The sequence below is a fragment of the Saccharopolyspora galaxeae genome (assembly GCF_016526145.1).
Taxonomy (GTDB): domain Bacteria; phylum Actinomycetota; class Actinomycetes; order Mycobacteriales; family Pseudonocardiaceae; genus Saccharopolyspora_C; species Saccharopolyspora_C galaxeae.
Genome location: NZ_JADDUE010000004.1, coordinates 1 through 57,671, shown reverse-complemented (window position 1 = coordinate 57,671; position 57,671 = coordinate 1). Strand labels below are relative to the sequence as shown.

The following is a 57,671-nucleotide window of genomic DNA, read 5'->3' as shown; positions in this document are numbered from 1 at the left end:
GGCCCGACCAGCGTTTACCAGCCGCTGGTGGCGAGCCTAGGTGCCGACCAGCCGTGCTACGGCCTGGAACGGCTCGACGACCTGGACTCCGTCGAGGCCAAGGCGCAGCGGTACGCGGACCTGGTACGCGAACTCCAGCCGCACGGGCCCTACCGCCTCGGCGGATGGTCCTTCGGCGGATGTCTCGCCTACGAGACCGCGCGCCGGCTCACCGAGCTCGGCGAGCCGGTCGAGTTCGTCGCGCTGATCGACACCATTCTCCCGTTGCCCGCACCGGACGGCGCCACGTCCGAACAGCTCGTGCTGCGCCGGTTCGACCGGTTCGCCGAGCACATCGAGTCGACTTACGGCGTCGCGCTGCAGGTGCGCTCGACCGAGCTCCAGGGGTTGGACGAAGACGAGCAGATGCGCCGTGTGCTCGGTGCGCTGTCGGGAGCGGACATCGACATGGGAGCAGGCGTCCTGCACCACCAGTACACGTCCTATGTGGACGCAAGGATCGCGGAGCGCTATCAGCCCGGACCGTTCGACGGGCGGGTGCTGCTGTACCGAGCGCAGGAGGCCGAAACCACCACGACCACATTGGACCCGCGCTACCTGCGCACCGACGAGGCGCTCGGGTGGGACGAGATCGTGGCCGCTCCGGAAGTGGTGCGGATACCCGGCGACCACCTGTCCATGATCGACCCGCCGAACGTGGACGTCATCGCGGCGCACCTCGCGGGTGTACTCGGCACGTCCGCACTCACCAGGGAGGGCGCATGACAACCGCGGAACGGATCCAGGCGTTGCAGCGGCGGCACGACACCGCGGTGCACGACGCCGATGCGCGTGCCCGGGGCAAGCAGCACGCCAAGGGCAAGCTCACCGCGCGCGAGCGCATCCACCTGCTGCTGGACGAGGACTCCTTCGTCGAGCTGGACGAACTCGCCCGGCACCGCGGTGGCTCCTACGGAACCGACGACCAGCGACCGTACGGCGACGGGGTGGTAACCGGCCACGGCACGGTCGACGGGCGCCCGGTGTGCGTCTTCGCGCAGGACTTCACCGTTTTCGGCGGCAGCATGGGCGAAGCGTTCGGGGAGAAGGTCCTGAAGGTGATGGACCTGGCGATGAAGATCGGCTGCCCGGTGGTGGGCATCAACGACTCCGGCGGTGCGCGCATCCAGGAGGGCGTGGTCTCGCTGGCGTACTACGCCGAGCTGGGCAGGCGGAACTCGCTGGCTTCCGGTGTCATCCCGCAGCTGTCGTTGATCATGGGACCGTGTGCGGGCGGGGCGGTGTATTCGCCCGCGATCACCGATTTCACCGTCATGGTGCGGAAAACCTCGCACATGTTCGTCACCGGTCCGGAGGTGGTGCGGTCGGTGACCGGTGCGCAGGCCGATGCGGAGGAGCTGGGCGGTGCCCGGACGAACAGCGAAATCTCCGGCAACGCCCACCACTTGGCAGAGGACGAGGCCGACGCCATCGACTGGGCGCGGACGTTGCTCGGCTACCTGCCCGCGAACAACCTGGACAGCGCTCCGCAATACGAGTCCGCTTCGGACGTGGGGGCGGCCGGAGAACTGGACGTGCTGGTGCCGGACGAGCCGCACCAGGGCTACGACATGCACCGCGTGCTCGAACTCGTCCTCGACGACGGCGATTTCCTCGAAGTGCAGCCGCTTTTCGGGCGCAGCATGATCTGCGCGTTCGGCCGGGTCGAGGGCCGCAGCGTCGGGGTGGTGGCCAACCAGCCGTCGCAGAACGCGGGCACCATCGACATCGACGCCTCCGAGAAGGCCGCCAGGTTCGTGCGGTTCTGCGACGCTTTCGGGCTGCCGCTGCTGACCTTCGCCGACGTTCCCGGCTACCTGCCGGGTGTCGAGCAGGAGCGCCACGGCATCATCCGCCGCGGCGCGAAGCTGATCTACGCGTACTCGGAGGCGACCGTCCCGAAGGTGACCGTCGTGGTGCGCAAAGCGTACGGCGGTGGTTACGCGGTGATGGGTTCCAAGCACCTCGGAGCGGACGTGAACCTCGCGTGGCCGACCGCGGAGATCGCGGTGATGGGCGCCTCCGGCGCGGTGAGCCTGCTGCACCGGCGGGAACTGGCCGAGGCCGCGGCCAACGGTACCGAGGAAGCCGTGCGGGCCAAGCTGATCGAGGAATACCGGTCCACATTGGCCACTCCCTACATCGCGGCCGAGCGCGGCTACGTAGACGCCGTCATCCAGCCCTCCACCACGCGCGAGCACTTGGTGCGCGCCTTGCGGGTGCTGGCGAACAAGCGGCAGGAAACGCCGCCCAAGAAGCACTCGACCATGCCGCTCTGAAGGACCGGACGTGGTCCCAGCACCAGCTCGAGCACGAAAGGCACGACAAATGAACAGTGGACGGTGGTGGCGCGCGTCGCTGACCATGTCGATGGTGGGCGCCCTGGCGGTCTCGACGGGGGCCTCGACGCCACCCGCCGAGGCCGTCGTCGGCGCGTCGTCCGAAGTGGCCGGTGCTGCGAAATCCGGCGCCGCCGAACCCGGTCCTGCCACCGCACCAAATCCTGCCGCCGAACCCAGTGTCCTGCAGGAGAACCGGCTCGACGCGCGCACCCTCGACCTGCTGATCTATTCGCCCGCTCTGGGCACCAGCGCACCCGTCCGCCTGCTGCTGCCGCGCGGCTGGAAGAAGCATCCGGACCGCACTTGGCCGGTGCTCTACCTGTTGCACGGCTGCTGCGAGGACGCGGATTACCGGGCGTGGACGAATTTCACCGACGTGCAGCGGTTCATGTCGGACAAGGACGTGCTCACCGTGATTCCCAGTGGTGGCCCGGCCGGCTTCTACACCAGGTGGGCCGGTGGTGAACCGGACTGGGAGTCGTTCCACCTGAGCGAACTGCGCGGAATCTTGGAGCGCGACTACGGCGCCGGGGACCGCCGAGCGGTCGCCGGCCTGTCCGTCGGCGGCTACGGCTCCTTCGCCTACGCCTTCCGCCACCCCGGCATGTTCCGCGCCGCGGCCTCCTACAGTGGACTGCTGAACACCCTGCAGCCCGGCGTTCCCGGTGTGGTGCAGGGAATTCTGGTGCGCGAGGGGGAGGACCCGCTGGCGATGTGGGGCAGTGCCGTGCTGGACCACCCCACCTGGTCCGCGCGAAATCCCTTCGACCACGCCGAACAGCTGCGCGGCACCGCGCTCTACGTCTCCTGCGGCAACGGCCTGCCCGGCCCGCTGGACGCTCCGGGGGCGCTACCGGATTCGCTGGAGCCGTCGGCGCTGTCGACTTCGCTGGCGATGACTTCGCGCCTGAAGGCGATGGGAATCGCGGTCACCGAGCACTATTACGGTGCCGGTAGGCACGATTGGCCTTATTGGGAACGGGAGTTGCACCGCTCTTGGCCGATGTTCGCCGACCGCCTCGGCTTGGCCGGAGCCAGCGCGAACGCCGTGGCCAACGCCCCTAGCAGCACCAACCCGGCGGCCAACCGCATTCCCGCGGAGTAACCGGCGGAGTAGGCGGCGTCGGCCGCCGCGCCCGATGCCGATGCGGCGTCGCTGGTCAACGAAAGCACCACGCCCACGACGGCGATCCCGAGCACTCCGGACGCCTCCCGCGCGGCGCTGATCATCGCCGAGGCCACGCCCGCGCTGCCGGTCGGTACTGCGCCGAGCACTTCGGAGGTCAACGGGGTGATCAACGCCGAGCCGACGCCGATCGACAGCAGCCCGGGCATCAACGCCGCCACCGTGGTGCCGGGCCCGGAACCGGCCAGCAGCCACAATCCCAGCGCTACCAGCACCATTCCGGCGGTCACCGTCCACCGCGCGCCGAACCGCGCGCTCAGCGGCGGCACGAACGGTACGCACAGCACGAGCAGCCCGGCCAGTGGCACGAAGACCATTCCGGCCGCGCTGGGCGAGAGTTCGAGCACGTCCTGCAGGAACAACGAGGTGTAGAGCAGCGTCCCGTTGACCCCCACGCCCCACAGCACCTGCGCGATCGTGCCGCCGCCGAAGACCTTGTTGCGCACCAGGGAAAGGTGCAACATCGGTTCGGCGGCGCGCCGCTCCACCGCGACCAGCACCGGAATCGCCGCCAGCGTCACCGCTCCGGCCGCGATGATGATCGGCTGGCCGAACCCGATGCTCTGGCCCTCCACCAGCGCGAAACTGCCCGCCGCGAGCACCACTGTGGACAGTGCCAGCCCCCCGGGGTCCAAGTGCCGCAACGGCATCGGTTCCGGCCGCACGTCCGGAAGTCCCCACCACACCAGCGCCATCGTCAGCAGCCCGGCGGGCAGGTGCAGGAAGAAGATCCAGCTCCAGTGCAGGTGTTCGGTGAGCACACCGCCGACGACCGGCCCCAGCGCCAGCGCCACCGCCAGCGACGCCGTCCAGATCCCGGCGGCCAGCTCGCGCCGCGCCGGAGTGATGTCGGCGGCCAGCACGGCCAGCGCGGCGGGCATCACCAGCGCGGCCGATGCGCCTTGCGCGAAGCGCACCGCGATCAGCACCGGCGCGGTCTCGGCGAACCCGGCCGTGACCGAGGTGACGATCAGCGCCGCCAGCCCGAGCTGCAGAATCCGCCTGCGCCCCGCCAGGTCCGCCAGTCGCCCACCGATGATGAGCAGGCTCGCGAACGCCAGCACGTAGCCGCTGACGATCCATTCCAGCTGCGGGACCGTGGCCCCCAACTCCGCCTGCACGGTCGGCAGCGCGACGTTGACGATGTTGTTGTCCAGCGCGGTCACGAACCCGGCCAGTCCCAGCGCGAGCAACACCGGCGCCTGGCGGACAGGGGCCTGCATCGCGTCGCTCACGTGACTCCGCCCTCCGGATCTTCGGGTTTGCGCAGGGGTTCGGTCGGCTTGTCGACCGTTTCGCCGCGCAGCGCCCCGTACGGCAGCAACCGTCCCGCGGCGCGCAGCGCCACCTCCAGCTCGAAGCGGGCCTGCGGGTCGTTCAGGTCTTCGCCGAAGAGGTCTTCGAGCTGGTGCATCCGGTATCGCACGGTCTGCGGGTGCACTTGCAGCCGTTGCGCCACTTCCGGTGCGCCGCCGCGGGTTTGCAGCCATGCCAGCAGCGTTTCCGCCAGCCGCACCTGCTGCTTGGCCTTGAGCTTCTCCAGTGGCGCCAGCCGGGTGTGCACGATCTCCTGGGTGAGGTTCTCGTCGCTGAGCAGCAGCAGGCTCGAGAGGTGGTCCCGGCAGCGCAACACCGGCCGGTTGGGCACCACGCCGTTGCCCGCCAGTTCCAGCAGCCGCCGCGCCCAGCGCAGCGCGTGCGGCGCTTGCCGGATCTCCACCGGTGGTGCGATCACCACGCGCCAGCCGGCGAGCTGGTCGTTCCACGGCAGGTCGTGCGGCTCGTCCTGGGTGCACGGCACCAGCAGGTGCGGCTGGGCGCATTCCAGGTCGACCAGCGCCTCCCAGCGGGCCAGCGGGTTGGTGTGCGGCTCTTGCTGTTCGGAGCGTTCCAGCGCGGCGACCACGACCTTGCCGGGCAGCGGCCACTGCGCCGCCGATGCGGTCTCTTCCAGGATCTGTTGCGGTGGCTGCGGATCCGACAGCAGCAGTTCCAGCAGCCTGCGCCGCCTGCGCGCCTGCGTGCCCGCCGCGCGGGCTTGGGCTTCGGCGTAGCCCTCCACCGACAGCGCGGCGAGCTCGTCGATGTGCGCGTAGATGGCTTCGCCGAGCAGCAGCATCGTTCGCGGCGCGGCCCGGGCGCGTTCGCCGATCCGCGCGAGGCGCCGCCACGCGAGCCGCGCACCGAGCCGGTAGGCGGCCTGCAAGCTGTCCAAACTGCGCCCTTCGTGCATTTCCGCCTTGCCGAGGGCGCGGTGCACTTCGGCGCAGCGTTCCTGCGGGGCGGTGGGGTCGGCGATCTGGTCGACGAATTGGCTCAGCGCCTCTTCGACGCCGCGGTGGATGGCGTGCACGTAGTTGTGATCCATCGGCCGCGCGTATTCGGGGATCCGGCGTTGGATCTCCTCCAGGATCTGCGCCGCGAGGCTGCGCAGTTCGGGCCGCAGGATGGGCGCGAGGTCGCTCGGCAACGCCGCCCACAGTCCGGGGGCCTTGGGATCGGCCGAGTCGGGAGTTGCCGCCTGGGAATGATTCGCCGTCGTCAGCATGGCTCTCTTTCCGTGCCGGAGCGGCGCCGTGTCCGGGAGTCCTGCTCGGGGACCGGGAGTCCGGCTCGGGGGAGATGTGCGCCGCCGAACATCTACCTACTCGCGAGTAGGGACTTTAGTGATCTTCCGCGCAGCATCCAACCGTCAATTCGAGTGAATACGAAAGTAAGTAGAGCGCAGGCAACGTGAAAGATATTCGTCTAATTGTTTTCCGCGGAAGCCTCCTCGCGCAACGCGGCTTCGTCCTCCCGCCCGAACTCCTCCTCCAGCCGCTCCGGCGCCTGGTCCACGTCGATCCGCTCCACCGGGACCCCGCGGGCCGACTCGATCGCCTTGATCCGCCGGGCGGCGCGGTCGGCCGCGTACTCGAAAAGCCCCTCGATGCGCATCTCGAACGGATCGCCCTCCAACCGCCCGAGGGCGTGCTCGATCTGGCCGATCGCGTGCGGCAGCAGCGTGTCCATCCGCTCGGTCACCACCTCCCAGGTCGAGTCGTCGGCGGCGACGTGCCTGCGGCAGGTGAACGTTCCCCACGCCATGTGCCTGCGCTCGTCCTCGCTGATCCGCCGGATCAGCTCGCGCATCCCCGGCAGGATGCCGAAGCGCTCGCACGTGCTGTTCCACAGGAAGTAGCCGGTCAGCGCGAGCACGCCTTCGACCAGGTGGTTGTAGGTGACCGACGCGCGCACCTGGTTCGCCGGGCTCGGATCGGCCGACAGCGCGTGCAGCGCCTCCGGCAGCGCCTCGTAGAAGATCGCGCGGTAGCCGGGGTTGTCCGCGACGTGCGGGTGCAGGTCCTGCTGCACGCCGACCGCGTCGAGCCAGCGGCGGAAACCCTGGGTGTGCTTGGCTTCCTCGAACATGAACTGGCTCAGGTAGAGCTCGTCGGCGCGGCGCCCCTCGGCCACCATCGCTTGCACGAACGGGCGGATGTCCTCGGTCACGGCCTCTTCGCCGCCGATGAACTGCGCGCACAGCAGCGTCGCGGCGAACCGCTGGCGGTCGGTCAGCTGCTGCCAGTCCCGGGCGTCCTGCGAGAAGTCGATCGCTGCGGGGTCCCAGAACTTGCGATGTCCCTTGTGCCACAACCGGTACGGCAGCGAGTCCGGGTTGATCCGGGTACCGCCCGGCCGGTGTTCGGTGGTGGTCACGGTTGCTCCTTTCCGTCCTGCAGCGCCAGGTCCAGCGTCGCCGGGCCCTCCAGCGCCGGCGGGTTCTGCAAGGTCAGCGGTGCGTTGGGCGGGTTGTCGTCCAGGAAGTACAGCGGGTCCTCGGTGTCGACCACCAAGCTGAGCCGGTGCCCGGCGGGCACGTCGTAAGCGGTGGGCGGGAGGTCGGTGTCCACTGTGATCGGTTCGCCGGGCTTGGCGTTCTCCCACGAGTACGGCACGTACGAGATCATCCGTCCGGTGCCGGTGGCGTCCACGTCGTAGAGGTAGGCGACCAGCATGCCGTTCGGGGCCGGCGGTACCGCGCTCATCCGCAGGTGCGGACTTCCTCGCAACACGCGGGGTTCCGGTAGCGGCGGGCTGGTCCACTTGGCGCCCGCGGCGGGGTCGACGGCGGGCAGGAACGCGGTCGGCGGGTTCCCGGTCAGCGCTTCCAGCGTGTAGGTCACCAGCGGGACACCGCCGTTCGCCACCGTGTCGCGTCCACTTCGGATGGTCCGGGACCAGTCCGCGGGTTCGTCGGCGGTGAGTTCTTCCTCGCCGGAGAGGAAGAACCGTTCGGTCCGGTCGCTGATCGCGCTCCAGTCCGGGTACTGCTCGCGCGGCCGGTCGGTGGCACCTCTGGGCTGCAGCACGACCGGCGCGCTCGGTGGCGCGGGCGCGCCGCGCAGGTGCGTGTCGAACCACTGGTAGGTGTCGTTCCAGGCGTCGTTGGGCAGCCCGAGCAGTCCGCTGGTCTCGGCCGCGGCGTGTTCGCCGGGGATCAGCTCCAGCCGGTTCGGGGTGCGCAGCCTGTGCTGGAACTCGGCGAGCTGCGCGGGCGGGAACACCGTCTCGCTCCAGGTGTTGAGCATCAGCACCGCGGGGCGGTTCGCGTTGATTCCGTCCACATAGGAGGAAGGTGAGCGGACTCGCGACCATTCGGTCACGCGTTCCCGGTCCTCGCCGGACATGTACTTGGTGAGCATCTCCCGGGTCTCGGGGGAGAGGTCGCCGTCCTTCTCGCCGGAGATCCGCAGCACCGTGGCCACCGCAGCGCGCCTGGTGCGGTTGCCGAACAGCGACTCGACCAGGTCCGCCCACCCGCTCATCGACGCCACCGCCCGAATCCGCGGGTCGGAGGCCGAGGCGAGCAGACCGATCCCGGCGCCGTAGGAGATCCCGCCCACGCCGATCCGCGCCGGATCGGAATCGGTGTTGGCCAGCGTCCAGTCGATCACGTCGGAGACGTCGGCGACGTCGTCCGGCCCGCCGACCTCGACCTGGCCGCCGGATTCGCCGAATCCCCTGGTGCCGTAGGAAACCGCGACGTACCCGCGGGCGGCGAAGTTCTCGCACGGCACGATGTTCTGCGTGCTTCCGCCGCCCCAAGCGGCCACGAGCACCGCGGCCGGGTGCGGTCCGGGGTCGGCCGGTTCGCAGACCGCGGCTACCAGCGGAGTGCCGTCGTGCGCGGCGATCTCCACGAGCCGGGTGTGCGTCCGGCCCGCGGATGCGGGCGCCGCGGTGCACAGCATCGCCGTCGTCGTCAGCGCGAGGATCGCGGCAGTTCCGGGGAAGGCGCGGGGCATGGCAAGCCTTTCGTCGCCGGGCGGAGGGACCGGAGCGCGTCCGGCGGAATCCCAAGCTACTCGCAGTAGGTCCGGCGGCAATACTCCATCCGGATCACGTGTGCGGCGACCGTCCTGCGCGTTCGTCCGAAGTGGATGTTTTTGTCATCGCACTGACAACATCCAGCGGAAAACGGCTCAACGCGGGGAAAAGATCAGCTCTCCGAGGTCGCGGATGATAGCTTGACTTCAAGTTAACTATAAGTATCAGAGTCGCGGCATGACTACTGCGACCGAATTCGGCTACGCCGACCTGCCCGATCTGATCGGGCGGATGGCCGGGGACGAGAAGCACTCGCCGGCGGCCACCTCGACATTGGACGTGCTGTGGGTGCTCTACGACCGGGTGCTGGCGATCGGCCCGGAGCTCATCGACCACCCCGAGCGCGACCGCTTCCTGCTGTCGAAGGGCCACGGCCCGATGGCCTACTACGCGGTGCTCGCCGCCAAGGGCATCCTCGATCCGGCGGAGCTGGACCGCTGGGGCCGGTTCGACTCTCCGCTCGGCTTCCACCCGGACCGCGTGCTGGCGCCCGGCGTGGAGATCGGCAGCGGCTCGCTCGGGCACGGGCTACCGCTGGCGCTGGGCACGGCGCTGGGATTGCGCGCCCAGGGGCGCACCGGGCCGCGCGTGGTCGTGCTCGTCGGCGACGCCGAGCTCGACGAGGGCAGCAACCACGAAGCCATCGCCGTGGCGGGCCGCCGGGGGCTCGGCAACCTCACCACCGTCGTGGTCGACAACTCCTCGTCGTCCTACGGCTGGCCGGGTGGCATCGAACAGCGCTTCGCGGGCGAAGGCTGGGCCGCGCGTTCCGTCGACGGCCGGGACCACGAGGCGCTGCACGCCGCGCTCACCGACACCCGCCCGGACCGCCCGCTCGCGGTGATCGCCCGCGTCGAAGCGAAGGAGTACTGACTGATGGCCCGCACGATGCCGCCCAAGACGATGCGCGAGGTGTTCACCGACGTGGTGAGCACGGCCCTGGAGCGCGATCCCCGACTGGCCGTGGTGCTGGCCGACATCTCCATGGACCGCTTCACCGAAGCAGCCGAACGCCATCCGGACCGGGTGCTCAACGTGGGCATCCGCGAGCAGGCGATGGTCGGCGTGGCCGGTGGGCTGGCGCTGGCCGGGATGCGCCCCGTGCTGCACACGATCACGCCGTTCCTGCTGGAGCGGCCGTTCGAGCAGCTCAAGCTGGACATCAACCACCAGGGCAGCGGGGCGTTGCTGGTGAGCACGGGCGCTTCCTACGACTACCCGGACGCGGGCCGCACGCACATGGGCCCGGGCGATGTGGCGCTGATCGACACCCTGCCGGACTGGACCGTGCACGTTCCCGGGCATCCGCAGGAGGTCGCCGAGCTGCTGCCCGCTGCGCTGCGCGGGGACGACCGCGTCTACCTGCGGCTGACCGAGCGGGAGAACGACGAGGCGCTGCCCACCGGCCCCGGGTTCCGCGTGGTCCGCCAGGGCGGGGGAGGCGTTGTGCTCGCGGTGGGACCGATGTTGCGGCCGGTGCTCGCGGCCACCGCCTTGATGGACGTCACGGTGCTTTACGCGGCGACCATCCGGCCGTTCGACTCCGCGGGCCTGCGGGCGGCGGCGCTGGCTTCGACGCCGGACGTCGTGCTGGTCGAGCCGTACCTGAGCGGCACGTCCAGCCACGCCGTCGGTGACGCGCTGCCCGATGTGCCGCACCGGCTGCTCGCGCTGGGCGTGCGGCGCGAGCCCGAGCTGCGCGCCTACGGCACGGCCGAGGAGCACGAGGCCGCGCACGGGCTGAGCCCCACGGGCCTGAACGAGTCGATCCGGAAGTTCCTCGCGCTGTGACCGCTCGGGTTCCCGCGCCGGCGCTGGGGGTGGCGCGGGAGCCGCGGCCGCGGTGACGGCGGATGCGATGAGCCGGCCGCGTCCGATGAGCCGACCGGTAGCCTGGCGGCGTGGCACGCGTCGTCGTACTGGACTACGGGTCCGGCAATCTCCGTTCCGCCGAGCGCGCCTTGGCACGCGCGGGCGCGGACGTCGAGGTCACCTCCGACCACCGAGCCGCGACGGAGGCCGACGGTCTCGTCGTGCCCGGCGTGGGCGCGTTCGCGGCCTGCATGGAGGGCCTGCGCGCGGCGGGCGGCGACAAGATCATCGATCATCGGCTGGCGGGCGACCGCCCGGTCCTGGGCATCTGCGTCGGGATGCAGATCCTGTTCGACCGCGGGGTCGAGCACGGTGTGCAAGCCGACGGCTGCGGGCAGTGGCCCGGTGCGGTGGAGCCGCTGCACGCGGACGTGCTGCCGCACATGGGCTGGAACGAGGTCGCCCCGGCCGAAGGCTCGGTGCTGTTCGCGGGCGTGGAGCCGGGCACCCGGTTCTACTTCGTGCACTCGTTCGCGGCGCAGCGTTGGGAGATGTCCCAAAGCTCGGCGGCGCGGCAGTCCGGCAGCATCGCGCCGGCCCGCGTGACCTGGGCCGAGCACGGCGGCCCGTTCATCGCGGCGGTGGAGGACGGAGCGTTGATGGCCACCCAGTTCCACCCGGAGAAATCCGGCGAGGCCGGAGCGCAGCTGCTGCGGAACTGGCTGGTGTCGCTGTGAGGCGGCACGGGCTGATGCATCCGCGCGGGGCGGCGCGCGTGGTCGCCCTGCTGCTGGCGATCGGCGTGGTCGCCGGGTTCAGCTCCACCTACCTGGTGCAGGCGGGCGTGCCGGGCTGGCTGATCCTGGTGCTGACGGTGCTCGCGCTGGCGGTGCCGATCATCGCGGCCGCGCGCTCGTCCCGCCGCAAGCTGTGAGCGACGTCCCGAGCCCGGTGCCCCGGCGGGCGATCCGTTCGCGAGCCCGACGACAATGAGCACGTGACTTTCACGCTGCTTCCCGCCGTTGACGTGGCCGATGGCCAGGCCGTGCGCCTGGTGCAGGGCGCCGCCGGAACCGAAACCTCCTACGGGGACCCGCTGGAGGCCGCGCTGGCCTGGCAGCGCGCCGGTGCGGAGTGGATCCACCTGGTCGACCTGGACGCCGCGTTCGGCCGCGGCTCCAACCGGGAGCTGCTGGCCGACGTGGTGCGCAGGCTGGACGTGCGGGTCGAGCTCTCCGGCGGCATCCGCGACGACGACTCGCTCAAGGCCGCGCTGGCCACCGGTTGCGACCGGGTCAACCTCGGCACCGCGGCGCTGGAGGACCCGGACTGGGCCGACCGCGTGGTCGCCGAGCACGGCGAGCAGGTCGCGGTCGGGCTGGACGTGCGGATCACCGAGCAGGGCCACCGGCTCGCCGCGCGCGGCTGGACCCGTGACGGCGGCGACCTGTGGGAGGTGCTGGCGCGGCTGGACGCGGCCGGTTGCCGCCGCTACGTGGTCACCGACGTGAGCAAGGACGGCACGCTGCGCGGCCCGAACACCGCGCTGCTGCGGGAAGTCTGCGCGCGCACCGAGGCGCCGGTGATCGCCTCCGGCGGAGTGTCCAGTGTGGACGACCTGCGGGCGCTGGCGGAGCTGGCGCCGCTGGGCGTCGAAGGCTCCATCGTGGGCAAGGCGCTCTACGCCGGGAACTTCACCTTGCAGCAGGCGCTCGCCGCGGTCGCCTGAGCACCGCTTACCCTGGTGGCATGGCCGTCGCGGTACGTGTGATCCCCTGCCTGGACGTGGACGCGGGGCGGGTCGTCAAAGGCGTCAACTTCACCGACCTCGTGGATGCTGGCGATCCCGTCGAACTCGCCGAGACCTACGACGGCGAGAGCGCCGACGAACTCACTTTCCTGGACGTGACCGCGTCGTCGGCGGACCGCGAGACGACTTACGACGTGGTGCGCCGCACCGCGGAGCAGGTGTTCATCCCGCTGACCGTCGGCGGCGGCGTGCGCAGCCCCGAGGACATCGACCGGCTGCTGCGCGCGGGCGCGGACAAGGTGAGCCTGAACACCGCCGCGATCGCCCGGCCGGAGCTGCTGCGCGAGTCGTCCCGGCGGTTCGGCGCGCAGTGCGTGGTGCTGTCCGCGGACGCCCGGCGGGTGCCGGAAGGCGGCGAGCCCACGGCGTCCGGTTTCGAGGTCACCACGCACGGCGGGCGGCGCGGCACCGGGATCTGCGCGGTCGAGTGGGCCGGTCGCGCCCAGGAACTCGGCGTCGGCGAGATCCTGCTGAACTCGATGGACGCGGACGGCACGAAGGCCGGGTTCGACCTGGAGATGATCCGCGCGGTGCGGGCCGAAGTGGACGTTCCGCTGATCGCCAGCGGCGGCGCGGGCGCGGTCGAGCACTTCGCGCCCGCCGTGCACGCCGGGGCGGACGCGGTGCTGGCCGCCAGCGTGTTCCACTTCGGACAGCTGCGGATCGGCGATGTGAAGGCCGCCATGCGCGCGGAAGGGATCACGGTCCGATGAGCGAGCTGGACCCGGCGATCGCCGAGCGACTCAAGCGGAACCCGGACGGGTTGGTGGCGGCGATCGTGCAGCAGCGCGGCACCGGCGAGGTGCTGATGATGGCGTGGATGGACGACGAGGCGCTGCACCGCACGCTGACCACCCGGCGCGGCACGTACTACTCGCGCAGCCGTGGGAAGTACTGGGTCAAGGGCGAAACGTCCGGGCACCTGCAGCACGTGCGCGAGGTGCGGCTGGACTGCGACGGCGACACCGTGCTCGTGGTCGTCGACCAGGAAGGCGCCGCCTGCCACACCGGTGATCACACCTGCTTCGACTCGGACGTGCTGCTCGGCCCGTCTTCCTGAGCTGGCACGTCTCCGGTCGCCAATTCGCCCGTGAGGTAGCGCTGCAGGTTGGGCGCGATCGCGGCGACGACCGTGTCGTGATCGGCCGAGGCGAGCGGCTCGAGCTCCACCACGTAGCGCATCATCCCCAGCCCGACGATCTGCGTGGCGCCCAGTGCCGCCCGCAGGTCCGGGCGATCCATTCGCAGCTCCCGCGCGAGCTTGCCGAACACCACGGTCGCCACGAACTCACGCAGCATCCGCACCGCCGAGCCGTGCGTGGCCACGCTGCGCGCCAGCGCCGCGAACGCGCCGCCGCCCGCTTCGTCCCACACGGTCAGGAACCGGTGCAGGATCCGCTCGGCCAGCTTCTCCGGGTCGCCCGCGAGCAGTTCCGGCAGCAGCACGGCCGGGTCGACGGGGATCTGCACAGCGGCGGTGAACAGGGCTTCCTTGCCGCCGAACCAGTGGTTGACCATCGCCGGGTCCACGCCGGCGCGGGTGGCGATGGCCCGCACGGTCGAGTCGTTGTAGCCGTGTTCGGCGAAGATCTCGCGCGCTGCGTCGATCAGCGCCGCGCGGGTGTCTTCGCCGCCGCGCCTGCGCCCGCGCCGCTTCGCGCGCCCGTCTTGTCCCGCGCGCCCGTCGTCCGCGGAAATGCCACTGCTCACCGCGCCATCCTTCCCGCCGCGCGGTCCCGGCCGCAAAGAGCGGGCGCTGCGACGCGGCCCCGGCCGGGTCGGCACAATGACGGGCATGGTTGGTGACGGCGACATCGGCAGCACCACCCCGGGCCGCGCGGAGTTCCGCGAGCTCGCCGCCGGTCGGCGAGTGATCCCCGTGGTGCGCAAGCTGCTCGCGGACGACGAGACCCCGCTGGGGGTGTACCGCAAGCTCGCGGGCGAGGAAACGGGCACGTTCCTGTTCGAGTCCGCGGAGAACGGGCACTCCTGGTCGCGCTGGTCGTTCATCGGTGTCCGCAGCCCCGCCGCGCTGACCGTGCGCGACGGCGAGGCGTGCTGGACCGGCACCCCGCCGGTCGGCCTGCCCGCGGGCGGCGACCCGCTGCAGGCGCTGCGCGAGACGGTGGAACTGCTGCGCACCGAACCGCTGCCGGGGATGCCGCCGCTGACCGGCGGCATGGTCGGTTTCCTCGGTTACGACGCGGTGCGGCGCCTGGAGAAGTTGCCGGACGAGACCGAGGACGACCTGCGAATCCCCGAACTGGTGATGCTGCTGGCCACCGACCTGGCCGCGCTGGACCACCACGAGGGCACCATCACGCTGATCGCCAACGCGGTGAACTGGGACGACAGCCCGGAACGGGTGGACGCCGCCTACGACGACGCGGTCCGCAGGCTCGACGCGATGGCCGCGCGGCTGTGCACGCCGTCCGAGCCGACGGTGGCGACGTTCTCCCGCCCGCAGCCGGATTTCGAGCGCCGCCGCACTCCGCAGGAGCACTACGCGGCGGTGGAATCCGCGAAGGAGGCGATCCGCGCGGGCGAGGCGTTCCAGGTGGTGGTCTCGCAGCGGTTCGAGATGCCGACCACGGCCGACTCGCTGGACATCTACCGGGTGCTGCGCACCACCAACCCGAGCCCGTACATGTACCTGCTGCGGCTGGCCGACCCGGACGGCGGCGCGCCGTTCGACATCGTCGGCTCCAGCCCGGAGTCGCTGGTGACGGTGCGCGACGGGCAGGCGACCACGCACCCGATCGCCGGGACCCGCTGGCGCGGCGCGGACGAGGACGAGGACGCGCGGCTGGAGAAGGACCTCAGCACCGACGAGAAGGAACGCGCCGAGCACCTGATGCTGGTGGACCTCGGCCGCAACGACCTGGGGCGGGTGTGCCGCCCGGGTTCGGTGCGCGTCGTGGAGTTCTTCCGGGTCGAGCGCTACAGCCATGTGATGCACCTGGTTTCCACGGTCACCGGCGCGCTGGACGAGGGCCGCTCCGCGTTCGACGCGGTCACGTCCTGCTTCCCGGCCGGGACGTTGTCCGGGGCGCCGAAGCCGCGCGCGCTGGAACTGATCGAGCAGCTGGAGCCGACGCGGCGCGCCCAGTACGGCGGCGTGGTCGGCTACCTGGACTTCGCCGGGGACGCCGACACCGCCATCGCCATCCGCACCGCGCTGGTGCGGGAGGGCCGGGCGTACGTGCAGGCGGGCGGCGGCATCGTCGCCGATTCGGACCCGGTCGCCGAGGACCAGGAGTCGCTGAACAAGGCCAAGGCGGTGCTGGGCGCGGTCGCCACCGCGCAGACGCTGCGCCGCCCGGATCAGCCGGACCAGCCGGACCAGCCGGACACCGGCGTGAGCGCGGGGGAGCGGGTTGACGACCGAGCAAGCGTCTGAGCAGCGCACGACTTCGCCGCGGCTGCTCTTGGTGGTCGTGCTGCTGATGCTGCTCAGCGCCGGCCTGCTGTGGGGTTCCAGCGCGCTGAGCTGGGTCAGCGCCACGTTCCGCACCCCGTACTCCGGCGATGTCCAGTCCGGCGCCACCGGTTCGATGGTGCGCCCGGAGCTGGTGCCGCTGGCGTTGGCGTCGCTGGCTGGGATCGCCGCGGTGCTGGCCACCGGTGGCTGGATGCGGCGCATCATCGGCGGGATCACCGTGCTCGGCGGCGGTCTGTTGGTGTGGCGCGCGGTGTCGTGGCACCTCGACGGCGACTTCGGCTTCACGCCGCCGAACCTGCCGCCGAACAGCGCGCCGATCGGCGTCCCGGACCCGATCCCGTTCGGCCCGCTGCTGATGGGCCTGGCCGCGTTGACGTTGCTCAACGCCGGGCTGCTGGTGGCGGCGCGCGCGAAGCGGATGCCCGCGATGGGCTCGAGGTACTCCGCGCCCGGTGCGCGCCGCGAATCGCGTGATCCGGACAAAAGGCTCTGGGAGGCCCTGGACGAGGGAGCGGACCCTACCGACGAGCGGTGAGCCGTCACCCGCCGTGGTCCCGGCACCGGTTCCGGCGCGTCCGGGTGCCGGGCGCCCTCCCGCGATCGGTGCTGGCAAGGGACGAAGGTCCTTGCTGTGCAGGGACGTTGTGCCGACCCCTCGGCCGGGCGCCGCAGCGCGCGGGGTTAGCATCGGCCATGCGACCGGCACGGCGGGAAGGGGAGTGTCGTGATCGAGCGCAATGAATTCATCTGCGCGATAGACGATGTTCAGGACTTGCGGGCGAGTGTTCGGGGCACGCGCTGCGAGGTGTTCGAGTGAGCGTCCTGGAAACCATCATCGAGGGCGTTCGCGAGGACATGGCCGTCCGCGAGTCCGCCATTTCGTTCGACGAGATCAAGCAGCGGTCCGCGGCCGCGGCTCCACCGCACGACGTGCTCGCCGCTTTGCAGGCGCCGGGCGTCGGGGTGATCGCCGAGGTGAAGCGCCGCAGCCCGTCCAAGGGCGAGCTGGCCGAGATCGGTGAGCCGGAGGACCTGGCCGCGGACTACGCGGCCGCGGGCGCACGCGTGATCAGCGTGCTGACCGAGCAGCGCCGCTTCGGCGGTTCGCTGGCCGACTTCGACTCGGTGCGCGCGAAGGTCTCGGCGCCGTTGCTGCGCAAGGACTTCATCGTCAGCCCGTACCAGGTGCACGAGGCTCGCGCGCACGGCGCGGACATGGTGCTGCTGATCGCGGCGGCGCTGGAGCAGAACGCGCTGGAGGCGCTGCTGGACCGGGCCGAGTCGCTGGGCATGACCGCGCTGGTCGAGGTGCACACCGCGGAGGAGGCGGACCGCGCGCTGGAGGCCGGGGCGAAGGTCATCGGCATCAACGCGCGCAACCTGCACACCCTGGAAGTGGACCGGGAGGTGTTCGGCCGGATCGCGCCGGGCCTGCCGGTCGACGTGCTGAAGGTGGCCGAGTCGGGCGTGCGCGGTCCGAGCGACCTGATGGCCTACGCGGGTTCCGGCGCGGACGCCGTGCTGGTCGGTGAGGGCCTGGTGACCAGCGACAACCCGCGCACGGCGGTGACCCAGCTGGTCACCGCGGGCTCGCACCCGGCCTGCCCGCGCTCCAGCCGCTGAACCGCGGCGCCGCAGCGGCGGATCGGCGCCCCCGCACTACGAGCCCCGGCACGACGAGAGAGGGGAACCCCATGGACACCGTGCACGACGCGCGGAACGTCCGGGCGCACCGGCCGGGCCGGCAGGTGCCCGAGGGGCACGATCCGGACGAGCGGGGCCACTTCGGCCCGTACGGCGGCCGGTTCATGCCGGAGGCGTTGATCGCCGCGCAGGACGAGCTGGCCGCGGAGTACGAGAAGGCCCAGCTCGACCCGGATTTCGTCGACGAGCTCGCCCGGCTGCTGCGGGACTACGCGGGCCGCCCGTCGCTGCTGACCGAGGCCAAGCGGTTCGGCGAGCACGCGGGCGGGGCGCGGGTGCTGCTCAAGCGCGAGGACCTCAACCACACCGGCTCCCACAAGATCAACAACGTGCTGGGGCAGGCGCTGCTGGTCAAGCGGATGGGCAAGCGCCGCGTCATCGCCGAGACCGGCGCCGGTCAGCACGGCGTGGCCACCGCGACGGCCTGCGCGCTGCTGGACCTGGACTGCGTGGTCTACATGGGCGAGGTGGACACCAAGCGGCAGGCGCTGAACGTGGCCCGGATGCGGCTGCTGGGCGCCGAGGTGATCCCGGTCGCGAACGGTTCGGCCACGCTCAAGGACGCGATCAACGAGGCGCTGCGGGACTGGGTCGCCAACGTCGCCGACACGCACTACCTGCTGGGCACGGCCGCCGGTGCGCACCCGTTCCCGCTGATGGTGCGCAACTTCCACCAGGTCATCGGCGAGGAGGCCCGCGAGCAGTCGGTGCACCAGTTCGGCGGGCTGCCGGACGCGGTGCTGGCCTGCGTGGGCGGCGGCTCGAACGCCATCGGGATCTTCCACGGCTTCATCGACGACCCGGGCGTGCGCCTGGTCGGCTGCGAACCCGCCGGGCACGGCCTGGACAGCGGAGAGCACGGCGCCACGCTGAGCAAGGGCACTCCCGGCACGCTGCACGGTGCCCGGTCCTACCTGCTGCAGGACGACGACGGGCAGGTCATCGAGGCGTACTCGATCTCGGCGGGGCTGGACTACCCGGGTGTCGGCCCGGAGCACTCGTACCTGAAGGACTCCGGCCGCGCCGAGTACCGCGGCATCACCGACGACGAGGCGATGCAGGCGTTCCAGCTGCTGTCCCGCACCGAGGGGATCATTCCCGCGGTGGAGTCGGCGCACGCGCTGGCCGGGGCGCTGCAGCTGGGCAAGGAACTCGGGCCGGGCGCGACGCTGCTGGTGAGCCTGTCCGGCCGCGGCGACAAGGACATGGACACCGCCGCGAAGTACTTCGGGCTGGTCGACGAGCAGACCGGTGAACCCGTCGCGGACGAGTCCGCCGGGGACGAGCCCACCGGGGACGACGCAGAGGGGACGGCGCGGTGAGCGGCCTGCACGAAGTGTTCGCGGCGTGCCGCGACGAGAACCGGGCCGCGCTGATCGGCTACCTGCCCGCGGGCTACCCGACGGTGGACGGCTCGAAGGAGCTGCTGGCGGCGATGCTGTCGGGCACCGCGGACCGGCCGGGCTGCGACATCGTCGAGATCGGCATCCCGTTCTCGGACCCGGTCATCGACGGTCCGACCATCCAGGCCGCCAGTGACACCGCGCTGCGCAACGGCTTCCGGGTGCGGGACCTGTTCGGCGTGGTCTCCGCGGTCGCCGGCTCCGGTGGGCACCCGGTGGTGATGACCTACTGGAACCCGGTGCACCAGTACGGACCGGACAGGTTCGCGCGGGACCTGAAGGCCGCAGGCGGGCTCGGCGTGATCACCCCGGACCTGGTGCCGGACGAGGCCGAGGACTGGATCGCCGCGACCGACGCGCACGGGCTGGACCGGATCTTCCTGGTCGCGCCGTCGTCCACGGAGCAGCGGCTGGCGATGACGGCCAAGGCGAGCTCCGGGTTCATCTACGCCACCTCCGTGATGGGCGTGACGGGCGCGCGGGAGACCGTCGGCGACAAGGCCGAGGAGCTGGTGCGGCGCACCCGGGTGCACACCGACCTGCCCATCGGCGTGGGGCTCGGGGTGCGCTCCGGCGAGCAGGCCGCCGAAGTCGCCGGGTTCGCCGATGCGGTGATCGTCGGCTCGGCGTTCATCGGCCGCGCCGAGCGGGACGGGGCCGACGGCGTGCGCGAACTCGCCGCCGAGCTGGGCGAGGGCGTGCGCTCCCGCTGAAGCCGATCAGCACGCGCGCGCGTGACCGTTTCGTGACGTGCGCGGACCGCGACTCCGGGGTCGCGGGCGGACCGATACGGTGTGCGTCGTGAGCGTCCCAAGCCTCGCCGCCTCGGCGACCCCGTTCCTGGCGAACATTCCCAGCCCGGCGCAAGGCGTCTGGTACATCGGCCCGGTCCCGCTGCGCGCGTACGCGCTGTGTCTGGTCGCCGGGATCGTGGTGGCGATCATCTGGGCGGAGCGCCGCTGGCGGGCGCGCGGCGGCCGCGCGGGCACGGTCGTCGACATCGCGGTCTGGGCGGTGCCGTTCGGCGTGATCGGCGGACGGCTCTACCACGTGGCCACGGATTGGTACAAGTACTTCGGCCCGGGCCGCAATCCGGTCGAGGCGCTCTACATCTGGAACGGCGGCCTCGGCATCTGGGGCGCGGTCGCGCTCGGCGCGGTCGGCGCGTGGATCGGGTGCCGCCGCCGCGGGATCCCGCTGGCCGCGTTCGCCGACGCCGTCGCACCCGGGCTGATCACCGCGCAGGCCGTCGGCCGGTTGGGCAACTGGTTCAACCAGGAGCTCTACGGCAGCCCGACCGACCTGCCGTGGGGCTTGGAGATCTACCGCCGCATCGACCCGGAGAGCGGGCTGGCGGACCCGATCGCGGGGCACGCCATCGACCAGGCCGCGCCGGTGGCCGTGGTGCACCCGACGTTCCTGTACGAGCTGCTGTGGAACCTGCTCATCGCGGTTCTGCTGGTGTGGGCGGACCGCAAGTTCCGGATGGGGCACGGCCGGGTGTTCGCGCTCTACGTCGCGGGCTACACCGCCGGTCGGGTGTGGATCGAGATGATGCGCACCGACCAGGCCACGCACCTGCTCGGAATCCGGATCAACGTGTTCACCTCGGTGGTCGTGTTCCTGCTGGCCGTGCTGTACCTGGTGCTGGTGCGCGGCAAGCGGGAGGATCCGGAGACGGTGCGCGGGAAACCGCTGCCCGGTGACGACGACTACGACGACGGCTCGTCCGGCGGGGCGAAGCAGCCCGCGGCGGACGAGGCGGCGGAAGCTCCCGCGGACGAGTCCGGCCGCTCGGAGTCCGGTGACTCGAAATCCGGCTCGAAGTCCGGTGATTCGGAAACCAGCGACTCGGAAACCAGCGGCTCGGGCCGCGATGCGGAAGCCAGCGATGCGGAACTCGCCGACGGCCGGCCCCACTCGGAGACGTTCTCCGTGAAGTCCGTGGTGGGCGAGGAATCCGCGGCCGAGCAAGCCGACGGCGCGGGGGAGAAGCGGGACTGACTCGGCGTGCGGGTCGTTTCGGCTTCCTGATCCTCGCCTTGTCGGCGGCAGTGACCGTGCCCGCAACAGGGGCTTCCTCATCCCCGCGCGGGCGCGATCACGGGTGAACCGTCGGGCGCTTCCAGCACCCGGATCCGCGCGTCGTAGTGCTCGGTGAGCACCTCCGGCGTCAGCACCGCACCGGGCGTGCCGCGCGCCGCGACGCGCCCGTCCGCGAGCAGCACCAGGTGTTCGGCGTACTGCCCGGCGATGGTCAGGTCGTGCAGCGTGCTGACGACCGTCGTGCCCAGTTCGCGGCGCAGCTCGTCCACCAGGTCCAGCAGCGCTTGAGCGTGCCCGACGTCCAGCCCGGTGGTGGGCTCGTCCAGCAGCAGCACGCCCGCGCGCTGCGCCAGCGCCCGCCCGAGCACGGCCCGCTGGCGCTCCCCGCCGGACAGCGTGGTCAGCTGCCGCGCCGCGAGCGGAGCCAGGTCCAGCCGCGCCAGCACCTCGTCGACGAGTTCCAGGTCCGCGCGGCCTTCCCGGCCCAGCGGGCCGAGGTGCGGGGTGCGCCCGAGCAGCACGTAGTCCGTCACGGTCAGCCCCAGCGGCAGCTGCGGTGTCTGCGGCGCGTAAGCCAGCAGCCGCGCGCGCTCGCGCCGCCCGCGGCCGCGCAGCGATCGCTCGCCGGTCAGCACGTCGCCGGTGTGCGGGAGCAGGCCGGCCGCGGCCTTGAGCAGCGTGGACTTGCCGGAGCCGTTCGGCCCGATCACTCCGAGCCAGCCGCCCTGCCGCACCTGCGCGGAAACGTCCGAGAGCACGTTGCGCCGCCGGTACCCGGCGCTGAGCTCGCGCACCTGCAGGCTCATATCCGCCTGCCCCGGTGCAGCAGCACGGCGAAGAACGGTGCCCCGGTGAACGCCGTGACCACCCCGATCGGCAGTTCCGCCGGGGCGAGCACGGTGCGCGCGAGCATGTCCGCCAGCACCAGGAAAGCTCCGCCGAACAGCAACGACAACGGCACCACGACGCGGTTGCCGCCACCGGCGGCCAGCCGCACCAGGTGCGGCACCACGAGCCCCACGAAGCCGATCAGCCCGGCCACCGAAACGGCCGCGGCCGTGGCCAGCGACGCGGCCAGCAGCACCAGCGCCCGCGCCCGGCCCGGGTGCACGCCCAGCGAGGCCGCTTCCTCGTCGCCGACTCCCAGCACGTCCAGCAGCCGCGCGCACGCGCACAGCACGGCGCCCGAGACGATCAGCAACGGCAGCACCAGCAGCACGTCCCGCCAGCCGGTCGTGCTCAACCTGCCCAAGATCCACAGGTAGACCTGTTGCAGGCTCTCCAGCCGCAGCTGCTGCACGAACGTCTGCCCGGCGGTGAGGAACGCGCCGACCGCGACCCCGGCGAGCACCAGCGTCGCCGCGTCGTTCCCCGCCGAGCGCCCCACCAGCCAGGTCACCGCGACTCCGCCCAGCGCTCCGGCGAACGCGGCCGCCTGCGCCACGCCGGGCACCGAACCGGCCTGCGGCAGCAGGGTGATCACGATCGTCACCGCGAGCCCGGCGCCGCCTGCCGCCCCGAGCAGGTAAGGATCGGCGAGCGGATTGCGGAACACGCCTTGGAACGCCGCACCGGAGACCGCCAGCGCCGCCCCCACCAGCGCACCCAGCACCGCCCGCGGCACCCGCAGCTGCCAGAGGATCGCGGCTTCCCGTTCGGACAGCGGGGAATGCCCGCCGGACAGTTGTGCGCCGATCTCCGCCAGCACCCGCTGCCAGCCGAGGTCGGCGGCGCCGAGCAGCACCGACGCCAGCAGCGCCAGCAGCAGCGCCGCCACTCCCGCCAGCAGCGGGAGCGGGCGCAGCCGAGTGCGGCGCAACTCGCTCAGGGCTGCTGCGCGCGGGTCACGGACTCGCTGATCCGGCGCACCAGGTCGACCACTCGCGGCCCCCACCGGCCTGCGACGTTGTCGTCCAGCGCGACGACCCGCTGCTCGCGCACGGCGGTGAGCGTGTCCCAGCCGGGCCGCTCACCCGCGGATTCCGGTGTGGTTCCGCAGCACTTGGTGTCCGCCAGGAAGATCAGGTCCGGGTCGGCCTGCAGGATGCGCTCCTGCGCGAGCTGCGGGAACTTCGCACCGGCCGGTACGCCCTCGTCGGCGATGTTGCGCAGGCCGAACAGCCCGTAGAGGCCGCCGACGAAGCTCTGCGAGGTCGCGCTGTAGAAGTCCGGGCTGACCTCGTGGTAGTAGCTCAGCGGCGTCGGCGGTTTCGGCGTCTTCGCGACGATCTCCGCGATGTCCGCGCGCATCCGGTCGGTGACCTCGCGGGCCTGCCTGCCGTGCCCGGTGGCCTGCCCCAGCGTCTCGATCTGGCCGTACGCCTCGTCCAGCCCGGCGGGAGTCGGCGTGACCAGCACCGGAACCTCCAGCGCACGCAGTCCCTCGACGAGCTTGTCCGCGCCTTCCGGAGCGATCACCAGGTCCGGGTTGCGGGTGGCGACCGCGGCTGCGTCGCTGGTCAGGCCGTTGAGGTCGGTGCGCGGTGTGCGCGCCGGGAAGTCCGAGAACTGGTCGACGGCGGCGACCTGCTCGCCCGCGCCGACCGCGTAGAGCGACTCGGTCGCGGTGGGGCTCAGCGACACGATGTGCTTGGGCTGCTGCGGCAGCGTCACCGGTTCCTGCCCGGCCATCCGGATCTGCGCGGGAAACGCCGCGGCGGGGTCCTCGACGGGCGCGGCGGGCGCGGGCGAGGGCGTGCGGGTGGCGCACGCCGTGGCACCGAGCAGCAGCACGAGCACGGTCAGCAGCAACGACGGGGGGCGGCGGAACCCGGACATCACGTTGTTCCTTGCTCTCTGCGGACGTTCTCGACGGCACGCGCCGGTTTCGCAGCCGCGAGCGTCGGCGAGCAGGAAAGATACCAGCTCCCCGCGCGCTGCCAGGCCCGACCGGTCGTGCCGCACCGATCATCGCCGCTGCGAAGCCGCTGAGGAACGCGCCGCGACGTCGGAATTTTCACTTCGCCGCGAGCTGACTAGCGGTGCGGCTTGTCGGTATCGTGGCCGTCACGGTCCGGCGAAAGGCCGTCAGAGCGTTCCTGCCCAGCGGTTTCGTTGCTCAGGTGAAGTTTCCGCGGGTGATGGGCGCGTCCGCACAGCGACCGGTGCCGGTGTTGCGACCGGCGCACCGATAGCGCGCATGGACCGGGTCGCCGATGACTCCTCTCGGCGAGCCGGTGCCGCTGACCGGTTCCGCCGAATTCCCGTCCGGTGACGGGAATCCCCCAGTCCAGCGCCGGACGACCCAGCGCCGGACGAGCAGAGTCCGATGCCGGACAGCACACGCGGGCCAGCGTCGTCCCGTGCCCAGGGAGAAACCGCCCCAGCGCGGCGCATCCCAGCACATCGACGAGGGAGGTTTGCGCAGTGGTCTTCTCTGCCATTCCCGCCACCCAGGGGCTCTACGACCCCGCTGCCGAACACGATTCCTGCGGCGTGGCCATGGTGGCCGACGTCCAGGGGCGGAGTTCGCACGGCATCGTGGCCGACGCGCTGACCGCCCTGCGGAACCTGGACCACCGCGGCGCGGCCGGTGCCGAACCCACCAGCGGTGACGGCGCCGGGCTGCTGCTGCAGCTGCCGGACGAACTGCTGCGCAGCGAGTTCGACCTGCCTGAGCCGGATGCCGCCGGCCGGTCCCGCTACGCAGCGGGCATCGCGTTCCTGCCCGCCGACGCCGGGCAGCGCCGCCGGGCGGTCGAGTCGACCGAACGCATCGCTGCCGAGGAGGGCCTGACCGTGCTCGGCTGGCGGGACGTGCCGACCGACCCGGACGGCGCCGAGGTGGGCGTGACGGCGCGCGGATGCATGCCGCACTTCGCGATGCTGCTGGTCGCCGGCCCGGACGGGGAGGCCGGTCTGGAACTGGACCGCCGGGCGTTCTGCCTGCGCAAACGAGCCGAGCGGGAGTCGGAGCGGGATGGGCGAGAGCTGTACTTCGCGTCGCTGTCGGCGCGCACCTTGATCTATAAGGGGATGCTGACCACCGAGCAGCTGCCGCTGTTCTTCCCCGACCTCGTCGACGAGCGGCTGCGCACCGCCATCGCCCTGGTGCACAGCCGGTTCTCCACGAACACGTTCCCGTCGTGGCCGCTGGCGCACCCGTTCCGCTACATGGCGCACAACGGCGAGATCAACACGATTCGCGGCAACCGCAACCGGATGCGCTCCCGCGAGGCGCTGCTGGAATCCGACCTGATCCCCGGCGACCTGTCCCGGTTGTACCCGATCTGCGCCGAGGACGGCTCGGACTCGGCGTCGTTCGACGAGGTGCTGGAGCTGCTGCACCTGGGCGGGCGGAGCCTGCCGCACTCGGTGCTGATGATGATCCCGGAGGCGTGGGAGAACCACGCCGAGATGGACCCGAAGCGCAAGGCGTTCTACCGGTTCCACGCGGGCCTGATGGAGCCGTGGGACGGCCCGGCCTGCGTCACCTTCACCGACGGTTCGCTGGTCGGCGCGGTGCTGGACCGCAACGGCCTGCGCCCGGCGCGCTGGTGGCGCACCGCCGGCGACCGGGTGGTGCTGGCCAGCGAGTCCGGCGTGCTCGACATCGACCCGAGCGACGTCGTGGCCAAGGGCCGGTTGCAGCCGGGCCGGATGTTCCTGATCGACACCGAGCAGGGCCGGCTCGTCGATGACGACGAGGTCAAGGCGGAACTGTCCGCGGGGCACGCCTACGGCGAGTGGCTGCACGCCGGCCAGATCAACCTCGGCGAGCTGCCGGACCGGGAGCACGTGGTGCACAGCCACGAGTCGGTGGTGCGCCGCCAGCTCGCGTTCGGCTACACCGAGGAAGAGCTGGCGATGCTGCTGGCCCCGATGGCCTCCGGCGGCGCCGAACCGCTGGGATCGATGGGCTCGGACACCCCGTCCGCGGCGTTCTCGCAGCGCTCGCGGCTGCTCTACGACTACTTCGTGCAGCACTTCGCGCAGGTCACGAACCCGCCGCTGGATGCGATCCGGGAGGAGATCGTGACTTCGGTGGCGCGCGTGATGGGCCCGGAGCAGAACCTGCTGGAACCGGCCGCTTCCTCGTGCAGGCACGTCGTGCTGCCGACCCCGGTGATCGACAACGACGAGCTGGCCAAGCTCATCCACATCAACTCCGACGGCGACCTGCCCGGGTTCGGCTCTGCCGTGCTCTCCGGGCTCTACGAGGTCGACGGCGGGGGCGAGGCGCTGGCAGAGGCCATCGAAGGGGTCCGCCAGGACGCCTCCGAGGCGATTCGAGCGGGCGCCCGGGTACTAGTGCTTTCGGACCGCGACTCCGATCACCGGATGGCGCCGATCCCGTCGCTGCTGCTGGTTTCCGCGGTGCACCACCACCTGGTGCGCACCAAGGAGCGGCTGCAGGTGGCGCTGGTGGTGGAAAGCGGCGATGCCCGCGAGGTGCACCACATCGCCGCGCTGCTGGGTTACGGCGCCGCCGCGGTCAACCCGTACCTGGCGTTCGAGACGATCGAGGACATGATCTCCGGCGGCCAGATCAGCGGGCTCCGGCCGCGGGTGGCGATCCGCAACTACGTGCAAGCACTGGTCAAGGGCGTGCTGAAGGTGATGTCCAAGATGGGCATCTCGACCGTCGGCGCCTACACCGCCGCGCAGATCTTCGAGACCGTCGGTTTGTCGAAGCGGCTGGTGGACGAGTACTTCACCGGAACCGGCGCGAAGCTCGGCGGCGCCGAACTGGACGTGCTGGCCGAGGAGGTCGCGCAGCGGCACCGCCGCGCCTACCCGGAAAACCCGACCGAGCGGGTGCACCGGCGGCTGGAGGTCGGCGGCGAGTACTCCTACCGCCGCGAGGGCGAGCTGCACCTGTTCAGCCCCGAGATGGTGTTCCTGCTCCAGCACGCCACCAAGACCCGCAAGATCGAGGCGTACCGCCGCTACACCGCCGAGTGCGACCGGCTGGCCCGCGAGGGCGGCACGCTGCGCGGGCTGTTCGAGCTGCGCGGCGACCGGGAGCCGATATCCGTCGACGAGGTCGAACCCGCTTCGGAGATCATGAAGCGGTTCGCGACCGGCGGCATGAGCTACGGCGCGATCTCCGCCGAGGCGCACGAGACCCTGGCGATCGCGATGAACCGGATCGGCGGCCGCTCCAACTCCGGCGAAGGCGGTGAGGACGCCGACCGGCTGCACGACCCCGAACGGCGCTCCGGCATCAAGCAGGTCGCCTCCGGCCGCTTCGGGGTCACCAGCGAATACCTGGTCAACGGCACCGACATCCAGATCAAGATGGCGCAGGGCGCCAAGCCCGGCGAGGGCGGCCAGCTGCCTGCGCACAAGGTCTACCCGTGGATCGCGAAGACGCGGCACTCCACGCCCGGCGTCGGGCTGATCTCGCCGCCGCCGCACCACGACATCTATTCGATCGAGGACCTGGCGCAGCTGATCCACGACCTGAAGAACGCCAACGAGCAGGCGCGGGTGCACGTGAAGCTGGTCAGCTCGGTCGGCGTCGGCACCGTCGCGGCGGGCGTGAGCAAGGCGCACGCGGACGTGGTGCTGATCTCCGGGCACGACGGCGGCACCGGTGCGGCACCGCTGACCTCGCTCAAGCACGCGGGCACGCCGTGGGAGCTGGGGCTGGCCGAGACGCAGCAGACGCTGCTGCTCAACGGCCTGCGCGACCGGATCGCGGTGCAGGTCGACGGCGGCATGAAAACCGGCAGGGACGTGCTCATCGGTGCGCTGCTGGGCGCCGAGGAGTACGGCTTCGCGACCGCCCCGCTGGTCGTCGAGGGCTGCGTGATGATGCGCGTGTGCCACCTCGACACCTGCCCGGTGGGCGTGGCCACCCAGAACCCGCAGCTGCGCAAGCGCTACACCGGCCAGGTCGAGCACGTGGTGAACTTCTTCGAGTTCGTCGCCGAAGAAGTCCGCGAATACCTCGCCGAACTCGGCTTCCGCAGCCTGCGCGAGGCGATCGGGCAGGTCGGCGTGCTGCGCACGGAAGAGGCCGTGCAGCACTGGAAGACCGCCGGGCTGGACCTCTCGCCGGTGTTCGCCGAGCCGGAGACGCCGTACTCGCCGGTGCGCCACCAGACCCGCGAGCAGGACCACGGACTCGATCACGCCCTGGACCGCACGCTGATCCAGCTGGCCGAGGCGTCGCTGGAGGACGCCCACCCGGTGCGGCTGCAACTGCCGGTGCGCAACGTCAACCGCACCGTGGGCACGCTGCTCGGCGCCGAGGTCACCCGCCGCTACGGCGGCGAAGGACTGCCGGACGACACGATCCACGTGCAGCTGGAGGGTTCGGCGGGCCAGTCGCTCGGCGCGTTCCTGCCGCCGGGCGTGACGCTGGAAATGGTCGGCGACGCGAACGACTACGTCGCCAAGGGCCTCTCCGGCGGTCGCGTGGTGGTGCGCCCGCACCGGGACGCCGCGTTCGCAGCGGCGGACCAAGTGATCGCGGGCAACGTCGTCGGCTACGGCGCAACCTCCGGCGAGGTGTTCCTGCGCGGGCAGGTCGGGGAGCGGTTCGCGGTGCGCAACTCCGGCGCCGACCTGGTCGCCGAAGGCGCCGGTGATCACGCCTTCGAGTACATGACCGGCGGGCGCGCGGTGGTGCTCGGCACGACCGGCCGCAACGTGGCCGCGGGCATGTCCGGCGGCATCGGTTACGTGCTGGACCTGGACCCGGTGCGGGCGAACACCGCCATGGTCGACCTGCACCGGCCCAGCGGCGAGGACCTGCGGTGGCTGCACGGGATCGTGCGCCGCCACCACGAGCTGACCGGTTCCGCGGTCGCCGCGTCGCTGCTGGGCGACTGGACGCGGCGCTCCGCGGCGTTCACCAAGATCATGCCGCGGGACTACGCGCGGGTGCTGGAGGCCATGCGGCTGGCCCGTTCCGAAGGCCGCGACATCGACGAGGCGATCATGGAGGCGTCCCGTGGCTGACCCCAAGGGCTTCCTGAAGTACTCCCGCGCCGACGCGCCCAAGCGGTCCTACGAGGACCGCCTCGGCGACTGGCGCGAGGTCTACGCGGCACTGTCCACATCGGACCGCGATGAGCAGGTGTCCGCGCAGGCCGCGCGCTGCATGGACTGCGGGATCCCGTTCTGCCACTCCGGCTCGGCGGGTTGCCCGCTGGGCAACCTCATCCCGGAGTGGAACGACCAGGTCCGCCGCGGCAAGTGGGAGCAGGCGAGCGACCGGCTGCACGCCACCAACAACTTCCCGGAGTTCACCGGCAAGTTGTGCCCCGCCCCGTGCGAATCCGCCTGCGTGCTGGCGATCTCGCCGGACGCGGGTGGCGCGGTCGCGATCAAGCGGATCGAGGAGACCATCGCCGAGGTCGGCTGGGAGAACGACTACGTGCACCCGCAGCTCGCGCAGGAGCAGACCGGCGACCGGGTCGCCGTCGTCGGCTCCGGCCCCGCCGGGCTGGCCGCAGCGCAGCAGCTCACCCGCGCCGGGCACGAGGTGACCGTCTACGAGCGCGACGACCGCATCGGCGGCCTGCTCCGCTACGGCATCCCCGAGTTCAAGATGGAGAAGTCCGCGCTGGACCGGCGGTTGGCGCAGATGCGCGCGGAAGGCACCAGGTTCGTCACCGGCTGCGAGGTAGGTGCGGACCTGACCGTCGAGCAACTGCGCGCCGGCCACGACGCGGTGGTGCTCGCGGTCGGCGCGCTGCGCGGCCGCGACGACCGGACCGTGCCGGGCAGGCAGTTGGGCGGGGTGCACCTGGCCATGGACCACCTGGTCCCGGCGAACAAGGAACGCGAAGGCGACGGCCCCACGCCGATCTCCGCGCACGGCAAGCACGTCGTCGTCATCGGCGGCGGTGACACCGGCGCCGACTGCTACGGCACCGCGACCCGCCAAGGCGCGCTGAGCGTCACCCAGCTCGACCAGTACCCGCAGCCGCCGGAAACCCGCGACGACGACGTCTCGCCGTGGCCGACCTGGCCGTACATCCTGCGCACCTACCCCGCGCACGAAGAAGCGGGGGAGCGCAGATTCGCCGTGGCCGTCGAGGAATTCGTCGGCGACGAGCACGGCGACGTGCGCGCGGTGCGGCTGCGCGAGGTCCGCGTCGAGCGCGACGCCGACGGCAGGAGGCAGGTCGTGCCGGTCGCGGAAACCGCCGAGGAGCACCCTTGCGACCTGGCGCTGCTGGCGATCGGGTTCGAGGGCGTCGAGCACATGCCACTGCTGGACGGGCTCGGCATCGAACTGTCCCCGCGCGGCAGCATCGGCTGCGGCTCGAACTGGGAGACCACCGCGCCGGACGTGTTCGTCTGCGGCGACGCGCACCGGGGCGCGTCGCTGGTGGTGTGGGCGATCGCGGAGGGCCGTTCGGTGGCGCAGGCCGTGGACGCCCACCTCACCGGCGCCTCCGACCTGCCCGCGCCGGTGCACCCGACGGCCCTGCCGCTGGCGACGGTGTGAGCCCTCACCGCATGTTCCGCGCTGCCCACTCCGCGAACCCGGTGGTGGGCAGGCCGAGTTCCCGCACCCGTTCCGGCCGGGCGTCGGCGTCGAAGACGTTCGACATCTCGTGCGCGGCGTAGAAGTCCGGCAGGCGCCGATGTCGGACACCGCGATCAGCGACAGCCACGCCGCCGAACCGGCGGCCGAGGCCGATCGGCTGCTGACCATCGTCATCGACGGCATCCGCACGTGAGGCAGCCGCGTGCCGACCGCGGCCGCGGATCCACCGCACCGGCGAACCCTCCGGCCCTCGTTGCCGGTCTGCGGGTGTTGCTCCCTTTTCGGGTGACTCGCCGACTGCGTCTGATCATCTCCGCACGAATCGTCGGTGCGGCCTGGCACCATGGCTTCGCGGACGGAAGGGGGCAGCGGTGGCGAACGCGAAGGATGTGGCCGCGTACATCTTGCACCGGCGCGGCCCGATGACGGCGATGAAGCTGCAAAAGCTCGTCTACTACAGCCAAGCGTGGCATCTGGTGTGGGACGAACGGCCGTTGTTCGACGAGCCGGTGCAGGCGTGGGCGAACGGCCCGGTGGTGCCGGACCTCACTCCGGCAGCGCCCGGCTGGTGTACCCGGCCGCCACCAGCCGGTCGTAGGCGGCGCGGACCTCGGTGGGGACCTCCTGCGGAGTCGCGAAGCCGAGTTCCGCGTAGCGGGTGATCCGCTGGGTGTCGCCGACCAGCATGTTGATCACGCGGTCCGGGTCGCCGATGTCCGCGACGTACTCGTCCACCGGCAACGGCCGCGCGGAGCAGACGAATTCGGCCTCCGGCCACAGCTTCTTCGCGGTCGCGTACGCGCGGCGCTGCTGGTACGGCCGCGAGACCAGCATGACCTCGCGCGCGGAAATCCCCTGCGCGGCAAGCAGATCTCTGGTGTTGGTGATGTTCTCCCCGGTGTTCGTGGCCCGCGTTTCCAGCAGCACGGCCGAATCCGGCACGCCGAGCTCCAGCGCGTGCGCGCGGAAGTGCACCGCCTCGCCGCGCGGGAAGCGCTCGACCGTCGTCGGCGCGTTCGCGCCGGTGAACACGATCCGCGGAAACCACCCGGCGTGGAACAACTCCGCGGTGTGCGTGGCAACGCCGAGGTCGTGACCGCCGAGCCCGACCCCCACATCGCACCGGCGCAGCTCGTGACCCAGGTCGTGGTAGTCCCACAGCGTTCGGACGTCGTCCCGCAATTCCGGCGGCAGCACGGCGTTCACCGCCCCGGCAGCGTGATCGCGAGCTCGCGGGCGGCGCGGCGCAGCGGTTCCAGGTGCTCGCGCATCGCTTCCAGCGAGCTGCGGAAAGCGGGGGCGGCGGTGGAAAGCGCGGCGGTCGCCGTGCCGCCGGGGCCGAGTACCGGCACGCCGATGGCGATGATGCCCGCCTCGTGCTCCTCCTCGGCGGTGGCGTAGCCGTCGCGGCGCACCTGTTCGATCTCGGCGCGGAACGCGGCGCGGTCGGTGATGGTGCGCGGGCCCAGAGCGGGCAGTTCGAGCTCGGCCAGCAGCGCTTCCCGCACCTGCTGCGGCGCGAACGCGATCAGGCACTTGCCCATCGAGGTGCAGTGCAGCGGGCCGCGCCTGCCCGGTTCGCCGGTGATCTGCACCTGCTGGGTGCCCTCCACGAAGTGCACGTAGAGCTGGTCGTGCCCGTCCAGCACGGACATCAGCGCCGACTCGCCGGTCTCGGCGGTGATCCGGCGCAGCACCGGCGTGGCGGTCTCGGCGAAACCCCGCGCGTGCAGCACCCGCTGGCCCAGCTCGAACATCCGCAGGCCCAGGCTCCAGCGCCGGTCCTCGTCGAGCACGGCGAACTCCTCGCGGGCGATGGAGTTCAGCAGCCGGTGCGTGGTGCTCACCGGGTAACCGGCCTGCCGCGCGAGCTCGGACAGCGTGATGCCCTTCGGGGCGTCGCCGAGCAGCACCAGCAGCCGCAGGGCTTTGCCCACCATGTCGCTGCCGGCCGTGTCGCCACGTCTGCGTTCGTCGCGTGGCCGCTCGTCACGTGGGCCGTCCGCAGCGGAGTTCTCAGCCGAGGCGGGCACGTCATCCCCCTAACTCACCGCGCGCGTTCCCCGGCGCGTCCTCGCCCGGATCGTATCGGCCCGATGTTGACCCGGTTGTCCCACGTTCTCTAGTCTTTCCGCAATATCGAATAGCTTCCCGCATAGCGGTAAACGGCTGCGGTAAACGACTGCGGTAAATAGCTGCGGTAAACAGCACAGTTGGCGCACAAAGGAGTTCGCCGTGACGACGACCCCGGCTCCGGCCGAACTCGGGCGGCAGCGGTGGCTGCGGCTGCTGCCCGTGGCGTTCGTGACCTACTCGCTGGCCTACCTGGACCGGTCGAACTTCTCGATCGGCGTCGCGGGCGGGCTCAAGGAGGACCTGGCGCTGTCCGGCGCGATGTCCTCGCTGATCGGCGCCTCGTTCTTCCTCGGGTACTGCCTGTTCCAGATCCCCGGCACGCTCTACGCGGAGCGCCGCAGCGTCCGGAACCTGATCTTCTGGTGCACCTTGGCCTGGGGCGTGCTCGCCGCCGCGCAAGGCTTGCTGCACAGCGGGATCGCGCTGCTGGTGGTGCGGTTCCTGCTCGGCTCGGTGGAAGCGGCCGTGCTGCCCGCGATGGTGGTGTTCCTGGCGCGCTGGTTCACCAAGGGCGAGCGCGGCAGCGCCAACGCGATCCTCATCCTGGGCAACCCGGTCACGGTGATGTGGCTCAACGCGGTGTCCGGTTATCTGGTGGAGCTGACCAGCTGGCGGGAGATGTTCATCATCGAGGGCCTGCCTGCCGTGCTGTGGGCCTTCGTGTTCCGCGCGCTGGTCTCGGACCACCCGAGCGAGGCGAAGTGGCTGGGCGGTGCCGAGAAGCGCGCCGTCATCGACGCGCTGGACGGTGAGCGACAGCAGACCACGGCGGCGGGGACGTTCGCCGAGGCGATCCGGTCGCGGCCGGTGGTGCTGCTGTCGATCCAGTACCTGCTGTGGAGCATCGGCGTGTACGGGCTGGTGTTCTGGCTGCCGAGCATCGTCGCGGCGGGCACCGGCGAGGGGATCGGGATGAGCGGGCTGCTCTCGGCGATCCCGTTCGGCGTGGCCGCGCTGCTGATGGTGCTGAACTCGCGCGCCTCCGACCGCGCGGGCAGCAGGCCGCGGTTCGTGTGGCCGTGGCTGCTCTTCGGCGGCGTCGCGTTCTACCTGTCCTATGTGGCCGGTCCGCAGAACTTCTGGCTCGCTTTCGGATTGCTCATCCTGGCCGGAGGCGCCATGTACGCGCCGTACGGCCCGTACTTCGCCTATGTTTCGGAGTCGTTGCCGAAGAATTTCGCGGGTGCGGGTGTGGGCTGCGTGAACACCGCCGGCTCGTTCGGCGGGTTCATCGGCACCTACCTGGTGGGCTGGCTCAACGACGCGACCGGCGCAACCGCGGCCTCGTTCGTGCTGATGGCGTCCACAATGGTCTTGTCAGCGCTGTTGATTCCGCTGGTGCGGCGCGGTTCCTACGAGACCGGGAGCGCGTAGCCGATGAGCGACGTGGTGACCTTCGGCGAGGTGATGGCGATGTTCGTCGCCGCCGAGGTCGGCAGCCTGCCGGAGGTGGACCGCTACACCGCGCGGCTGGCCGGTGCGGAGATGAACGTCGCGGTCGGGCTGTCTCGGCTCGGGCACCGGGTGCGATACCTGGGTGCGGTCGGCGACGACCCGTTCGGAGCCCGCGCGCAGCGGGTCTTCGCTGCCGAAGGGATCGGCGGATTGACCACCGACCCGTCCGCGCCGACCGGTTTCCAGCTCAAGAGCCGGGTCCGCGCCGGTGATCCGGAGGTCGTGTACTTCCGCCGCGGTTCGGCGGCTTCCCGGCACCGTTGGTCCGCCGCGGCGGAGGCGGTGGTCGGTGCCGCCCGGCATCTGCACGTCACCGGGATTTTCCCGGCGCTGTCGGAAGAAACCCGCCGGTTCACCTTCGAGGCGGTGGCCGCCGCGCGCCGTTGCGGGGCGACCGTCTCGTTCGACCCGAACCTGCGGCCCGCGTTGTGGCCGGACCGGGCGGAGATGCGGGCGGTGCTGACCGAACTCGCCGCGCTGGCCGACTGGGTGCTGCCCGGCCTCGCCGAGGGGAAGGCGCTGTTCGGTGATGCCACTCCGGAAGGTGTCGCCGCGCGTTGCCTGGATCTCGGCGCGTCCACAGTGGTCGTCAAGCTCGGCGCGGACGGCGCTTCGTTGCACACCGGTGAAACCACCTGCCACGCAACGGCTTTCCCGGTCGAGGTGGTCGACACCGTCGGCGCCGGTGACGGCTTCGCCGCCGGTTTCATCAGTGCCCGCCTCGACGGGGAAAACGACGAGGCTGCACTGCGCCGAGCCTGCGCGGTAGGTGCGCTGGCCACCACGAGCGAAGGCGACATGGACGGTCTGCCCACTAGGAAGACTCTTGAGGAATCCCTTCAGGGTGAGTTGCGTAGCGGTGCCGGTGGCGGAACCTCAGCGACTTCCTCGCTGCGGGATCGATTTCTGACGTAGCACCCTACGCGGCGAAATCGCTGTCCTCGCGAGGAAGCCGCTGAGAACCCGCGGCGGTGCCGGTTGCTTGCGTGGTCGCTGCTCAGCGGCTGCGCCGCTGACAAGACAAAGACCGAAAATCACCGTGAACGCACCTCGAAGACGCGCTCCGCGCGCACGCCTGAAACCCGCGCAGCACAAGGAGAACGAGCACCGTGCAGCTACAAGTGGCGCTGGACCGCATCGACCTGGATCGCGCCGTCCGGCTCGCCGACCAGGTCCGCGCGCACGCCGATTGGATCGAGGTCGGCACCTCGCTGATCAAGCGCTACGGGATGCGCAGCGTGTCCGAAGTGGTCGGTGCGGCCGCGGGAACACCGGTGCTGGCGGACTTGAAAACCGCCGACGACGCGGCAACCGAGTTCGGGATGGCGTTCGACCACGGCGCTCGAGCGGCGACAGTGCTGGCCGCGACCACCGACGCCACCGTGCACCGCTGCGTCGAGCTGGCGCGGGACGCCGGGGCCGAGGCCGTGCTCGACCTGCTCGCGGTTTCCGGGCGGCGCCGGGACGAGCTGCTGCGCGACCTGCCCGCCGAAGTCGTGTTCGCCCCGCACATCGGCAAAGATGCCCAACAGGTCGGGCACGCGGCCGCCGACGCGCTGGGGGAGTGGACCCGCGGTCGCCGGATCGCCCTGGCGGGTGGCTTGACCAGGGACGACGTGACCCGGCTGCGCGGGAGCAACCCCGGCCTGCGCGTGATCGTCGGCTCGGCGATCACCGCGGCCGCCGATCCGGCCGGTGCGGCCGCCGATATGTCCACAGTGGTGAGAGGAGAGTCCGGGTGAACGACCTGCTGAACGTGATCAGCACCGAAATCGGCGGAGTGCTCGACCGAGTCGACCGCGACGACGTCGAACGCACCGCCGCCGCGCTCGACGCAGCGGGCCGCGTGTTCGTCGCAGGCGCGGGCCGATCCGGTTTCATGGCCGATGCCTTCGCAATGCGCCTGGTCCACTTGGGACTCCAGGTGCACGTCGTCGGCGAGACCACGGCACCTGCGATGGCCGAGGGCGACACGCTGATCGCCGTCTCCGGTTCCGGCAGCACCGCAGGAACCGTGCGCGCCGCGCAGGAATGCCGCCGCGCAAGCGGGAAAGTGCTCGCGGTGACCACCGATCCCGCCGCCGAACTCGGCACGACCGCCGACGACGTGCTGCACGTGCCCGCCGCCACGAAGCACCGCCGCGAAGGCGAAGCCGCATCCGTGCAACCGCTGTCCAGCCTGTTCGACCAGTGCGTGCACCTCGTCTTCGACGCGGTGTGCCTGCGATTGGCCCAGCTGCGAGAAATCGGCAACGACGCGGCAAAAGCCGCGCACGTCAAGACCGAGTGATCAGTCCAAACCGGACAGGACGTCGGGCAGCTCGCCGGTGTGCACGACCCCGAGCCGCTGCGTGGCGCGGGTGAGGCCCACGTAGAGATCGCTGGTGCCGCGGGCGGACTCCGCCAACACGCCTTCCGGGTCGACCAGCAGCACCGAGTCGAACTCCAGTCCCTTGGACTGCTGCACGGTAAGCACCACCACGCGCGACTCCACGCCTTCGGGCTGCGTGCCGACGACGGCGTCCGGCACCCGCTCGGCCACTCCCGCGCCCACCTGCTCCAGGTGCTGCGGCGGGACCAGCACCGCGAGCGTGCCGTCGATCCGGGACAGTTCCGAATCGACCAGCTCGGGAACTTCGGTCGCCAGCTCGGCTTGCGGCACCTGCTTCGCCCACGGCTCGTGCCCGCTGGTGCGCACCGAGGTCGGTGCCGCCAGCTCGACGTCCATTGTGGACAACAGTTCGGCGGCCACGCCCATGATCTCGGCCGGAGTCCGGTAGTTCACCGTCAACTCCGCGAGCCGCCAGCGCTCGCCCACGTACGGCGAGAGCACCTCGTGCCACGATGCCGCACCACCCAGCGCCCCGGTCTGCGCGATGTCGCCGACCAGCGTCATCGACCGGCTCGGGCAGCGGCGCATCAGCACCCGCCAGGTCATCGCCGAGAGCTCCTGCGCCTCGTCGACGATGACGTGCCCGAACGTCCACGTGCGGTCCTCGGCCGCGCGCTGGGCCGCGGTGAGGTCGCTGCGCGTCTGCTGGCGCTCGGCCAGCAGCTCCGCGTCCAGCACGTCGGAGACGCGCAGCCGCTCCTCGTCGGCGATCTCCTCGTCCTGCTCCATGATGTGCAGCACGCCCTGGGCGTAGGCCAGTTCCTCGCGCTGCTGGCGCTCCTGCTCCTCGCGCGCCTTGGTGTCGTCCTCGCCGAGCAGCTCCGCGAGCTCGTCCAGCAGCGACACGTCCGCCGCTGTCCACGGTGCGCCCGGCTCCCGCAGCAGCAGCTCGCGCTCCGGTTCGGGCAGGTGCTTGCGGGCCGCGGTATTCAGCCGCTTGCGGTCGCTGAACAGCTCGTCCAGCACCTCCTGCGGGCCGAGCTGCGGCCACAGGTCGTCGAGAACCTTGCCGACCTCGGTGTCCGCGCGCAGCTCCGCGCCGATGTCGTCGAGGTCCCGGCGCTCCAGCAGGTCGCGCCCCAGCCGATCGGCGACCTGCGTGGTAAGCGCCGAGATCAGCTCGGTGCGGAAGATCTTGCGCGCGTGGTTGTGCGGCTTGCGGGAGCGCCGGGCCTTGGTGCGGGCCTGGGCGACGCTGCGCCGGTCGATCCGCAACGGCTCCCGGTCGAAGATCACCTCGACGTAGTCCTTCGGCGCCTGCTGGCGGTCCCGCACGGCGGCGGTGAGCACCTGCACCATCGCCGCCCGGCCCTTGATCTCGGCGGCCTCGGCGCTGTCCGAGCCGGTCGCCGGAATGCCGGGGAACAGCTCGCCCGGCGTGGACAGCAGCACCCCGGTCTCGCCCAGCGACGGCAGCACCTGCCCGATGTAGCGCAGGAACGTGGAGTTCGGCCCCACCACCAGCACGCCGCGCTTGGTCAGCTGCTCGCGGTAGGTGTAGAGCAGGAACGCCGCGCGGTGCAGCGCCACCGCCGTCTTGCCGGTGCCGGGTCCGCCCTGCACCACCAGCGCCCCGTTCATCGGCGCGCGGATGATCCGGTCCTGCTCGGCCTGGATGGTGGCGACGATGTCGCCCATCTGCCCGGTGCGGCGCGCGTCCAGCGCGGCCAGCAGCGTGGCCTCACCGGCCAGCCCGAGGTCGCTGCCCTGCTCGGCGGCGTCCAGGTCGAGGATCTCGTCCTCCAGGTCGACCACGGTGCGCCACCGGCTGCGCAGGTGCCGCCGCCGCCACACGTCCTCCCGCGCGGCCGCGGTGGCCAGGTAGAACGGGCGGGCCGCCGGGGCGCGCCAGTCGATCAGCAGCGGTTCGTACTCGCGCTGCTCGTCGAACAGGCCGAGCCTGCCGATGTGGAAGGTCTCCCCGCTGTCGAGGTCCAGCCGCCCGAAGCACAGGCCGTGTTCCACGGCGCTGAGCTGGGTCAGCTTCTCGGTGTACATCGTGGTGGAGATGTCCCGCTCGGTGCGGGCCTGCGGCGTGCCGCCGGTCTGGCGCAGCGTCTCGGTCAGCCGTTTCGTGGCGTCCCGCCGGAGTTCGTCGAGCTTGTCGTAGAGCGTCGAGACGTACGCCTGCTCGGCGGCCAGATCGTCGGTGCGGGCTTCGGGTTCCCGATCGGCTCGGGCGTTGGACAACTTGGCTCCACCTTGTGCTCAGCCGTGATGTGCCGGACCCCCGGGCACCGGCGATTTCCGGTGCCGGAGATGTCGGATGCCGGGGCGCCCACCGCGGCGCCCCGCACGAGTCCGACCATCCATCATACCGGCCGCAGGTGGCCGCCCCGGTCCGCTCGAGTCCGCTGCATGAGCGGCGCCAGCCGCTTGCGGGATGCCGCAGGACTCAGCCGGACCACCGGCGGGTTCTCAGACGTCTGCTGGCGAGGAAAGCTCAGCCGCCGGAGCTACTCAAGGAAGAGATCCCGGAGCCGGAAGGCGTCTGAGGTTCCGCTACCCGACCCGCTCCGCAAACCGAATCCGAGACATTTTCAGAGCACCAGGTGCAGCAGCCAGATCACCGCGAACGAAACGACCGACAGGATCGTCTCCAGCGCCGACCAGGTCTTGAGCGTCTGTCCGACGCTCATCCCGAAGTACTCCTTGACCAGCCAGAACCCGGCGTCGTTGAGGTGCGAGAAGAACAGCGAGCCGGAGCCGACGGCCAGCGCCACCAGCGCCCCCTGCACCGGGTCCATCCCGGCGATCAGCGGAGCGACCATGCCCGCCGCGGAGATCGTGGCCACGGTGGCCGAACCGGTCGCGACCCGGATGCCGACCGCGATCAGCCAGGCCAGCAGCAGCGGCGAGAAGTGCGCGCCCGCGGCCACGTCCGTGATCATCTTGTTCACGCCGGACTCGACCAGGGTCTCCTTGAACCCGCCGCCTGCCCCGACGATGAGGATGATCCCGGCGATCGAAGGCAGCGCGCCGCCCGCGATGCCGGACAGCTCGGTGCGGCCGAGCCCGGCGCGCGGCCCGAGCGTGCACATCGCGATCAGCACGGTCAGCATCAGCGCCACGACCGGGGTGCCGACGGTGTCCAGCACCGAGTACAGCGCGGTGCCCTCGGTCAGCCACAGGTCGGCGACCGATTTGCACAGCATCAGCACGACCGGCAGCAGCAGCATCGCCACCGACAGCGCGAAACCGGGCCGCCTGCCGCTTTCCTCCCGCTCCGGAGTCTTGCCCAGCAGCGCGCTCGCCGGCGGCAGTTCCACCCGCTTTGCGATGAACGAGCCGAACAGCGGTCCGCCGACGATCGCGGTCGGGATGGCCACCAGGACGCCCAGCGCCAGCGTCACGCCCATGTCCACGCCCAGCGCGTCCACCGCGGCCAGCGGGCCGGGGTGCGGCGGGACCAGGCCGTGCAGGATGGACAGCCCGGCCAGCGCTGGGATGCCGATGCGCAGCATCGGCTGCTCGGAGCGGGCCGCGACCATCACCACGACCGGCACCAGCAGCACCACGCCGACCTCGAAGAACATCGGCAGGCCCAGCAGCGCGGCGATGAACACCATCGCCCACGGCAGGCTGCGCCGGGTGGTGCGGGCCAGCACCGTTTCCACGATCTGCTCGGCCCCGCCGGTGTCGGTGAGCAGCTTGCCGAGCATCGCGCCCAGTGCCACCAGCAGTCCGACGTCGCCGACGGTGTCGCCGAGCCCGCCGGTGAAGGTGTCCACGAGGTCGGTGAAGGGCATCCCGGCGACCACGCCGAGCGTCGCCGCGCCCAACGCCAGCGACAGGAACGGGTGCAGCTTCACCCAGCTGATCAGCACGACTACTACGCCGATGCCTGCCAGCGCGGCGGCCAGCAGGCGGGTGTCGTGCCCGGTCCAGGCGCCCGCGGGGGCCTGCGCGAGCACGGCCGCGCCTGCGGGGGAGAGGTTCAGTGACATGGGTAGTGGCTCCTCGCTGAGCTCGATGCGCGGCACAGCCTAAGAGCCGGAAGTCATTAAGTATGACTTTTTATCGACATGTACCGATTAAGTCGGCTCTGTTAGCCAGGTCACCGGGCCCCGATCGCTTAGGTTGGACGCCGACGACAACGGGAGGAGCCCCGTGAACGGCGGACTGCATGGCCAGGTGGTCGACGTGCTCGGCCGCGAGATCAGCGCGGGCGAGCACCCGCCGGGCACCGTGCTGCGCATCGACGAGCTGGAGGCCCGCTTCGGCATCTCGCGCAGCGTCGCCCGCGAAGTGGTGCGCACGCTCGCGTCGATCCGGCTGGTCATCGGCCGCAAGCGGGTCGGCATCGTGGTGCGCCCGCGCGAGGAGTGGAACACCTTCGACCCCGCGCTGATCCGCTGGCTGCTGCTCAGCGACCGCACCGGCCAGGTGCGCACCCTCGTCGAACTGCGCACCGCCGTGGAACCGGTGGCCGCGGGCATCGCCGCGCGGCGCGCGAGCGACGAGGACGCCGCGAAGCTGGTCGGGCTGGCCGAGCGGATGGTCGCCACCGCCCGCTCCGGGGATCTGGAGAGCTTCCTGGCCGCGGACGTCGAGTTCCACGCGCTGGTGCTGTCGGCCTCCGGCAACGAGATGTTCGCGCAGCTGCGCGACGTGTTCGCCGAGGTGCTGCGCTGGCGCACCGGGCACGGCCTGATGCCGCCGCACCCGGAGCCGGTCGCGGTCCGGCTGCACTGCGAGATCGCCGAGTGCGTGCGGGCGGGCGACCGCGACCGGGCCGAGGGGGCGATGCGCGAGCTCGTCGCCGAAGCGCTGGAAGGGACTCTCGAACAACTCGCGGCCGTGGAGGCCCGCGACGGATCAGCCGTGGAGGCCCGCGACGGATCAGCCGAGGAAGCCCGCGGCGGACCAGCCGAACAGGCCAGGGCCGATCAGTAGCCTTCGTACGACCCGCCGCCCTGCACACCGGTGACGCCGGGAACCTCGGAGACCGATCCGTACCGCTCGATCGAGTAGCGGCTGGCCGCCACGATGTTGTCCACCGGGTTCCAGATGTCCTGGTGCCCGGGCACCGCGAACGAGTGGAACGTGGGCTCGATGGTCTGCATCAGGCCCTTCGACGGGGTGCCCGCGGAGGCGTTCGAGTCCCAGTTGTTCGCCGCGGCCGGGTTGCCGCCGGACTCGTGCTGGATGATCGTGCGCAGCGCCTCGGGGTCGATCTTCTCCGGCGGCACGCCGTTCGCCTGCAGCACTGCGGTGGCCTGCGCGATCCACCCGTCGATCGGGTCGGCGGGCACGCCGCCCAGCCCGGAACCGGCGTTCGGGGGATGCACCGGTCCGGGCTGGACGTGCCCGGCCACCTCGGGCGCGGCGGCGTGGAATTCGGTGTCGGCCTCGGGGGACGGGGCTTGTGCGCCGAGTACGACACTGAGCACGCCGGTGGCGGCCGCGGCGGCACCGATCTGCGCGGTCCGCACCCTCGGGGGCAAGCGGTGCGGGCCGATGCCGGAGCCGGTGCCGGTGAACGCGGTCCACAGTTCGCGCAGGGCGGTGGCCGCCTTCTCCCGCAGCCGTCGCACGGTGGCCGGAGATTCGGGTAGCTCGGGGGTCTGGTCGGGACAGAAGATTTCGGGGGTGTGGTCGGGGGAACTCACGAGACCCCACAGTCCGTCACGCCCCGTGCGCGTACATCGCGGTTCCTACCTACGCAACTACCTACTTTGGTTGCGTACGTGGACCGTTGTCACCGAGAGTGCGCGCTGGTTCGTGTCTCAGCGCCGCGCCTGAGCGGCCCGTGAACCACTCGCCGGACCGCCTCAGCTCTCGCGGCGGTGCCCGGCGAGCCAGCTGGCGATCTGGGCGCGCGAGGAGAAGTCCAGCTTGGTCAGGATGTGCTGCACGTGGCCTTCGACGGTGCGCTGCGCGATCACCAGGCTCTCGGCGATCTCCTTGTTCGTGCGCCCCTGCGCGACGAGCTCGGCGATCTCGCGTTCCCGCCGGGTCAGGGCGGTGGCCGACGGCTCCGCCTGCGGCACCGCGCGACCGGGCTTTTTGATCTCCAGCGCGTAGTCGATCGCCGCGTCCGGCGCCATCCGGTAGCCGCGCTCGAACGACTCCCGGTAGGTGCGGTCGCCGAGCGCTTCGCGGGTGCGGCGTTCGTGATCGTTGTGCCCGGCCTGGAAGGTCGAGTAGAAGTCCGGTGCGGCGCGCACCGCGTCCCAGACCGCCGCGGCCGCGCCGAACAGCCGCGCGGCGCGCTCGTTGCGGCCCAGCCGGTGCGCGATCCAGGCGAGGATGTCGATCGCGAACGCCCCGGCCAGCCGGTTGTCCAGCTGCCGCTGCAGCCGCAGCGCCTCCTTCGCCGCCGTCTCCGCGCGGGCCGAGATCCCGCGCATCACCTCGATGTAGGAGGTCGCCCACAGCGCGTAGGAACGCCAGAACAGCTCACCGCGGCCGGTGGTCACCTCGATGCACTCCCGCAGCAGCGCCAACCCGTCCTCGTGCTCCCCGTTGAGGCCGCGGACCAGGCCCAGCCCGAACAGGCCGAACAGCTCGCCGTAGGGGGCCTCCAGCGCGCGGAACCGGCGCAGCGCATCGTCGAGCAGCCGCGCCGCCTCGGGAAGGTTCCCGCGGAAGAACGCCGACATCCCCGAGATCAGCACCAGGTAGGCGCGCTCGTGGTCGTCGTCGTGCCGTTCGGCCAGCTCGGAGGCTTCCGCCAGCAGCGGGTCCGCGGCCTCGGGGTCGCCCTGCATCAGCGCGAACCAGGCGTTCGCGCGCAGCCCGCCCGCCCGGTCCGGAGTCGACGCCGGAACTTCGGCCAGCGCGATCTCCAGCCAATGCCGCGCCTCGCCGTTGAGTCCCCGGATGCCCCAGAACGGCGCGAGCCGCGCGGCCAGCCGCAGCGCGGCCGGCGCGGTCTCCGGGTCGCGCACCGCGGTGTCCAGCGCCATCCGCAGGTTGTTCAGGTCCAGCCGCAGCTCCCGCACCCAGGAAACCTGGTGCGGACCGAGCCAGTCGGTGCTGAACCGGTCGGCCACGCTCGCGTACCACTCCTGGTGGCGCACCAGGACGCGCCGCTGCTCACCGGACTCGGCGAGCCGTTCGGCGCCGTAGTCCCGCAGCGCGTGCAGCAACCGGAACCGAACCTCCCCGGCCTCTTCCTCGCGCACCAGCACCGACTGGTCCACCAGCGAGTGCATCGCACCGAGCACGTTGACCCGGCTGAGCCCGTCCGCGGCCACGTGCTCGGCGGCTTCCAGCCCGAAGCTGCCGGAGAACACCGAGACCCGCGCCCACGCCGTCCGGTCCTGCTCGGAGCACAACTCCCAGCTCCAGTCGATCAGCGCGCGCAGGCTCTGCTGCCGCGCCGGGGCGCCGCGGCGGCCTTCGGTCAGCAGGCTGTAGCGCTCGACGAGCCGCTCTTCGAGCTGCTGCAGCGACAGCGAGCGCAGCCGCACCGCGGCCAGCTCGATCGCCAGCGGATTGCCGTCCAGTTCGGCCACCAGCCGCATGAGCGTTGCGCCGTCGCCCGCGCCCTGTTCGGAGTCCGCGTCGGCGTCGGTGCCCACCTCGAAGTCCGGGACCGTCGCCCGCACCCGGTCCAGGAACAGCCGCACCGAGGAGAACTGCTCGTAGGACTCCGGCGGCGGCGGATCGTCCGGGTCGGGCACCTGCAGCGGCGGCACCACCAGCGTGGCCTCCCCGGCGACGCCGAGGGACTGCCTGCTGGTCGCCAGCACCCGCACCCCGGGGCACCAGCGGATCACCCCGTCCACGAACAGCGCGGCGTCCTCGATCACGTGCTCGCAGTTGTCCAGCACCAGCAGCATCTCGCGGTGCCTGAGATGCCCGACCACGGTGTCCACGTCGCTGCCCGCCGACGGGCCGCCGAGGTTGAGCTGCTCGATCACGGCCTCGGTCAGCAGCGAGCCGTCGCGCAGCTCCTCCAGGCTCACGCACCACGCCTTGTCCCGGAACGCGCGCCGCATGCCCGCCGCAACCCGCAGCGCCAGCCGGGTCTTGCCGACCCCGCCCTGCCCGGTGAGGGTCACCAGCCGCGACTCGGCCAGCAGCCGTTTGGTGCGGGTGATCTCGTGGCGCCGGCCGACGAAACTCGTCACGTCGACCGGGAGGTTGCCCGCTGGCTCGCGAACGCGGGCCGCGCGCGCACTGGAGACCACGACCCGAGCGTAACCCGACGCCAGGCCGCCGGAGACGACGATCTTGCAGGTCACAGACTTGCGGTGGGTTATCGTCCGGAGCGGCGCGGGGCGGCGCGCAAGTGCATCCGCTCGCCTTGCGGGCCGAACAGGCTCAGCAGCTCGACCGGCCCGTCGCCGGTGGAACCCATCCAGTGCGGCAGGTGCGTGTCGAACTCGGCGACCTCGCCGGTGCGCAGCACGAAGTCCTGCTCGCCCAGCACCAGGCGGAGCCGGCCGCTGAGCACGTACAGCCACTCGTAGCCCTCGTGGCTGCGCGGCTCGACCGGGTGCGCCGGTTTCGCGGGCAGCACCATCTTGAACGCCTGCAGCCCGCCGGGTTGCCTGCTCAGCGGAACCACGGTCATGCCGCCGACCTTGCGCGGGCGGGCGTGCACCCGCGGATCGCCGACCTGCGGTGCGCCGACCAGCTCGTCCAGCGGCACCTGGTGCGCCCGCGCCAGCGGCAGCAACAGCTCCAGGCTGGGTTTGCGCTGCCCGGACTCCAGGCGCGAAAGCGTGCTCACCGAGATCCCGGTGGCCCGGGACAGCGCCGCCAGCGTCGCGCCGCGCTGCTTGCGCACCTGCTTCAACCGTGGCCCCACCTCGGCCAGCACTTCTTCCATGACCGCCAGTTTCCCGGATCGGCAAGCGAGGTTGCCAGAACCGCTACTCCGGGAGCACGGGATCCGCGAGGCGCGCGCGAGCCAGCGCCACGTAGTCGTCGTTGCCGGTCCGGAGCCCGTGCAAGCCGAGGGAAACGCGGTACCGGAACTCCGCGAGCAGCACGACGTGCTCGCGGAAACGCTCGTGCGGCGCACCACCCGCCCGGTCGTAGGCGGCGAGCAGCCGGTCGAGCCCGTCCGCGCCGAACGCCACGTACGGCGCTGCGAAATCTTGCGCGGGATCGTCCACGGCCGCGTCGGCCCAGTCGAGGATTCCGCGCAGCGCACCGGTTTCGTCGACCAGCGTGTGGTTCGGGGACAGATCGTTGTGCACCAGCCGCGGCCGCCCGGCCCAGCAGCGCTCGTCGTCCAGCCAGCGCCGCCACCGATCCCGCGCGTGCCCGGGAACGCCCAGTTCCGCCTGCGCGTCGGCGAGTTCGGCCGCGCGCTCGGCGCGGCACTCCCCGTCGTCGCGGACCGCCACGCCGGTCGCCGCGGCCGCATCGATCGGAACCCGGTGCAGCTCGGCGATCGTGGCACCGAGCGCGCCGAAGTAGTCGTCCGGCGCCGTTCCCGTCCAGCGGTACGGCAACGTCACCGGATCTTCGTCGGCCAGCGGAGCACCACCGAGGCGGCGATACGCCACGAGGTCCGGCGCGCACACCTCCCACCGGGGCAGCTCCACATCCAGCCGCGGCCGCAGCAGCTCCAGCACCCGCGCCTCGATCGGGATGCGGCTCGACACCTCCGGGCGCCGCGGCTCCCGCAGCACCCACCACCGGCCTTGCGAGTCCGCGCCGTGCCGGACCCGGAAGTCCCACCCGGTCTCGTCGACCTCCTCGATCCGCAGCTCGAGGCCGTGCCTGCGCGCCACTTCGACGGTCACAAGATCAGCGTAGGCGCCCCTGCAACGGGATTTCGGGGCAACGGGATTTCGCCGCCTACCGCGGATCGGAGCGTCCGGCCCCGCTCCTAAGCTGGCCGGGTGCGTTTCGAAGGTTTCGGGGACGGGGCGGTCGAGTTCTACGAAGGACTCGAAGCCGACAACTCAAAGGCGTACTGGAACGACCAGAAGGCGGTCTACCAGCAGCACGTGCGCGAGCCGATGGAGGCATTGCTGTCCGAACTGGCCGCTGAGTTCGCGCCCGGTGTGGACAGCGCCGCGGCGAACGGCCGCGCGAAGGTCTTCCGCCCGCATCGCGACGTGCGGTTCAGCCGCGACAAGTCGCCGTACAAGACGCACTGCGGCGGAGTGATCGAAGCCGGTCGCGGCGGCGGCGCGTGCTACGTGGAGGTCAGCGCGGACGGGATGCTCGTCGCGGGCGGCTGCTTCCACACCGAACCCGATCAGCTCGCCCGCTTCCGCACCGCCGTGGACGAGCAGGTGCACGGCGAGCGGCTGCGCGAGATCGTCGACGGACTCCGGCCGGGCTGGGAGATCCTCGGCGACACCCTCAAGAGCCGTCCGCGCGGGTTCGCCGCCGATCATCCGCGCCTGGAACTGCTGCGACACCGCACGCTCTACGCGGTTCGCCGGTGGGAACCGGACGACGTGCTGCACCAGCGCGACTGCCTCACCCGCGTGCGCAAGGGCTGGCGGAAACTGCGCGAGCTCAACCAGTGGTGCGCCGACCACGTCGGACCGTCCGAACGGCGGCGGTGAACGCGAACCCGGCCACGACGCCGAGCACGTCCACGAGCGCGTCCAGCACGTCCCCGCTGCGGCCCAGCGGCAGCAGGCCCTGCACCACTTCGGACAGTCCCGCGTAGCAGATCAGCCCGATCAGCAGCGGGATCTGCGGGATCCGGAAGCCGCTGATCGCCAGCGCCGCGAACAGCACCAGGTGCACGAGTTTGTCCGTGCCGGGCGGCGCGGACGGCACCCCCGACTCCGGGGTGAACAGCACGAGCAGGCTGATCGCGAAGACCGCGCCGAACGCGCAGTGCGCGAGCCGCGCGCTCACCGCCGGACCCGCTCGCAATGGCCTGCCCTGTAATGATTCAGCACGACAAGATCCCGATCGGCTCGTTCCTGGTGGTCGCGTGCTCCACGCGCGCTCGCACAGACTACGCTGACCCGATGTGAGTCGACGAGCCAAGATCGTTTGTACCATGGGCCCCGCCACCGCCTCGCCGGAGAAGGTGGCCGAGCTCGTCAGCAGCGGAATGGACGTCGCCCGGCTGAACTTCAGCCACGGCAGCCACGCCGATCACCAAGAGGTCTACGACCTCGTGCGCACCGCCGCGAAGGAGAGCGGCCGCGCCGTTGGGGTGCTCGGTGACCTGCAGGGGCCGAAGATCCGTCTCGGCACGTTCGCGGACGGTCCCGTCGAGTGGCGCACCGGTGAGGTAGTGCGCATCACCGTCGAGGACGTCGAAGGCACCCATGATCGGGTGTCCACCACCTACAAGGGCCTGGCCTCGGATGCCAAGGCGGGCGACCGGGTGCTGGTCGACGACGGCAAGGTGGGCCTGACCATCACCGCCGTCGAAGGTGACGACGTGGTCTGCGAGGTCGTCGAGGGCGGCCCCGTCTCGAACCACAAAGGACTTTCCATGCCGGGCATGGACGTCTCGGTGCCCGCGCTGTCCGACAAGGACGTCGCGGACCTCGAGTTCGCCCTGCGGCTCGGGGTGGACTTCATCGCGTTGTCGTTCGTGCGCAGCCCCGCCGACATCGACCTGGTGCACCAGGTGATGGACCGGGAAGGCAGGCGGGTGCCGGTGATCGCCAAGCTGGAGAAGCCGGAGGCGGTGGACAACCTGGAGGCCATCGTGCTGGCCTTCGACGGTGTCATGGTCGCCCGCGGTGACCTCGGCGTGGAGCTCCCGCTCGAACACGTGCCGCTGGTGCAGAAGAAGGCCATCCGGATCGCGCGGGAGAACGCCAAGCCGGTCATCGTCGCCACCCAGATGCTGGACTCGATGATCCACAACCCGCGGCCGACCCGGGCGGAGACCTCGGACGTGGCCAACGCGGTGCTGGACGGCACGGACGCGGTGATGCTCTCCGGCGAGACCAGCGTCGGCGACTACGCCATCGACACCGTGCAGACCATGTCCCGCATCGTCGAGGCGGTCGAGGCCGGCTCGGCCACGCCACCGCCGCTGAGCCACGTGCCGCGCACCAAGCGCGGCGTGCTCTCCTACGGCGCCAGGGACATCGGCGAGCGCCTGAACGCCAAGGCGCTGGTCGCGTTCACCCAGTCCGGAGACACCGTGCGGCGGCTGGCGCGGCTGCACACCCGGCTGCCGCTGCTGGCTTTCACGCCGGAGGAGTCGGTGCGCAGTCAGCTCGCTCTCACTTGGGGGACGGAGACGTTCCTGGTGCATAAAGTGGACACGACCGACCAGATGGTCCGCCAGGTGGACCAGGCCATGCTCTCGCTCGGCCGGTCGCAGCGCGGCGACATGGTGGTCATCGTCGCCGGTTCTCCGCCGGGCACCGTGGGTTCGACGAACCTGATCCGGGTGCACCGGCTCGGCGAGGAAGACCACGTCTGAGCCGGGTTCCGCGGGCCGGTCCGCGCGGACTTCCGCGCCGGCGGGAACCAGTGGCGCTTCCCGCCCGCCGACCCGCACGACACGCCCGAGGAGCACAAGTGACCGAAGCGGCACGGGCCGCGGCCGCCGACCCCGCCGGCCTGCACATCGACAGCTCGGTTCCGCTGGACGTCAACGGGGTGCCGCACGGCCAGCCGGTGCTGGACCGGCTGATCGGCCTGCTCGACCTGGAGCGGATCGAGCAGGACATCTTCCGCGGCGTGAGCCCCGCCGAGGCCCCGGTGCGGGTCTTCGGCGGCCAGGTCGCGGGGCAGTCCCTGGTCGCGGCCGGGCGCACGGTGCCCGAGCAGCGGCAGGTGCATTCGCTGCACGCCTACTTCATCCGGCCCGGTGATCCCAGCGTCCCGATCGTCTACGAGGTGGATCGCACCCGCGACGGGCGTTCGTTCACCACCCGCCGGGTGGTGGCGGTGCAGCGCGGCAAGGCGATCTTCTCGCTGTCGGCGTCGTTCCAGATCGAAGAGGACGGCATCGACCACGCGGAGCCGATGCCCGACGTGCCCGCCCCGGAATCGCTGCCGACGTACGGCGAACAGCTCACCGGGGGCGTGCTGGACCGGCTCGGCGGCACCTACCCGCCGCGGCCGATCGACGTCCGCTACGTCACCGGCCCGCCGTGGCAGCGCAGGGACAACGGTTCCCGCGAGGCCCGCAGCCAGGTGTGGATGCGCGCCGACGGAGTGCTCGGCGACGACAAGCTGCTGCACGTGTGCATGGCGGCGTTCGCATCGGACCTGACGTTGCTGGATTCGGTGCTGGTGCGGCACGGCGTGTACTGGGGGCTGGACAAGGTCTCCGGCGCGAGCCTGGACCACGCGATGTGGTTCCACCGCCCGTTCCGCGCCGACGAGTGGCTGCTCTACGACTGCTCGTCCCCGAGCGCATCCGGCGCGCGCGGCCTCACCACCGGCCGCTTCTTCGCCCGCGACGGCCGCCTGGTCGCCACCGTCGTCCAGGAAGGACTCCTGCGGGTCGACTGACCGCAGCCACCGCACGACCCGTTGAAATGGGGCTCTCCGCTGGAGAGCCCCTTCGTTGTGCTGCCGCGGTCAGGTGAGGTCGTACCAACTTCATGGCTATCGATCACATTGGCGCCGCGCATTCCGTCGGCTGTTGTGCTCCGACTGCCGGGAAGCGGACCTAAGCAGCCACAGCACAGCAAGGGCTCGGCGAGCCCGAGTTGGATCGCGGGCGAGCATCGCGACGAGTGCCGCGATAGTTGCAACAAGAGTCTCGGCGCCGCGCCGGGCAAGCACGGCCACGACGAGAAGCGACACCGGAAGGGCGGGCAAGAACTCGATCGGCGCAGACATCAGCGCTGCTCTCCTCGCATGACGAAGAAACAGCGCCTGCGCCGACTCGGCGCGTTGGGAGCGTCCTGTCAAACCAGGTCGCTTCGACCAACCACCGAGAACAGAACAGACAGCTCGATCGCCCAACTATCTCGTGGAACCAGCTCGCGGTCAACGTCTACGCAGGGTGTGCGCCAGCGTCCGGAAAACGATGGCGGTATGAAGAATCTCGCCCCACCGCGCTGGCGTTGTTCGCCGCGTTGCAGGCGGTGTTCTCGGACGTCCGCCCCTACTGCGATCAGGTTTTTCAGGACAGTCAGGCCTCCTGCGAACGACAGCAACCCATGCGCGGCCGGGCCGGGGCCACCGCGAACCGCGGCCGCGACAGCCAGTTTTCGATCCAGTCAGTCACGCGCGGCTTCGATAGCTGCTACAGTGATCAAGGATTGCCCCGGATGGCCCCTGAAATGCGGTTCATGTCGCCGGGGCTTTGATCTGTTCAAGGTCAGGAGCCTGCTGCTTGATCCGGGCGTACGTCCGCGATCGGCTGCTCGAACCCCCGTGGGCGTTCTCGGCGCGATCTAGTGGCGAGAGCGACGATTCCAGCCGGATCGCGTCGTGCTATCGGTCAGCGTGAAGTCGTTGATCTCGTCGGCCTGGCGGCCTCTGATCCGGAGCTTTCAGCGGCCCTCAGACGCCAAGTCGCGTAGGTTCGCGCTACTTCGGCGAGGCCAGGCGGCACTGCTCCGGTAGCTGCTCGGTAGGTCCACAACCCGGAAACATGCGCGGCGAAAGCGTTGAGCGCCTCGTCATCCGCTCCGGAGAAGCATTCCAGCGAACGGGCCCATGATTCAGCATCGGCAGCGGAGTGACCTTCGTCCATAAGACGGATCACCAGGTATGCGGAATCGGTCCACGCCGCTCCGGAGGCGGGCCACGACCAGTCGATGATTCGGGTGGATCCGTTCGGGGCGATCCTGAAATGCTCGGGGTGCAGGTCGGTGTGCAGGAGCCGGTCACCATCCACCTTGCCGGGGGCGAGGCGGTTCCAAGCGTCGAGTAGCTCGACGTCCCATCCCGCGGTCTGGTCCGGGTATTCGTCGGCGAGCTTTCCCCACCAGTTCGTAACGGACCATCGGCGACGCAAGGGCTTCGCGTCCAGGGCGGGACGTGTGCTCAACTCTTCCAGCGCGGTGGCAACGAGAGGTAGATCCGGCGAGCCGGGGGAGAGATCGGCTGGTCGTCCGGGAACGAACTCGAACCCGACCACCAGCCAATCGTCATCCGCTTCAACGTCAGCGTGGAACAACACTTTCGGCGCGAGTCCAGCCGTCAGTCGTTCGGACGTGATTTCGTTGCGGAGCCAGCGCATCCGATGACTGATTCCCCGCACGCCCTTCACGAAGACAGCGGAGCGGCCCGTCCGGTTCAAGACCGTGGCGAGGTCGTTGTTCCGGCCCGTTGTGATGTCCTCGGCCTGATTTACGGGTCCTGTTCTGCACTCGATGGCGTTCCGTACCGGCTCCGGGATGCTGGTCCACGGGGTCATGGCTGTTACCTCGGCGCTGTCTGGTTCTCGGTGTTCTCGTTGCCGTCCTTGCCGCTGGCGGCACAGCAGCCGTTCTCGGTGTCGCCCGGTTTGCACTTGCCCGCGACGATCTCCCACAGCTCGGGGTCGGCCACATAACCGGCGGCTTCGATCGCATCGAGTGTTGCGGTGCGGGACACTGTGGCCGATTCACCCGGCTCGCCTACCGCGTTCGGATAGTCGTTCGGGACGTGGTGGACGAATCGGCCGGCGTACCGATGACAGAAGGCTGCGTACTCCTTCGTGTAAAGGATGAAGGTGTGCCATCCGACATCTACTTTCGACGAAGGCGATAGGCGCCTGCTCGGGTAGCGGGCCGTCGTGATTAGGAAGGCCAATGCTTGTTCCAAGATGCGCTCGGCGTATTCGAAATCGCAAGCGTTTTCCCGGGCGATTCGGTTGGAGAGTGTGTTGAACAGATCGTCACTGATCAACGTTCGGGCTGACGCTCGTTCCAGCGTGGCGCTCATCCCTCGGTCCTCCTTGTGTGGGCCGGGCTCCTGCGGAAGGGGGCGAGATTCACGCTAGAGGTTCGATGGCCGAAGGTATAGCCGGCATTCAGGTTCTCCTGGTGTCAGGATGCGCATCCCGGGGATCTCGTACTACTTCTCAAGGGCCGGACATTACTTCGGGGAAATTTCTTTTTCTCTGCATGGGCAATTTTTCAGTGTTTCGTTCCAGTGGACATCCGAGACCCTCCAGGTGTCGGCGTCGTCGATGACGAGCGTTGTCGTGAGCCGGACCGCAACACGCCGAGCGTTGACCGCGATGTCCGGTTCCGCTTGACTGCGCGGTGCCCGGGTGCGGCGTTGCGCCCGAAGACCTCGAGGGGGCGCGATGTGGCGTCGTTGGGCACCTGTGCTCGTGCTGGTCCTGCTCGGAGTGCTCACCGGCCCCGCCGCGTCCGTCCCGGTGTCCGCGGCGCCGGACGGGCTGGCCGCCGACCTGGACCGGATCCTCGCCGACCCGCGGTTGGACGGGTCGCACGCCGGGGTCGTGGTGCGGGACCCGGAAAGCGATCAGGTGCTCTACAGCAGGCAGGCCCGCGCGCGGGCGACCCCGGCGTCGAACGCGAAGCTGTTCACCGCGGCCGCCGCGTTGGAGCAGCTCGGGCCGCAGCACCGGTTCCGCACCGACGTGCGCACGGCCGCGCCGCGGAACGGGCCGGTGCTGGCGGGTGATCTGTACCTGCGCGGGACGGGTGATCCGACGATGCTCGCCGCCGATTACGACGAACTGGCCCGGCAGGTCGCGGACTCCGGTGTGCGCGTCGTGCAAGGCAGGCTGCTGGGCGACGACTCGTGGTTCGACGACGTGCCGCTGGGCACCGGTTGGGCCTGGGACGACGAACCCGCCTACTACGCGGCGCCTGTCTCGGCGCTGACGGTCGCGCCGGACGAGGACTTCGACGCCGGGTCGGCGATCGTGCGGGTCACCCCGGGCGCCGAGGGCTCGCCGGCAGCGGTGCGGCTCGACCCGCCGAACGGTGCGGTGCGCGTTGAGAACCAGGCCGTTACCGGCGCACCTGACTCCGCTTCGACGCTGTCGGTCGAACGCGCGCACGGCAGCGATCAGGTCGTGGTGCGCGGTTCGGTGCCCGCCGGGTCGGCACCGGCCGAGGAGTTCACCAGCGTGCCCGACCCGACCGCCTACGCCCTCGACGTGTTCGCCCGCGCACTGCGCGCGCACGGAGTGCAGGTAGCAGGAATCGGGGAAGGCGCGGTGCCGGAGGGTGCCCGGACGATCGCGGCGCGGGATTCGATGCCGCTGCGCGAACTGCTCGTGCCGTTCCTCAAGCTCAGCAACAACGGCCACGCCGAAGTGCTGACCAAGACCATGGGCGAGCAGGCGCGCGGCGAAGGCAGCTGGCCCGCCGGGCTGGCGGTGCTGGGCGAGCGGCTCACCGGGCTCGGCCTGGAGCCGGGACGGCTGCGGCAGGTCGATGGCTCGGGCCTGTCGTCGATGGACTCGGTCTCCCCGGAGCAGGTGGCGTTGCTGCTGGACAACGTCCGTGCGCGCCCTTGGTTCGCGGACTTGCGCGCGGCGCTGCCGGTGGCGGCCGACCCGGACCGGATGGTCGGCGGCACGCTGCGCAACCGGATGGGCGGGACACCCGCGGCGGGCAACGCGCACGCCAAAACCGGTTCGCTGACCGGCGTGAGCGCGCTGTCCGGTTACGTCACCGCCGCGAACGGCCGCCCGCTGGTCTTCTCGGTGTTGCTCAACGACTTCCTGTCCGACGCACCGACCGATGTGGAGGACGCGATCGCGGTGCGGCTCGCGCAGTACACCGGGCCGGGCGAGCCCGCGCGCGGGGTGCCCGCGGTGCCGCGCACGGTGCCGCCGGCGGCCGGTGCGGACCTCGAGTGCGCGTGGACCAAGTCCTGCTGAATTGCCGCACCCGGTGGTTCCGATAGCGCCGCGGCTTCGCGTATTTCCCGCATGTCCTCCGGAAATGCCGGAATACCCGGGGGAAACCCCGAGTGACGTCCGCGGCCGTCTCAGGGGGCGACCGGGTAGATCGCGGTGTTGCCGTAGGGTCGTGCGGGTTAGCTTCGTTTCGGTAGGCCGAGTTATTCCGATGACCCGGGAGTTCCATGTCGTTCGTCAGTGATTTCCTGGCCATGGTCGCTGCCCTGCCGCACCCGCTGTTGGTGCTGGTCACGGGCGCGCTGGTGCTGGGGGAGTGCACGCTCGGCGTCGGTTTCCTGGTGCCGGGCGAGACTGGTCTGCTGGTCGCATCGGCAGCGGTGACCGATCTGGGCTTTTTCTTCGGGCTGTCGTTGACCGTGGCGTTGTGCGCGGCGGCGGGCGACAACATCAGCTATTTCCTGGGGAAGCGCTACGGCGCCCGGATGCGGGAAGGAAAAACCGTCGCCAAGCTCGGTGTGCACCATTGGGACCGGGCGTGCCGCATGTTGCGCAAGTTCGGCATCGGGGCGGTGCTGGTGGCGCGCTTCCTGCCGGTGGTGCGGACCTTCGTGCCTGCCGCGGCGGGCACCAGCGGGCTCGGTTACGTGCGGTTCATGATCACCTCGCTGGTCGGGGCGACCGGTTGGTCGATGATGCACGTGGGCATCGGCTGGGCCGCGGGCGCTTCGGCGAAGTACATCGAGCACCTGCTCGGCCGCGCCGGCGGCGTCGTGCTGGGGGTGCTGGTCGTGGCCGGCATCGGGACCTTCCTGTGGCGGCGCTCCCGCAAGCGGCGCGAAAGCGACGCGGAGCCGGCCGCGGCGACCGGGCCGGAGCCGGAACTCGATCAGCAGCGGGCCGCCTGAGCAGCCGAAGACTCGTCCGGCGCCGCGGACCCGCGACTCCGGGGCTCTGCGCGTCAATCCCGGGTCGCCTGAATCCCGGGTCGCCTGAATCTCGGGCGGCCGCAATCCCGGAGCGCCTCAATCCCGCGCCGTGGTGACCATCCCGCCGCTGAGCTGGTGCACCGCCCGGCTCACTTCCCGCGGGCCGAGCCCGGTGCCGGTGAGCGTCAGCGCGAGCCGGTCCACCCCCGCGCATTCGCCGAGCGGCCCGCCCCACCCGTCCACGTCGATCACCACGTACGGCGAGTTGCGGTGGTGGCGCAGCCGGACCTGCCGCACCGACGACCACGGCGCCGAGTACGTCCCCGCCGCCGATGCGTAGGTGACGCCGACGCTGCTCAACGCCAGCTGCAGGTACAGCATCCGCTGGTTCAGCCGGCGCCAGCGCCACTGCGCCCAGCCCACGTAGCAGCTGCCGAGCGCGGCGATCACCGGGACCAGCACCAGCCAGCGGGCCGAACCCGCCGCCCACGAAGACCACAGCACCGCGGCCGCCGTGCACAGCACGGCGTTCGCGGCCTGCGTGAACACCACCAACATGCCGTCCCGCTGGATGCTGCGCTCTTGCCGAGCGCTGCGGCTGATCACCAGCGCGCGAGGGACCGGGGGCATGAGCGGGATCTTCTCCCGGACGGCCGCCGGGTTGAACCGGCAGCCGGCGCAACCCCGCTCCGGCGTTGGACGGAGCCGGTCACTCCCCGGCGCGCACCTGCTCCGCGCCCGCCGCGGGCGTCGAACGCCGCCGCACCACGGCGTAACCGATGCCAACCGCCAGCACCAGCACCGGCGTGATGTAGAGCGCGATGCGAGTCTCGGCGTCGAACGCCAGCAGCACCACGACCATCGCCAGGAAAGCCAGCACCACGTAGTTCGAGTACGGCGCGAGCGGCATCCGGAAGTTGCTCGTCTGCAGCTCACCGCGGGCGACCTTGCGGCGGAACCCGAGGTGCGAGACCACGATCATGCCCCAGGTGAACAACGCCCCGACGGTGCTGGCGCTGGTGATGTAGGTGAACGCCTGCTCCGGCACCAGGTAGTTCAGCGCCACGCCGATCAGCATCGCCCCGAAGGTCACCGCGATCGCCCGAGCGGGCACCGCGCGCCCGGACAGCACGCCGACCCCGCGCGGCGCGTGCCCGTCGTGCGAGAGCGTGCGCAGCATCCGGCCGGTCGAGTAGATGCCGCTGTTGCAGGACGACAGCGCCGCGGTGGTGACCACGAAGTTGATCACCCCGGCGGCCGCCGGAATGCCGATCATCGCGAACGCCTGCACGAACGGGCTGCCGTCCGGGCTGAACTCGGTGTACGGCGCCAACGCGGTCAGCGCGGCCAGCGCGCCCACGTAGAAGATCAGGATCCGCAGCATCACGGCGTTGATCGCCCGCGGCAGCACCTGCTTCGGGTTCGCGCTCTCGCTGGCGGTCTGCCCGACCATCTCCACGCCGATGAACGCGAACATCACGATCTGGAACGACAGCAGCGCCGAGGTGGCCCCGTTCGGGAACAGCCCGCCGTGCGACCAGATGTTGCTGACCGAGGCGGTGTCACCGACGTCGCTGAAGCCGAACACCAGGATCAGCGCCACCAGCACGATCATCCCGACGATGGCCAGCACCTTGATCAGCGCGAACCAGAACTCGAACTCGCCGAACAGCTTCACCGCGATCAGGTTCACCCCGCTGAGCACCACCAGCGCTCCCAGCGCCGGGATCCACTGCGGAACCTCGGGGAACCAGAACTGGAAGTACTCGCCGACCGCGGTGATCTCGGCCATGCCGGTCACGATCCACACCAGCCAGTAGCCCCAGCCGGTCGCGAACTTCGCCCACGGGCCGACGAACTCCCCGGCGTACTCCGCGAACGAGCCGCTGACCGGGCGGTACATCAGCAGTTCGCCCAGCGCCCGCATCACGAAGAAGATCATCGTCCCGGCGATCGCGTAGATCACCATGAGCCCGGGGCCGACCTGGTCCAGCGCCTTGCCGGAACCCAGGAACAGGCCCACCCCGATCGCGCCGCCGATCGCGATCATGTTGATGTGCCGGTTGCTGAGTTCCTTGCGGTATTCCCCGGGTGCGGGTTCGCTCATCGCCGTGCTCCTGAAAAGGGAGAGGTCTCGTGTGGAGCGGTACCTTAGCCATCCGGCGAGTTGGTGAAAACCGCAGCCCCCGGTGCTGCTGCGAATGGACGCACGCAGCCGCGCGATCGAGGGAGCGGTGCCCGAATCGTGCCCGGTGCGGACGGAGTGACCTGGGGTGACGATGTGCAGAAAGGTTACCGCGCTGAAACCTGGCCGTGCTGAAACCGGACCGTGCTGAAATGCGAAGCGCCGCATTCCGGGGGAATCCCCGGAATGCGGCGCCCGCGGAAACCCTTACAGGTTCGGGTAGAGGGGTTGTGCGTTGGCGAGTGCTTCGACGCGGCCGCGGAGTGCGGTGGTGGTCTCGGTGGTGAGGTCGGGTTGGAGGGCTTCGGCGATGATGTCGGCGACTTCGGTG

General features: G+C 71.0%; 50 protein-coding genes and 1 pseudogene (1 of these 51 running past the window's edge). 30 read left to right on the top strand and 21 right to left on the bottom strand.

Features of this window, described 5'->3' with window-relative positions; genetic code table 11:
* The 3 genes in view from INP57_RS10665 to INP57_RS10655 are tightly spaced (at most 49 nt apart) and all read left to right on the top strand, a layout consistent with a single transcriptional unit that may run on beyond the window.
* A protein-coding gene (locus INP57_RS10665) for a type I polyketide synthase (RefSeq protein ID WP_200069989.1) crosses the window boundary here: on the top strand, positions 1 to 765 show its final stretch. The gene continues 5,688 nt to the left of window position 1, outside the view; 765 of the gene's 6,453 nt are visible here — the last part of the coding sequence; the start codon falls outside the window, past its left edge; its stop codon occupies positions 763 to 765.
* A complete protein-coding gene (locus INP57_RS10660; RefSeq protein WP_200069988.1) occupies positions 762 to 2,318 on the top strand; it encodes an acyl-CoA carboxylase subunit beta in 1,557 nt (518 codons plus the stop codon). Before INP57_RS10665 ends, INP57_RS10660 begins: the two co-directional genes overlap by 4 nt.
* 49 nt (positions 2,319 to 2,367) lie before the next feature.
* A complete protein-coding gene (locus INP57_RS10655; protein ID WP_233627334.1) occupies positions 2,368 to 3,486 on the top strand; it encodes an alpha/beta hydrolase in 1,119 nt (372 codons plus the stop codon).
* Positions 3,487 to 3,584: 98 nt separating this feature from the next.
* Here the strand turns inward: INP57_RS10655 and INP57_RS29480 are convergent.
* The 4 genes and pseudogenes from INP57_RS29480 to INP57_RS10640 all read right to left on the bottom strand — a co-directional run.
* Positions 3,585 to 4,790: pseudogene (locus INP57_RS29480) on the bottom strand (MFS transporter); the annotation flags it as partial.
* 8 nt (positions 4,791 to 4,798) lie between these two features.
* A complete protein-coding gene (locus INP57_RS10650; protein WP_200069987.1) occupies positions 4,799 to 6,115 on the bottom strand; it encodes a PucR family transcriptional regulator in 1,317 nt (438 codons plus the stop codon).
* 200 nt (positions 6,116 to 6,315) lie between these two features.
* Positions 6,316 to 7,266 carry a R2-like ligand-binding oxidase gene (locus INP57_RS10645; protein ID WP_200069986.1) on the bottom strand — a complete coding sequence of 317 codons (951 nt, stop codon included), beginning with the start codon at positions 7,264 to 7,266 and terminating at the stop codon, positions 6,316 to 6,318.
* Entirely contained in the window at positions 7,263 to 8,855 is a 1,593-nt protein-coding gene (locus INP57_RS10640) for a CocE/NonD family hydrolase (RefSeq protein WP_200069985.1), read from the bottom strand. Before INP57_RS10640 ends, INP57_RS10645 begins: the two co-directional genes overlap by 4 nt.
* Positions 8,856 to 9,114: 259 nt before the next feature.
* Between INP57_RS10640 and INP57_RS10635 the strand changes: the two genes are divergently transcribed.
* From INP57_RS10635 to hisI, 7 genes are all read left to right on the top strand, one after another.
* Positions 9,115 to 9,810, top strand: coding sequence for a thiamine pyrophosphate-binding protein (locus tag INP57_RS10635; RefSeq protein ID WP_200069984.1), 696 nt, complete (start codon positions 9,115 to 9,117; stop codon positions 9,808 to 9,810).
* Between the two features lie 3 nt (positions 9,811 to 9,813).
* Positions 9,814 to 10,728 carry a transketolase family protein gene (locus INP57_RS10630; RefSeq protein ID WP_233627333.1) on the top strand — a complete coding sequence of 305 codons (915 nt, stop codon included), beginning with the start codon at positions 9,814 to 9,816 and terminating at the stop codon, positions 10,726 to 10,728.
* A 110-nt stretch (positions 10,729 to 10,838) separates the two neighbouring features.
* The gene (hisH, locus tag INP57_RS10625) at positions 10,839 to 11,486 is read left to right on the top strand and encodes an imidazole glycerol phosphate synthase subunit HisH (protein WP_200069983.1); all 648 of its coding nucleotides are present in this window, start codon (positions 10,839 to 10,841) and stop codon (positions 11,484 to 11,486) included.
* Complete coding sequence (locus tag INP57_RS10620) at positions 11,483 to 11,683, top strand: hypothetical protein (protein WP_295139312.1); 201 nt, start codon at positions 11,483 to 11,485, stop codon at positions 11,681 to 11,683. Before hisH ends, INP57_RS10620 begins: the two co-directional genes overlap by 4 nt.
* A gap of 63 nt (positions 11,684 to 11,746) precedes the next feature.
* The gene (gene priA, locus INP57_RS10615) at positions 11,747 to 12,478 is read left to right on the top strand and encodes a bifunctional 1-(5-phosphoribosyl)-5-((5-phosphoribosylamino)methylideneamino)imidazole-4-carboxamide isomerase/phosphoribosylanthranilate isomerase PriA (RefSeq protein ID WP_200069982.1); all 732 of its coding nucleotides are present in this window, start codon (positions 11,747 to 11,749) and stop codon (positions 12,476 to 12,478) included.
* A 20-nt stretch (positions 12,479 to 12,498) separates the two neighbouring features.
* Positions 12,499 to 13,272 (top strand): imidazole glycerol phosphate synthase subunit HisF, encoded by a 774-nt coding sequence (gene hisF / locus INP57_RS10610; protein WP_200069981.1) that lies wholly within the window; start codon positions 12,499 to 12,501, stop codon positions 13,270 to 13,272.
* Positions 13,269 to 13,619: a phosphoribosyl-AMP cyclohydrolase gene (gene hisI / locus INP57_RS10605; protein ID WP_200069980.1), complete on the top strand. Its 351-nt coding sequence runs from the start codon at positions 13,269 to 13,271 to the stop codon at positions 13,617 to 13,619. The genes hisF and hisI overlap by 4 nt, the downstream gene beginning before the upstream one ends.
* On the opposite strand, the gene INP57_RS10600 is transcribed toward hisI, so the two are convergent.
* On the bottom strand, positions 13,574 to 14,269 hold the full coding sequence (locus tag INP57_RS10600; RefSeq protein WP_307850008.1) for a TetR/AcrR family transcriptional regulator: 696 nt from the start codon (positions 14,267 to 14,269) through the stop codon (positions 13,574 to 13,576). The two genes, hisI and INP57_RS10600, sit on opposite strands and share 46 nt — an antisense overlap.
* 85 nt (positions 14,270 to 14,354) lie before the next feature.
* Here INP57_RS10600 and INP57_RS10595 point away from each other — a divergent pair, with 85 nt between their 5' ends.
* From INP57_RS10595 to lgt, 6 genes are all read left to right on the top strand, one after another.
* Positions 14,355 to 15,959: an anthranilate synthase component I gene (locus tag INP57_RS10595; protein ID WP_200069978.1), complete on the top strand. Its 1,605-nt coding sequence runs from the start codon at positions 14,355 to 14,357 to the stop codon at positions 15,957 to 15,959.
* Positions 15,937 to 16,536: a Trp biosynthesis-associated membrane protein gene (locus tag INP57_RS10590; RefSeq protein ID WP_200069977.1), complete on the top strand. Its 600-nt coding sequence runs from the start codon at positions 15,937 to 15,939 to the stop codon at positions 16,534 to 16,536. The genes INP57_RS10595 and INP57_RS10590 overlap by 23 nt, the downstream gene beginning before the upstream one ends.
* Positions 16,537 to 16,814: 278 nt before the next feature.
* Positions 16,815 to 17,624, top strand: coding sequence for an indole-3-glycerol phosphate synthase TrpC (gene trpC, locus INP57_RS10585; protein ID WP_200069976.1), 810 nt, complete (start codon positions 16,815 to 16,817; stop codon positions 17,622 to 17,624).
* 71 nt (positions 17,625 to 17,695) lie between these two features.
* Positions 17,696 to 19,027, top strand: a complete 1,332-nt coding sequence (trpB, locus tag INP57_RS10580; RefSeq protein ID WP_233627332.1) for a tryptophan synthase subunit beta — start codon at positions 17,696 to 17,698, stop codon at positions 19,025 to 19,027.
* On the top strand, positions 19,024 to 19,821 hold the full coding sequence (trpA, locus tag INP57_RS10575) for a tryptophan synthase subunit alpha (RefSeq protein ID WP_200069975.1): 798 nt from the start codon (positions 19,024 to 19,026) through the stop codon (positions 19,819 to 19,821). Before trpB ends, trpA begins: the two co-directional genes overlap by 4 nt.
* Before the next feature lie 88 nt (positions 19,822 to 19,909).
* On the top strand, positions 19,910 to 21,112 hold the full coding sequence (gene lgt / locus INP57_RS10570) for a prolipoprotein diacylglyceryl transferase (protein ID WP_200069974.1): 1,203 nt from the start codon (positions 19,910 to 19,912) through the stop codon (positions 21,110 to 21,112).
* Between the two features lie 77 nt (positions 21,113 to 21,189).
* Here lgt and INP57_RS10565 read toward each other — a convergent pair whose 3' ends face one another.
* From INP57_RS10565 to INP57_RS10555, 3 genes are read right to left on the bottom strand one after another with little or no spacing between them, the layout of a single operon-like run.
* A complete protein-coding gene (locus tag INP57_RS10565; protein WP_200069973.1) occupies positions 21,190 to 21,960 on the bottom strand; it encodes an ABC transporter ATP-binding protein in 771 nt (256 codons plus the stop codon).
* A complete protein-coding gene (locus INP57_RS10560) occupies positions 21,957 to 22,973 on the bottom strand; it encodes a FecCD family ABC transporter permease (RefSeq protein ID WP_374220935.1) in 1,017 nt (338 codons plus the stop codon). The genes INP57_RS10565 and INP57_RS10560 overlap by 4 nt, the downstream gene beginning before the upstream one ends.
* A 5-nt stretch (positions 22,974 to 22,978) precedes the next feature.
* Positions 22,979 to 23,932, bottom strand: a complete 954-nt coding sequence (locus tag INP57_RS10555) for an ABC transporter substrate-binding protein (protein ID WP_200069972.1) — start codon at positions 23,930 to 23,932, stop codon at positions 22,979 to 22,981.
* A gap of 588 nt (positions 23,933 to 24,520) precedes the next feature.
* Here INP57_RS10555 and gltB point away from each other — a divergent pair.
* From gltB to INP57_RS30305, 3 genes are all read left to right on the top strand, one after another.
* Positions 24,521 to 29,065, top strand: coding sequence for a glutamate synthase large subunit (gene gltB, locus INP57_RS10550; protein ID WP_200069971.1), 4,545 nt, complete (start codon positions 24,521 to 24,523; stop codon positions 29,063 to 29,065).
* Positions 29,058 to 30,563 carry a glutamate synthase subunit beta gene (locus INP57_RS10545; RefSeq protein WP_200069970.1) on the top strand — a complete coding sequence of 502 codons (1,506 nt, stop codon included), beginning with the start codon at positions 29,058 to 29,060 and terminating at the stop codon, positions 30,561 to 30,563. The genes gltB and INP57_RS10545 overlap by 8 nt, the downstream gene beginning before the upstream one ends.
* A gap of 464 nt (positions 30,564 to 31,027) precedes the next feature.
* The gene (locus INP57_RS30305) at positions 31,028 to 31,267 is read left to right on the top strand and encodes a Panacea domain-containing protein (RefSeq protein ID WP_307850044.1); all 240 of its coding nucleotides are present in this window, start codon (positions 31,028 to 31,030) and stop codon (positions 31,265 to 31,267) included.
* On the opposite strand, the gene INP57_RS10535 is transcribed toward INP57_RS30305, so the two are convergent.
* Positions 31,152 to 31,802 (bottom strand): YdcF family protein, encoded by a 651-nt coding sequence (locus INP57_RS10535; RefSeq protein ID WP_445326512.1) that lies wholly within the window; start codon positions 31,800 to 31,802, stop codon positions 31,152 to 31,154. The genes INP57_RS30305 and INP57_RS10535 overlap by 116 nt on opposite strands.
* A gap of 5 nt (positions 31,803 to 31,807) precedes the next feature.
* Positions 31,808 to 32,638, bottom strand: a complete 831-nt coding sequence (locus INP57_RS10530) for an IclR family transcriptional regulator (protein WP_307850006.1) — start codon at positions 32,636 to 32,638, stop codon at positions 31,808 to 31,810.
* 202 nt (positions 32,639 to 32,840) lie between these two features.
* On the opposite strand from INP57_RS10530, the gene INP57_RS10525 reads away from it, so the two are divergent.
* The 4 genes from INP57_RS10525 (at position 32,841) to hxlB (ending at position 36,486) form a co-directional block, all read left to right on the top strand.
* Positions 32,841 to 34,115, top strand: a complete 1,275-nt coding sequence (locus INP57_RS10525) for an MFS transporter (protein WP_200069968.1) — start codon at positions 32,841 to 32,843, stop codon at positions 34,113 to 34,115.
* Between the two features lie 3 nt (positions 34,116 to 34,118).
* Positions 34,119 to 35,111, top strand: a complete 993-nt coding sequence (locus tag INP57_RS10520; RefSeq protein ID WP_200069967.1) for a sugar kinase — start codon at positions 34,119 to 34,121, stop codon at positions 35,109 to 35,111.
* Between the two features lie 194 nt (positions 35,112 to 35,305).
* Positions 35,306 to 35,938, top strand: a complete 633-nt coding sequence (locus INP57_RS10515; RefSeq protein ID WP_200069966.1) for an orotidine 5'-phosphate decarboxylase / HUMPS family protein — start codon at positions 35,306 to 35,308, stop codon at positions 35,936 to 35,938.
* Complete coding sequence (hxlB, locus tag INP57_RS10510; protein ID WP_200069965.1) at positions 35,935 to 36,486, top strand: 6-phospho-3-hexuloisomerase; 552 nt, start codon at positions 35,935 to 35,937, stop codon at positions 36,484 to 36,486. The genes INP57_RS10515 and hxlB overlap by 4 nt, the downstream gene beginning before the upstream one ends.
* Here the strand turns inward: hxlB and INP57_RS10505 are convergent, their stop codons facing one another.
* Together INP57_RS10505 and INP57_RS10500 are read right to left on the bottom strand one after the other, a co-directional pair.
* Complete coding sequence (locus INP57_RS10505) at positions 36,487 to 38,778, bottom strand: HelD family protein (protein WP_200069964.1); 2,292 nt, start codon at positions 38,776 to 38,778, stop codon at positions 36,487 to 36,489.
* Between the two features lie 350 nt (positions 38,779 to 39,128).
* Positions 39,129 to 40,535 (bottom strand): GntT/GntP/DsdX family permease, encoded by a 1,407-nt coding sequence (locus INP57_RS10500; protein WP_200069963.1) that lies wholly within the window; start codon positions 40,533 to 40,535, stop codon positions 39,129 to 39,131.
* Positions 40,536 to 40,698: 163 nt separating this feature from the next.
* Here INP57_RS10500 and INP57_RS10495 point away from each other — a divergent pair, with 163 nt between their 5' ends.
* Entirely contained in the window at positions 40,699 to 41,484 is a 786-nt protein-coding gene (locus INP57_RS10495) for a FadR/GntR family transcriptional regulator (RefSeq protein ID WP_307850005.1), read from the top strand.
* On the opposite strand, the gene INP57_RS10490 is transcribed toward INP57_RS10495, so the two are convergent.
* The 4 genes from INP57_RS10490 to INP57_RS10475 form a co-directional block, all read right to left on the bottom strand.
* Positions 41,478 to 42,200 carry a transglycosylase SLT domain-containing protein gene (locus tag INP57_RS10490; RefSeq protein WP_307850004.1) on the bottom strand — a complete coding sequence of 241 codons (723 nt, stop codon included), beginning with the start codon at positions 42,198 to 42,200 and terminating at the stop codon, positions 41,478 to 41,480. The genes INP57_RS10495 and INP57_RS10490 overlap by 7 nt on opposite strands.
* 162 nt (positions 42,201 to 42,362) lie before the next feature.
* Positions 42,363 to 44,729 (bottom strand): ATP-binding protein, encoded by a 2,367-nt coding sequence (locus tag INP57_RS30300; RefSeq protein ID WP_200069962.1) that lies wholly within the window; start codon positions 44,727 to 44,729, stop codon positions 42,363 to 42,365.
* Positions 44,730 to 44,797: 68 nt separating this feature from the next.
* Positions 44,798 to 45,373, bottom strand: coding sequence for a helix-turn-helix domain-containing protein (locus tag INP57_RS10480; protein ID WP_200069961.1), 576 nt, complete (start codon positions 45,371 to 45,373; stop codon positions 44,798 to 44,800).
* Positions 45,374 to 45,416: 43 nt separating this feature from the next.
* Positions 45,417 to 46,298: a macrolide 2'-phosphotransferase gene (locus tag INP57_RS10475; RefSeq protein WP_200069960.1), complete on the bottom strand. Its 882-nt coding sequence runs from the start codon at positions 46,296 to 46,298 to the stop codon at positions 45,417 to 45,419.
* Positions 46,299 to 46,397: 99 nt separating this feature from the next.
* Between INP57_RS10475 and INP57_RS10470 the strand changes: the two genes are divergently transcribed.
* The gene (locus INP57_RS10470; protein ID WP_200069959.1) at positions 46,398 to 47,075 is read left to right on the top strand and encodes a DUF2461 domain-containing protein; all 678 of its coding nucleotides are present in this window, start codon (positions 46,398 to 46,400) and stop codon (positions 47,073 to 47,075) included.
* Here the strand turns inward: INP57_RS10470 and INP57_RS10465 are convergent.
* Entirely contained in the window at positions 47,026 to 47,376 is a 351-nt protein-coding gene (locus tag INP57_RS10465; RefSeq protein WP_200069958.1) for a VanZ family protein, read from the bottom strand. The genes INP57_RS10470 and INP57_RS10465 overlap by 50 nt on opposite strands.
* 118 nt (positions 47,377 to 47,494) lie before the next feature.
* On the opposite strand from INP57_RS10465, the gene pyk reads away from it, so the two are divergent.
* The 3 genes from pyk (at position 47,495) to INP57_RS10450 (ending at position 50,762) form a co-directional block, all read left to right on the top strand.
* Positions 47,495 to 48,916, top strand: a complete 1,422-nt coding sequence (gene pyk, locus INP57_RS10460) for a pyruvate kinase (RefSeq protein WP_200069957.1) — start codon at positions 47,495 to 47,497, stop codon at positions 48,914 to 48,916.
* A gap of 98 nt (positions 48,917 to 49,014) precedes the next feature.
* Entirely contained in the window at positions 49,015 to 49,956 is a 942-nt protein-coding gene (gene tesB, locus INP57_RS10455; protein ID WP_200069956.1) for an acyl-CoA thioesterase II, read from the top strand.
* Positions 49,957 to 50,516: 560 nt separating this feature from the next.
* Entirely contained in the window at positions 50,517 to 50,762 is a 246-nt protein-coding gene (locus INP57_RS10450) for a hypothetical protein (protein WP_200069955.1), read from the top strand.
* A gap of 134 nt (positions 50,763 to 50,896) precedes the next feature.
* On the opposite strand, the gene INP57_RS10445 is transcribed toward INP57_RS10450, so the two are convergent.
* Both INP57_RS10445 and INP57_RS10440 read right to left on the bottom strand, forming a co-directional pair.
* Positions 50,897 to 51,817, bottom strand: coding sequence for an aminoglycoside phosphotransferase family protein (locus tag INP57_RS10445; protein WP_200069954.1), 921 nt, complete (start codon positions 51,815 to 51,817; stop codon positions 50,897 to 50,899).
* 5 nt (positions 51,818 to 51,822) lie between these two features.
* Complete coding sequence (locus tag INP57_RS10440; RefSeq protein WP_200069953.1) at positions 51,823 to 52,326, bottom strand: glycine-rich domain-containing protein; 504 nt, start codon at positions 52,324 to 52,326, stop codon at positions 51,823 to 51,825.
* Positions 52,327 to 52,693: 367 nt separating this feature from the next.
* On the opposite strand from INP57_RS10440, the gene dacB reads away from it, so the two are divergent.
* Positions 52,694 to 54,247, top strand: a complete 1,554-nt coding sequence (gene dacB / locus INP57_RS10435) for a D-alanyl-D-alanine carboxypeptidase/D-alanyl-D-alanine endopeptidase (protein WP_200069952.1) — start codon at positions 52,694 to 52,696, stop codon at positions 54,245 to 54,247.
* 206 nt (positions 54,248 to 54,453) lie between these two features.
* Positions 54,454 to 55,134, top strand: a complete 681-nt coding sequence (locus INP57_RS10430; RefSeq protein ID WP_200069951.1) for a DedA family protein — start codon at positions 54,454 to 54,456, stop codon at positions 55,132 to 55,134.
* A gap of 117 nt (positions 55,135 to 55,251) precedes the next feature.
* Here the strand turns inward: INP57_RS10430 and INP57_RS10425 are convergent, their stop codons facing one another.
* Both INP57_RS10425 and INP57_RS10420 read right to left on the bottom strand, forming a co-directional pair.
* The gene (locus INP57_RS10425; protein ID WP_200069950.1) at positions 55,252 to 55,785 is read right to left on the bottom strand and encodes a hypothetical protein; all 534 of its coding nucleotides are present in this window, start codon (positions 55,783 to 55,785) and stop codon (positions 55,252 to 55,254) included.
* Positions 55,786 to 55,864: 79 nt separating this feature from the next.
* The gene (locus INP57_RS10420) at positions 55,865 to 57,262 is read right to left on the bottom strand and encodes an amino acid permease (protein WP_200069949.1); all 1,398 of its coding nucleotides are present in this window, start codon (positions 57,260 to 57,262) and stop codon (positions 55,865 to 55,867) included.
* Positions 57,263 to 57,671: the final 409 nt, after the last annotated feature.

Excerpts from the sequence above, each read along its gene's own strand:
- INP57_RS10480 (WP_200069961.1), bottom strand. The coding sequence starts at position 45,373 with ATGGAAGAAGTGCTGGCCGAGGTGGGGCCACGGTTGAAGCAGGTGCGC.
- INP57_RS10650 (WP_200069987.1), bottom strand. The coding sequence starts at position 6,115 with ATGCTGACGACGGCGAATCATTCCCAGGCGGCAACTCCCGACTCGGCC.
- dacB (WP_200069952.1), top strand. The coding sequence starts at position 52,694 with ATGTGGCGTCGTTGGGCACCTGTGCTCGTGCTGGTCCTGCTCGGAGTG.
- hisF (WP_200069981.1), top strand. The coding sequence starts at position 12,499 with ATGGCCGTCGCGGTACGTGTGATCCCCTGCCTGGACGTGGACGCGGGG.
- INP57_RS10635 (WP_200069984.1), top strand. The coding sequence starts at position 9,115 with ATGACTACTGCGACCGAATTCGGCTACGCCGACCTGCCCGATCTGATC.
- INP57_RS10440 (WP_200069953.1), bottom strand. The coding sequence starts at position 52,326 with ATGAGCGCCACGCTGGAACGAGCGTCAGCCCGAACGTTGATCAGTGAC.
- INP57_RS10420 (WP_200069949.1), bottom strand. The coding sequence starts at position 57,262 with ATGAGCGAACCCGCACCCGGGGAATACCGCAAGGAACTCAGCAACCGG.
- INP57_RS10630 (WP_233627333.1), top strand. The coding sequence starts at position 9,814 with ATGGCCCGCACGATGCCGCCCAAGACGATGCGCGAGGTGTTCACCGAC.
- INP57_RS10500 (WP_200069963.1), bottom strand. The coding sequence starts at position 40,535 with ATGTCACTGAACCTCTCCCCCGCAGGCGCGGCCGTGCTCGCGCAGGCC.
- trpB (WP_233627332.1), top strand. The coding sequence starts at position 17,696 with ATGGACACCGTGCACGACGCGCGGAACGTCCGGGCGCACCGGCCGGGC.
- INP57_RS10520 (WP_200069967.1), top strand. The coding sequence starts at position 34,119 with ATGAGCGACGTGGTGACCTTCGGCGAGGTGATGGCGATGTTCGTCGCC.
- INP57_RS30305 (WP_307850044.1), top strand. The coding sequence starts at position 31,028 with ATGACGGCGATGAAGCTGCAAAAGCTCGTCTACTACAGCCAAGCGTGG.
- INP57_RS10640 (WP_200069985.1), bottom strand. The coding sequence starts at position 8,855 with ATGCCCCGCGCCTTCCCCGGAACTGCCGCGATCCTCGCGCTGACGACG.
- INP57_RS10425 (WP_200069950.1), bottom strand. The coding sequence starts at position 55,785 with ATGCCCCCGGTCCCTCGCGCGCTGGTGATCAGCCGCAGCGCTCGGCAA.
- INP57_RS10655 (WP_233627334.1), top strand. The coding sequence starts at position 2,368 with ATGAACAGTGGACGGTGGTGGCGCGCGTCGCTGACCATGTCGATGGTG.
- INP57_RS10565 (WP_200069973.1), bottom strand. The coding sequence starts at position 21,960 with ATGAGCCTGCAGGTGCGCGAGCTCAGCGCCGGGTACCGGCGGCGCAAC.
- INP57_RS10445 (WP_200069954.1), bottom strand. The coding sequence starts at position 51,817 with ATGACCCCGTGGACCAGCATCCCGGAGCCGGTACGGAACGCCATCGAG.
- INP57_RS10430 (WP_200069951.1), top strand. The coding sequence starts at position 54,454 with ATGTCGTTCGTCAGTGATTTCCTGGCCATGGTCGCTGCCCTGCCGCAC.
- INP57_RS10595 (WP_200069978.1), top strand. The coding sequence starts at position 14,355 with ATGGTTGGTGACGGCGACATCGGCAGCACCACCCCGGGCCGCGCGGAG.
- INP57_RS10660 (WP_200069988.1), top strand. The coding sequence starts at position 762 with ATGACAACCGCGGAACGGATCCAGGCGTTGCAGCGGCGGCACGACACC.
- hisI (WP_200069980.1), top strand. The coding sequence starts at position 13,269 with ATGAGCGAGCTGGACCCGGCGATCGCCGAGCGACTCAAGCGGAACCCG.
- INP57_RS10555 (WP_200069972.1), bottom strand. The coding sequence starts at position 23,932 with ATGTCCGGGTTCCGCCGCCCCCCGTCGTTGCTGCTGACCGTGCTCGTG.